Raw genomic sequence first — 57,671 nt, forward strand, 5'->3', positions numbered from 1 at the left:
GAGTCGCAAAATCTGAGAGAATACGTTTATATTTACCATGGCGATGGATCAATTTTGGCGAATTAAATATAGCATTCCCTGCTGTATAAATCCACCGCCATTTTTTCCCTCGTTTAGGACGCTACTGATAATCAGCTACAAAATACTATTTTTATTAATCTTGTCTATATATATTTTCATGTTTTTTATACTTTTGTAATGCCCTCCCCAAGGGCATGTTTTTCATAGGTAGATGTAGGGTCGAATATTTCTTATTCGACCCTTTTTTATTTTTAGCAATTTATTGAAAAACAATATAAGGGTGTCATTAATAGCGTTTTATTGTGATGATTTCTGATAATTTAGTATCGATTTTAGGGAAAAGATGTTTGGGAAATTGCCCTAGTTACCAAAAGTTAATTAGCTGTTGTAAAGCTTTTAGCGAGTGTTTTTAACTGTCAAAAACTCGTTACCAAAATTAACTAATAAGAATGTAACATGAGTTTAAACATCGTTTTTTGGGTGTTTTATCCAGAAAAGGCTGAGAATTTTCGTGAGACTTTGCTTTGGGGATGCTAGAGATGTAAATCGATAGGGATTACATCCTTTTTATTTATATTTGGTTTTAAATCTGTCTAAACTTATATGGCTGAGGAGCAAGGGAAAAAACATTTTGGAATAAAAGATATTGCCAAACTGGCCGGCGTATCGATCGCAACGGTAGATCGGGTGTTGAACAATCGGAAGGATGTATCCGATAGTACACGGGAGAAGGTATTGGCCATTATTAAGGAAAATAATTACCAGCCCAACCTTTTTGCGCGCTCCTTATCGGTAAAAAACAACCTGAATGTAGCTGTGCTCATTCCGAAAACCTCCTTCCAGACCGGCTATTGGCAATTGTGCCTGGATGGTATAAATAAAGGGAAGGAAGAATTGGAGCCCTTCGGTATCCATACCCATATTTTTCTGTACGATCAGGAAAAACGAGCGACTTTCAAAAAAGCCGCTGCCGAAGTGCTGAAGCAAAATTTCTCTGCCGTGGTTATTGCGCCCATCTTTGAGAAAGAAACGCAGGAGTTTGTCAGCGATTGCCATAAGCGTAAAATGCAAACGGTGTATATCAACTCCGATATCCCGAGCAAATCTACACTTGGCTATATTGGCCCCGATTTATACAGCACGGGCCGCCTGGCGGGTAACCTAACTTCCTACCTGGTGCAGCCTCATGCGAAGATTCTGGTGCTGAATGTGGCCAAGGGTTTGGAGAACTACCGCTACCTGGAAACCAAGATTGAAGGATTCCAAGAGTATTTAGGGCAGGTGGATCCGACCATTAAAATCGATATCGTCGATATTCCCTATAACGAATACGAACAGATTGAGCTGGAGCTAAAAGCGAGCATTAAGCGCTATAACCCCGATTTAATTTTCTTTACCAACTCTAGGGTGGCCGTTTTAGGACGTTTTTATACCGAGCATCCGCGCATGAAGAAACCAAAGATTATCGGTTTCGACTTCCTGGGTTCCAATGTCGATTACCTGGCTTCCGGCGTGGTGGACTTTCTGATCTGTCAACGTCCCGATAAGCAAGGCTACTTCGCCCTCAACTACCTGTATCGTTATTTCCTGAAACGGGAAAGCTTCGAAGGCTATAAGCCTATGCCCATCGATATCCTCACCAAAGAGAATTACCTGTTTTATGAGAACTAAGGACATTTTTCCTAGCTTTGTGTTATGCTAAGAAAGAAAAAAATCGTCGTGGCCATTACGGGTGCATCGGGTTCAGTCTATGCCAAAGTATTATTGGATAAATTGCAATTGCTTCAAGATCAGATTGAGGAAGTGGGCATTGTGATGTCGGATAATGCCAAAGATGTGTGGCAATTCGAACTCAATAACCAATCTTTTGCCGATTACGATTTTAAGTTCTATCAGAAGAATGACTTCATGGCGCCCTTTGCCTCCGGTTCGGCCAAGTTTGATACCATGATTGTGGTGCCTTGTTCCATGGGTACCCTGGCGCGCATTGCACAAGGGGTCTCTTCCGACCTAACCACGCGGGCAGCCGACGTCATCCTGAAAGAGCGGCGCAAGCTGATTTTAGTGACCCGCGAAACCCCCTTAAGTTTAATTCATATTCAGAATATGCAGCTGGCAACTCAAGCAGGGGCTATTGTATGCCCAGCATCACCTTCGTTTTACAGCTTGCCGCAGAGCTTTGAAGAATTGGCCGCCACGGTTATCGATCGGGTATTGGATATGGCAGGCTTCGAGCAACAAACCTTCCGCTGGGGCGAATAGGATATTTCCTTTTTTTATAACATCTATTAGAATGATTTTGTACTTTTGTTTTTTAATGAAACAGCTGTACCCGTCTTCGCTAAACACAGTTTTCTGTATGCAGAAGGTTTTTGAAAATGCTCATTCGAAAAGATCTGTCTGTAGGGTCGCTGATTTCATTCCCCAACATCAGGGATTAGCATCGCAACTTTTAGATTATCAACATATTTCATGGCTACAATATTAATTACTTCTGCAACCCTAGTTTCAGCAGCTCATCCATTGCACATGAGCACCGTTGATGTGCTCCTCAAAAACGGAAAGATTGAGAAACTGGCCAAGCAGATTAAATCCGACGATAAGAACCTACGGCAAATCGATGCAAAAGGCAGTTTCTTAGCCTTGGGCTTTTTTGATTTGAATGTGAACTTCGGCGAACCAGGGTATGAAACAAAAGAAGATATTGCTACCGGGTCGGCCGCTGCAGCAGCAGGTGGTTTTACCGCTGTAGCCGTACAGCCGAATACCAATCCACCCATTCATTCCCGCTCGGAAGTAGCCCTGATTGTGAATACAGCAAAAGGTAACCTGGTGGATGTATATCCCATCGGTACCATTTCCCGAAAAAGAGAAGGGAAGGAGCTGGCGGAGTTGTTTGATATGAAGCAAACCGGTGCCGTGGCTTTCTCTGATGGTAACCACGCCGTGCAACAGGCAGGCCTTATGGGGCGCGCACTCTTGTATGCCAAAGGTTTTCAAGGATTGATTATGTCGCATCCGGAGGATGACTCCATCGCCGGGGGAAATAAAATGAACGAAGGGGAGGTGAGTACCTACCTCGGCATGAAAGGGAATCCAAATCTCGCCGAATCTATTATGGTATCGCGCGATTTATTTCTGGCCGAATACAATGAAGCGGCCATCCACTTCAGCACCATTTCTACCGAAGAGTCGGTAGACCTGATTAAAAAAGCAAAGGCCAAAGGCCTGAAGGTTAGCTGTGATGTAGCTGCTCATAACCTGGTCTTTACCGATGAGGAGGTGAAGGGTTTTGATAGCAATTACAAAGTAAACCCACCTTTGCGTACTAAAAAAGATATTAAAGCCCTGTTAAAGGGATTGAAAGACGGCACCATTGATGCCATCGTTTCCCAGCATACACCACATGAAATTGAATTTAAGAATGTGGAATTTCAGATTGCCTACGACGGGATTATTGCTTCGCAAACCGTTTTACCACTGCTGATAAAAGCTGGATTAAGCCCCGAAGCTATTGTAGAAAAGCTTTCAGTAGGCCCTAGAAAAGTACTTTCTTTACCTGTGCCGAGCCTAGAAGAAGGGGCAGATGCCAATTTAGTCTTGTTCAGCACCGATAAAAAGTGGATATTTGATGCGAAGACCAATAAATCTAAAGCCGCTAACAGTCCTTTGTTTGGTCAGGAACTGACCGGTAAAGTGCTTGCGGTGTTCAATAACAATCAAACTGTAATCAACGATTAATATGGATAAGAAAGTAAAAAAGGCGCTTTTAGCCAGTGTAAACAGCTATGCCGCCAGTGAAAATATAGAAGCAGATGCCCTTTCGAATGCCCTGATCAGCTGCTTTGAAGCCGAGAAGCCTTTTATGGATAAGGTGGCCGATATGGATGCTGTTTTCGACGATCATCAGCAATTTGAAGAACTACGTGAGTATACCTTCGACTTATTGATGATTAATTTCTTTGCCGCCGATGTAGAGAAATTGGAAGAAGATTACCTAGATTCTGAAGAATGGGAAGCCATTGAAGAGGAAACCTTAGACCGCGGATCGGAGCTGTTGAACATGTTGCTATACCTGCGTGAATGTGCTGATGACGATATTGAACCTAGCATGGAAGATTTCTTGAAGGAATTCTTACTGGTAGAAGAAGATGAGTTTCAGGACGAATACCGCATTTATGAAAAACTGATTGCCAACCAGATTCTGATTGAAAGCGACTACGCTGAGATTGCAAAGGTGGCCAAATCAGTAGGTGAGGACGAAGAACTGTACGAGCTATTTTATCCGTTGGTAAGCTTTTTCAACGAGCCTAACCCGACTGCCGAGCAGCTTCAGGATTTCCAAAAGAATGCCGCGAATGCCTCTTTAGACGGCGCATTGCTACAACTAATCATTAACTTTAACAACTAACCTATGGATCAATTGACAGACAACGCTGCACAAGTTAAAAAGAAAGCCATTATGTATGGGGTAATCCTTGGGGTTATCTCCTTCGTGCTTTCCATCGTTTCCCTCTATATTTCTAAATCGGCAACTTCCTTGATTACCTCATCGATTGCATCGGTGTTCATCAACTACGTTGTCTTCTTAATTATCGCTGTGTTTATGGTGATCAACTTAAGAAAAATCAATGGAGGTTATTGGGATTTCCCTTCGGCCTTGAAAACGATCTTTATTATGTTGGCTATTACAGCGGCTATCGGTACAATCGGTATTGCTTTATTCAATGTTGCCAATCCGACTTTACAGGAGGAAGCCATTGATAATACCATCAACTTAACCATCGAGACCTTGGAGTCTACAGGTGCTCCTGATGATCAGATCGATACCACAGTAGAAATGTTGGAACAACAGAAAAGTGCCTTAGGATCGCTGTCAATCGGTCAAATCTTGAAAGGTTTGATGGTGTCTTTATTGTTATACTTTGTGCTGTCCTTGATTTTAGCAGCAATCTTCAAAAAAGAGAAGCCTATTTTCAACAATCCGGCGCCATCGGATGATGCTCATCCTTGGCAAAATGAAAATTCTTAAATAAACCCAACCGTTTATATGCTAAAGGTATCATTGGAAAATGATACCTTTGCTTTTTATATTTATGGATATATCAGTCGTTATACCTCTTTACAACGAGGAAGAATCTCTTCCTGAATTGGTCGCTTGGATTAAGCGTGTTATGGATGCGCATAATTTTTCTTACGAAGTTATCCTGGTGGATGATGGAAGTAAGGATAATTCATGGCAGGTGGTGAAAACCTTGAAAGCTACCCATGAACAGGTAACAGGCATCCGTTTCCGTAGAAACTATGGAAAATCGGCGGCTCTGAATGTCGGATTTGCTGCTGCCGAAGGCGACGTGGTGATTACCATGGATGCCGATTTGCAGGATAGCCCCGATGAGATTCCAGAGCTTTACGACCGCATTAAGAATCAGGGTGCTGACCTGGTATCGGGTTGGAAGAAGAAACGCTATGATCCATTAACCAAAACTATCCCAACGAAGTTATTTAATTCGGTAACCCGTAGCATGTCAGGGATTGATAACCTGCACGACTTCAACTGTGGCCTCAAAGCTTATCGCAAAGATGTGGTGAAAAGTATTGAAGTATACGGCGAAATGCACCGTTATATTCCGGTATTGGCCAAATGGGCCGGTTTCGGGAAAATTCAAGAGCAAGTAGTGCAGCATTACCCACGTAAATATGGAACGACCAAGTTCGGTCCCGGACGCTTTGTGAAAGGCTTTTTGGATTTGATGTCCATTTTCTTTGTGGGGAAATTTGCCAAACGGCCTATGCACTTCTTCGGACCCCTTGGCGTATTAAGCTTCCTCTTAGGATTCTTTATTACCGCTTGGCTGATTATCGAAAAGCTAATCAGCATTGCGCAGGGTTCTGCCTATAGAAATGTAACCGATCAACCCTTGTTCTACCTCTCGTTAGTGGCCATTATTTTAGGAACACAATTGTTCCTGACCGGCTTTATTGCCGAGTTGGTGGCACGAAACGGATCGGATAGAAATAAATACCACATCGACCAAGTCATTTAGCATGTTCTTTTCGATTATTATTCCTCTTTACAATCGTCCGGTGGAAATTAAGGAGCTTTTAGTTTCCTTAACCCAACAGCGCTATAGCAATTTTGAAGTTATCATTGTTGAAGATGGTTCTTCAAAACCGGCAGAGGATATTGTCGCACGGTTTAAAGGGCAGTTGGATGTTCATTATTACTACAAAGAGAACGAGGGGCAGGGCTTTGCCCGGAACTACGGATTCGAACGTGCCAAGGGCGATTACTTTATCGTTTTTGACTCGGATATCCTCGTGCCTGCAGATTACCTAGATCATGTGCTAAAAGGATTGCAGCGTGATGGCTGGGACGCCTTTGGTGGGCCAGATGCGGCACATGCCTCCTTTACAGCCGTACAAAAGGCCATTTCATACTCCATGACCAGTCCTTTTACCACGGGGGGTATCCGCGGTAATAAGAAACACGTGGGGCAGTTTCACCCACGGAGCTTTAACCTGGGAATCTCTCGTCAGGTTTGGGAAAAAACTCGAGGCTTTAAATTATCCCGTCGATCGGAGGATATTGAATTCAGTATCCGGATGATTAATGCAGGCTTTAAGGTCGGGTTAATTCCCGAAGCTTTTGTATACCATAAACGTCGGGCTAACTTTAGCCAATTTTACCAGCAGACTTATCAGTTCGGAAAAGGACGGATCGATATCTACAAGATGTATCCTTCCGAGTTAAAACCGGTGCATGCTTTGCCGGCCGTGTTTGTAATCGGTTTAGTCGCCCTGTTAATGATTAATGTTATTAATCTCTTAACCATGAATGAAATCCAACTGTTTAATGCCTTAGGCTGGTTGGGGAATGCATTTTTGGGGCTTTATACCTTTTTACTGTTCTTGCATGCTTTATTTGTTTGCAAGAACTTAGGCGTAGCTATCCTGGCGGTTATTGCCGCTTATACCCAATTGATAGCCTACGGATCTGGTTTCCTTAGCCAGTATGCTACCCTCATCTTATCGAATAAAAACAATAAAAAATTGACAGTTTAACCTGCCTTTGGTATATTGTCTGGATTTACATATGATAGCACTTACACAAAGTAGTTTAGATAAATTAGAACTTTTATTCAGCGATTTAGGATTCAAATTACGCTATGAAAAAGGTTCATTCCGTACAGGAGCCTGCATTTTGCAGACTTCCAAAGTAGTGGTAGTGAATAAATTCTCCAGTGTAGACATGAAAGTGCAATCGCTGTTGCAAATCTTGCAAACCTTGGAAGTGGATGAATCGCTGATTAACGAAAAGCTACAGCCCTTCTACGCAAATATTAAAAAGACGAAAGAAACGATTTGAGAGTAACATTTTTAGGTACCGGTACATCTCAGGGGGTTCCTGTTATTGCATGCCATTGTCAGGTTTGTCAGTCGACAGATCCCAAGGACAATAGGCTGCGGTCTTCCATTCTATTGGAATATAACGGCTATACCGTGGTGGTGGATACTGGTCCTGACTTTCGCTATCAAATGCTGCGTCAAAAAGTAGACCGTCTGGATGCTGTGTTAATGACGCACTCCCATAAGGATCATATTGCAGGACTGGATGATGTGCGCGCCTATAACTACCAACAGCAACAGTCGATTCCTATTTATTCCAATAAGGCAACTCACGACGCCTTGCGGAAGGAATTCTATTATGCCTTCAGCGATTATAAGTATCCGGGGGTTCCGCAATTGGAGTTGGAGGAAATTCATGCAGGCGAGGCTTTTGAGCTTTATGGCGAGTCTATTCTTCCCATTGAGGTGATGCACTTCAAGATGCCCGTGCTGGGCTTTCGCATTGGCGACTTTGCTTATATCACAGATGCGAAAACCATTGCCGAGGAATCTTATGCACAATTAGGTGGTGTAAAAGTATTGGTGCTGAATGCCCTGCAGAAAGAACCTCATATTTCGCACCTGACCCTGGAAGAAGCCTTGGAAGTTGCCCAACGCATCGGGCCCGATCAAACCTTTTTAACCCATATCAGCCATCGTTTTGGCCAACATGCCGATATTCAACAAGAGCTTCCTGCTGGGGTTTTTGTGGCCTATGATGGCCTTCAATTGAGCGTGTAGCACCCTTTTCTTGTGGTACTTATTACAGCCACTTCCTGAATGGCAATAAAAAAAGTAATTTTTCTGCAACAAAAAATCAAACCATTTCCCTATTGTGTTGTTAATCTCTGTGAAAACATGTTTAATAATTATAATGTAAACATCAAAACTTTACTACTATGGGAAATATTTTGTATTTAATCGCTGTAATTCTAGTCATCATTTGGGCCATAAGCTTCTTCGGAGGTTATGCCACTGGTGGTATTATTCACATCTTATTGGTGATTGCCATCATTGTGATCCTATTAAGAATTATACGAGGAAACGCTTAACGGTTCTGAATAGAACTCGTTAGGTAATATTGAGCAATAGCAATGTCTTCGTTAAAGGTGATCTTGATATTCTTAGGGTCGCCGGGATGGATAAAAATGCTATTGCTCATTTTTTCAACCACTGATGCGTCGTCGGTAAACAAGGGATCTTCCGCTTGCTTGTAAGCCTGGCTTAGCAATCCCGCTAGGAAGATCTGCGGCGTCTGTACCAACCATACCTGATTCCGATCTATCGCTTCGTTATTGGAAGCATCTCCTAATCGTACTGAACTACTGCTTTGCATCGCGGGAATAACCGCTGGATGTTGGCTATTACAGGTTTCAAATAAGCTATTAATTAAGCTATCGCTAATGATGGGCCGAGCCGCATCATGAATAGCAATCTTCGCGTCGTCCTGAATCGTGTAGTTTTCCTGCAAATAGCTAATACCCGCTTTCACACTCTGAAAGCGTGTGTCGCCTCCACTACAAACCGCATGGGGATAGGAGAATCCCTGTTCTTGCACTAAATTTTGCCAATAATCAAGCATGCTCTCCGAAAGCACAACCAGAATTTCAGGATGAATGCTGGCCTCCGCAAATTGGCGAATGGTATGCATCAACACGGGCATACCCACTAATTCCATAAACTGCTTGGGTAAAGTGCTGTTCATTCTGGAACCTGTTCCAGCAGCTACGATAATGACAAAATTTTGGTTCATAAGGGCAAAGATAAAGACTAAAAAACAAGAAGGGAGACTTTTTAGCCTCCCTTCTTGTTTTTTAGATGATTAACATCGCATCGCCATAGCTGTAGAAGCGGTATTTCTCTTTTACGGCTACTTCATACGCGTTCATCACGTTTTCATATCCTGCAAAGGCAGCAATCATCACCAATAGGGTAGACTGCGGCGTGTGGAAGTTCGTAATCATGGAGTTCGCGATACTGAAATCGTATGGCGGGTAAATAAATTTGCTGGTCCAGTCGTTCGCAGCTTTCAAGTGGTGGTCTGCCGATACTGAGGACTCGATCGCACGCATGGAAGTGGTACCCACCGCACAGATACGACGTTTGGTGTCGATTCCTTTATTTACGGTATTGGCAGCTTCTTGTGAGATGATAAACTGCTCAGAGTCCATTTTATGCTTGGTTAAGTCTTCCACCTCTACGGTACGGAAAGTTCCGAGGCCAACGTGCAAGGTTACTTCAGCAAACTCAACACCTTTTAGCTCTAGGCGTTTCATCAATTCGCGAGAAAAGTGCAAACCAGCGGTAGGCGCCGCAACAGCACCTTCGTTTTTCGCGTAGATGGTTTGATAACGGAATTTATCTTCCGGAGTTGCTTTACGTTTAATGTATTTGGGAAGTGGAGTTTCCCCTAAGATTTCGATATTCTTACGGAATTCCTCGTCCGTGCCGTCAAATAAGAAACGGATGGTACGTCCTCTTGAAGTCGTATTATCGACAACCTCAGCTACCAATAAGTCATCATCGCCAAAGTAAAGCTTGTTTCCTACACGAATTTTACGTGCTGGATCAACCAATACATCCCATAAGCGCAATTCTTTGTTCAGCTCGCGCAGAAGGAATACTTCAATTGTAGCTCCGGTTTTTTCTTTATTGCCATACATACGAGCAGGGAAAACCTTTGTGTTGTTTAAGATCATGACGTCTTTATCGTCGAAATAATCTAACACATCCTTGAAGATTTTATGCTCAATTTTTCCGCTGTCACGGTGTAAAACCATTAAACGCGATTCATCCCGTTGTTCGGATGGTTCTGATGCAAGTAAAGATTCCGGTAAATTAAAATTGAATTGTGATAATTTCATTTTTTATAATGACAGTATTAATGCCCTCTAGCCTTACTGGGGCTAGATTTTAATAAGGCTTACAAAGTTACGAAATATTATGTATTTAATATGTCAAATGTTTACCATTAGCAAGCAGGTAATCGGGGCTTTAACAGCATGTAGATGATGTGGTACTTTTTTATTTCTTTATGAAAACTTTTCATGAGTTAGCATAGGATTTTCTAAAATATATTGTAATTTAAAAGAGCAAAAACTGTTAAGATTTCCTAATACAATACTAAAAAATGGCTGATACCACAAAGAAAGAAGATTTTGCCAATGAAATCATCCCAATACCAGAGACTATAGAAGAAGGCGTGCAACATGTGAATAACCCCGTGTTGGATTTACCAAGAATAGAAAAACAATACCTAACTACTGTTAAAGGCTACACACAAGATCGAAATGTCTTTTATTTTACCGATGGACGTGCCAAGGTAGAGATCAAAGTATTCTCCGAAGAGATAATCCGCGTGCGCCTCGCGCCGGAAGGTGTCTTCCTCGCCGACTTCTCCTACGCCATCAATTACAAGGCCGATCAGTATATCAATTATCAACTGGCAGAGACCGAAACGCATTATTTAGTGAAAACCAATGCGGTAACCTGTTATATCCAAAAGGACAACTTCTATGTGTCTTTTGGAGATACCGACAATAAGATATTGAATGCTGACTTTGCGCCCATGCACTGGGAGGAGAATGTGGACTATGGCGGGTATTATGTTTACTGTACCAAGCAAGCCCAAGCCGATGAGACCTTCTTTGGCTTAGGCGATAAGGCCAGTAACTTGAACCTGCGCGGTCGGCGCGTTCGCAACTGGAACTCAGATACCTATTCCTACGCTTTCAACCAAGATCCACTCTACAAAACCATTCCTTTCTATATTGGCGTAACGGATGGCGATGCCTACGGGATCTTCTTTGATAATACGTTTAAGACCTTTTTTGACTTTGCTGCCGAGCATCATGACCAAACAAGCTTTTGGTCGGAGGGTGGCGAACTGCAATATTACTATATCCATGGACCGCAGATGCTCGATGTAGTGAAGCGCTATCACAGCATCACCGGTACACATTACATGCCGCCACTATGGGGAATAGGCTATCATCAATGCCGATGGAGCTATTATCCCGAAGCGAAAGTTCGGGATACAGCCAATGAATTCCGGAAGCGTGAGATCCCTTGCGACGCCATCTACCTTGATATCGATTATATGGATGGCTACCGTTGCTTCACCTGGAATAAACGCTATTTTCCGGATCCCAAGAAGATGATTGCCGATTTAGCAGCCGACGGCTTCAAAACCGTAGTGATGATAGACCCGGGCATCAAGGTCGATGATCAGTATTGGGTATTCAAGCAAGGGCAGGAGAATAACTACTTCTGTCGTCGTGGCGATGATTATTTTATGGAAGGCTTTGTATGGCCGGGCCGCTGTCAGTTCCCCGACTTTACCAATCCGGAAGTACGCACATGGTGGGGAACCCTGTATAAAGGCTTGGTAGAAGATGGCGTAGCTGGTTTCTGGAACGATATGAACGAGCCTGCCGTATTCGGTCGGGGCACTTTCCCCGATGATGTTCGACATCAGTTCGAAGGGCATCGTGGCTCGCATCGCAAGGCGCATAACATCTACGGCATGCAGATGGTTCGGGCCACCTACGAGGGATTAAAGAAATTATACCGCAATAAGCGACCTTTTACCATTACCCGGGCTGCTTATTCCGGCACCCAACGCTACTCTTCGGTCTGGACCGGCGATAATATCGCTACTTGGGAGCACCTAAGAATCGGCACGCTGCAACTGCAGCGCTTATCGGTATCGGGGATGTCTTTCTGTGGCACCGATATTGGAGGATTTACCGGAGAACCGGATGGGGAGTTATACACCCGCTGGATGCAGTTTGGTGTGTTCTCCCCATTTATGCGAGTGCACTCGGCCGGCGATACCCGCGACCGGGAGCCTTGGAGCTTTGGCACAGAGTGGGAAGTCATCTGTAAGAAGTTCATCGAATTACGCTATAAACTATTACCGTATATCTATACCGCCTTCTGGCAGCAGCATCGCTATGGCGATCCTATATTAAGACCTATAGCCATGCTGGAGCAGCATTTGGCGAAGAACCTACAGCGGGAGGAGGAATTCTGTTTTGGCGACCATTTATTGGTGTCGCCGGTGTTACATCCGGGGCAGCTGAACAAAATTGTGTACTTGCCTGCGGGCGCTTGGTATTATTATTTCAGCAACCAGTATTTTGTGGGCGGCCAGGAGCATCAAATTGATACCCCATTGGATGAAATGCCATTTTTCGTGCGCGCGGGTGCTATAATTCCGGAATTCCCGGTGATGCAATATACCGGCGAGTTCAAAATTGAATCCCTGCGCATCAATTACTATTATGCAGAATCCAGTGTAGAATCTTACATTTATTCCGACCATGGCGACACCTTTGCCTATGAGCAAGATGTTTACATGGACAAGCATTTTATTGCCGAAGGCAGTAAGCAAAGTGTAAGCATTCGCCAGGCAGAATACGGACTTTACACACCTAACTACAGCAGTTTTCAGTTATACTTTATCGGATTGCCCTTTACCCCGAAACAAATTACCGTAGATGGCATCAAAGTAAACCTGCAACAAGATGAAGAAGGAGCTAGCTACGTACAGATAGATCGTGATTTCAAAAAGATAACCTTGCAATAAACATAAAAAAACAAATAACCAACATGAGCGAAGCGGTGCAGGTTCATAGCCTACTCTCGGATTTTGATGTGCAATTATTTCGAGCTGGACGGCATTATAAACTCTACGAAAAGTTTGGATCCCAGGAGATACGCGTACATGGCGTGCAAGGTGTATACTTTGCGGTCTGGGCGCCTAATGCCCAACAGGTTTCAGTTATCGGGAACTTCAATGGCTGGAATCCTCATGCCCATCAGCTGCATGTACGCTGGGATAGCAGTGGCATTTGGGAAGGCTTTATTCCCAAACTCAAAAACGGGGAGGTCTATAAATACCATATCCACACCAATCAGGGAGAACGCCTTGAAAAGGCCGATCCTTTTGCCTTACATGCCGAGATTCCACCGAGTACAGCTTCGGTGGTGGCAACCACCTATTACGAGTGGACCGACTCGGAATGGCAGTTCAACCGTCGCGAGCATAATGCCCTAGACCGGCCATATTCGGTCTATGAAATGCATTTAGGCTCGTGGATGCGCGATCCCAAACAACCTGATCGCCTCCTAAGCTATACGGAAATTGCCGAACGCTTGATTCCCTATATTCAGGAAACCGGCTTTACACACGTGGAGTTTATGCCGGTGATGGAGCATCCCTATTACCCGTCTTGGGGCTATCAGATTACCGGCTATTTTGCCGCCAGCTCGCGCTATGGCAGTCCACAGGAACTGATGGGACTCATTGATGCCTTGCATCAGAGCAATATTGGGGTTATCCTAGACTGGGTGCCTTCGCATTTCCCCGGAGATGCGCATGGCTTACATCGCTTCGACGGTACGCATCTCTACGAGCATGAGGATCCGCGGAAAGGTTTTCACCCCGATTGGCAGTCCTATATTTTCAATTATGGCCGCAACGAGGTCAAGTCCTTCCTCATCAGCAATGCCTTCTTCTGGCTAGAGCGCTATCATATCGATGGCTTACGGGTGGATGCGGTTGCTTCGATGTTGTACCTTGATTATTCGCGCAAAGCAGGGGAGTGGATTCCCAATGAGTTTGGTGGAAACGAGAACCTGGAGGCTGTCAGCTTCCTGAAAGAGATGAATGAGGCTATTTACAAGTACTTCCCACATCGGCAAACCATCGCCGAGGAGTCAACCTCCTGGTCGGGTGTCAGCCGTGCTACCTTCGATAATGGCTTGGGCTTCGGTATGAAATGGATGATGGGCTGGATGCACGACACCTTAGCCTATTTTCAGGAAGATCCCATCAACCGATCCTATCATCACGATAAGATGACCTTTGCCGGGGTATATGCCTTTACAGAAAACTTCATGCTGCCCTTGTCGCACGATGAGGTGGTCTATGGCAAGCAATCGTTGATTTATAAAATGCCGGGCGATGAGTGGCAGAAATTTGCCAACCTGCGCGCCCTGTATCTCTATATGTTTACTTTTAGTGGTGCTAAGTTATTGTTTATGGGCGGTGAATTCGGACAAACCTCCGAATGGAATGTCAACCAGTCCTTAGATTGGCACCTCTTGAAATTTAAACCCCATGCCGGCCTCAAAAAGTTTATTTCCGATCTAAATGCGGTCTATAAAGGCTATCCGGCCTTGTACGAAAAGGCCTTTAGCCCGGAAGGATTGAACTGGATTGAAATGGGCGACCGGGCCAATAGCGTCTTTGTTTATTCCCGCAAGGGCCATGATGAAGATAACGACCTGCTTATCATCTTGAATTTAACCCCTGTGGTCCGTCGTAATTTTAGAATTGGCGCGCCACACGCCGGATCTTGGGAATTATTGCTAAATTCGGATGAGCAGAAATACCAGGGAAGTGGGATTGCCGTGAAGAAGAAAGTTCAAGCCGAATCTACCTATTGGATGAACCAAAAACAGTCCATTCTTTTAGATATCCCTCCGTTAGGGGGATTGATTTTAAAACGTACCAGATAAGCTATGCAAGTAATTCATCTTAGTGTCGAGTGTTTCCCTATTGCCAAGGTCGGCGGGCTTGCCGATGTTGTCGGCGCCTTACCCAAGTATCAGCGAGAGCTGGGGGTAGATGCCGCCGTCATCATGCCCTATTTCAATAGGAAGTTTGTGCAGGAAAATTCCTTTGAACGTGTGGCTCAGGGGCAGTTCTATCAGGGGTCTGCCTTGTTGTCCTATGAACTCTTAAAGGAAAAAGACGATAAACTGGGTTTCCCCTTATACCTCTTGAAGATTCCAGGTCTTTTAGATCGGGAAGAAGTGTACTGCTATCCTGATGAAGCCGATCAGTGGATCGCTTTTCAGCATGCCGTACTGCATTATTTAAACAGTTTAGAACAACTACCGGATATCCTGCACTGCCATGACCATCATGTCGGGCTGATTCCGTTTTTAACAAAATATAGCAATGATTATAAGCGCTTGGCGGAGATTCGCACCGTTTTTACCGTGCATAATGGCCAATACCAAGGCTGGATGAATTGGAACAAGGGCATCTTGTTGCCTGCCTTTGATACCTGGAGATGGGGGCTGATGGATTGGGATGGATTAATTAATCCATTAGCGACGGCCATTAAATGTTGCGAAGCCTATACCACGGTATCCGAGGGTTATCTATCCGAACTCTATGCGGAGGCAAACGGCTTGCAGGCTTTGTTTTCCGACGAGCGGGCCAAAGCCCATGGGATTGTCAATGGCATTGATAGCGCCTATTGGGATCCGGAGAAGGATAGCCTGATTATCGAAAATTACGGCCTTGCAAACGTAGATACAGGGAAACTGGCCAACAAAAAGATGTTATGCGCTCAGTATGAGCTGGATCCAAGTTTGCCCTTATTGAGTTTTATTGGTCGTTTTGCTACCGAGAAAGGTGCCGACATCCTCGATCAGCTGATTGAAAAGCTGCTGCAAGGCGAGCAAGCGGTGCAGGTATTTATACTTGGCTCCGGCGATGCAGGCATTCAGCAACAAATTGCAGCCCTGCTGCCACGTTTCAAAGGCCGACTCGCCGCTTATTTCGGGTATAATGAAGGCCTGGCGCATCAGGTATATGCCGCTTCGGACTTACTGATTATGCCATCGCGGGTAGAGCCTTGCGGCCTGAACCAGCTGTATGCCCTAAAGTATGGCACTATTCCCGTCGTTCGGGGCATCGGCGGCTTAAAAGATACCGTTATTGATGTTACTGCCGACGGCTATGGCTTTGTCTTTGCCGATGTGGATGCCCAGGAGGCCGCCGCAACGGTGCAACGCGCCTTAGCCTATATCGATAACCCACAACAATTAGATCACATTCGCGATAAAGCAATGGAGCTTGATTTTTCATGGCATAAATCAGCCCAGAAATACATCGATTTATATAACCAATTAGTTAGATGATATGGCGCATAAAGTAGTTTCTATTGTACTAGGGGGAGGCCGTGGCACCCGCTTGTACCCCTTAACCGATCAACGGTCGAAACCTGCCGTTCCGATTGCCGGGAAATACAGATTGGTGGATATTCCCATTTCCAACTGTTTGAATTCCGGCTACAACAAGATTTTTGTCCTGACCCAATTTAACTCTGCGTCATTAAACAAGCACATTAAAAACTCCTATAACTTTTCTGTGTTCAGCAAAGGATTTGTTGATATTTTGGCCGCAGAGCAAACCAGTGAAGGCGATCGATGGTTTGAAGGAACCGCCGATGCGGTGCGTAGAACCCAGAAAAACCTCGTCAATGTAGATTATGATTATGTGCTGATTTTATCTGGCGATCAGCTCTATCAAATGGACTACTCGGATCTGGTGGACTTCCATGTGAAAGGCGGCGGCGATATTACCATTGCCACCATACCAGTAACGGCCAAGGAAGCAACAGGATTCGGTATCCTAAAATCCAACGAAAAAGGGGAGGTTGTTTCCTTCATCGAGAAGCCTAAAAAGGATTTACTGCCCGAGTGGACTTCCGAGGTGCCCGAAGAGCTGGAAAAGCAAGGCCGAAATTACTTGGCCTCCATGGGGATTTATGTGTTTTCCAAAGGGATCATGAAGAAATTGCTGGCCGAAAATGAAGGCATGGACTTTGGCAAGGAGATTATTCCCGATGCCATCGGCAATGTGAATGTATTAAGCTATCAATTTGATGATTATTGGACCGATATCGGTACGATTGCCTCTTTCTTTGAAGCGAATATCGGTTTAACCGATGATATACCTGCCTTTAACCTTTTTGGAGAAACGGTGTATACCCGGGCGCGCATGCTGCCGCCATCGAAAGTATCCGGTACCACCTTGAATCATGCTATTTTAGCCGATGGATGTATTATCCTGGCTGATAAAGTACACCGCTCGGTGATTGGTATACGCTCCAGAATTGGCGCCGGTACGGTTATCAAAATGACCTATATGATGGGTTCTGATTATTATGAAGAGTTAACCGATGTGTTGGAGATGACCAGCAGCCAACAGCCGCCACCAATAGGTGTGGGCGAACGCTGTTATATTGAAAATGCCATCCTCGATAAAAACTGCCGCATAGGCAATGATGTCCGCATTAAGGGCGGCAAACATATGCCGGATGGCGATTTCGAACAATATTCCGTTGTCGACGGGATTATCGTCGTCAAGAAAAACGCCGTCATTCATCACGGCACCAGTATTGGTTTATAAAACAAAAGGCGGTCTACAGACTGCCTTTTGTTTTATCTTCATTATCTTTTTTGGGTTTCTTCTTTCCAAATTCAGCTACCTCAATAATCCGTGGGATACTTGATTTGGGAGCCATATGGCGCAGCTTTCTGATTTTACGCCTACGCTTGTAGTTGCGCAGCAGGCTGCTGTCTTGATACAGGTTCCAGTTCATAAGTAATACCGAAAACAAAACCACCGCTAAGCCTATAATCTGCATCTTAGTCACTTCATGGTTGGTGAAAAAGTGCACCAGTATTAAAGCCACAATAGGATTGACGTAGGCATAGGTGCTGACTTCCGTTGCTGGACGTACCTGCAATAAGAAAATATAGCAACTGAAGGCTAGAATTGAGCCCATAAGCGCCAGGTAAACCATGGCTGCCCAGTATTCCACTTCTACCGCTGCCGGATCGAAACGGCTGTATTCCCCATTCAGGAGCGCAACAGTGGTGAAGGCCGTACCGGCTACCACCATTTGCCAGGCCGTTTTTACCATTACGTTTAAGTCTTCTTCCTTTTCTACGGCAGGTCCATTAGGATCTTGCAGGGCTTTTTTCGATTTTTCCTTGCTGTATTTCGACCAAAGGGAACCTACAGTCCAGCCAATAGTGCCTAGGGTGAGGACGATCATGGCGGTCAGTTTATTCTCATCGGCTTCCGACTGTGCCTGTTTTCCGAAAATCTGCTCGGCAAACAACATCACCACACCCATAAAGCCAAGGATTAAGCCCAGGATGGTAGTAACACTGGAGAAATTCTCCTTCCATTTAGGTTTGTCTAATATAATAAACCAGATGGCCGTAGCGGCGGAAAGGATGGAAACAATGGCGCTGGAAATATACTGCTCAGACCAAATGATGGCCGCCATATCCACAAACAGCAATAAGAAGCCGACAAAAGCAGCGTCTTTCACCGCTTTTTTAATAAAGAGGGTATAGCCTTTCAAATAGCAATAGCCCATCAGCAAGGTTCCTGCGATTATGAAACGGATGGATCCTAAAACAAAGGGCGGAAAGGCATGTAAGGCTTTTTCTATAAAAAAGAAAGTGGAACCCCAGACCACATAGACCACGGCATACGCAAAAACGATTGTTCCTGCACTTGGAGTTGATGAATCTTTAACCATGTGATTATGCTTCCTTGGACGGAATGACTAATTTATTATCTTCTTTTACGGTCTCTAGTACAATGGTGGTACGGGTAGAGATAATGCCTTCAATTTTACTTAAAGAATTGCGCATTAAATCAACCAATCCCGCTGAATCGTTGGTTCTCACTTTAATTAAGTAACCATCTTCACCGGCAATATCGTGCACCTCCAAAACATCGGGTACCTCGGCCAACAGTAAGCCTACTTTCTGCACCCCAATAATATCCTGGGTTTTAATAAAGATAAAAGAAAGCATCTTCTGGTCTAATGCCGCCGGATTGATGCGGGCATTGTATTGCAGAATAACATTCTTTTGCTCTAATTTCTTCACCCGTTCTAAAATCGCCGAAGGAGCCATCCCCAATTCGCGTGCAATATCCGCGTTATTGGTGCGCGCATTATCTTGCATAATGCGCAATATTTGAAGATCTATCTGATCTAAGGAATATTCTAATTTCGCCATAATGCGCAAATATCGGTTTTTCCGAATAAAATTCAAATTATTATGCTGTTAAATGAATATTATTCAGTTTTATGTAACGGCGTGAAAGAAAGGAACCTACAAGATAGCAATATTTTTGAGATTAATAAGGGAAGGGAAGGAAATAGTTCTTCTTTAGGTTTGCTGCTTTGTAGGGTTGTTATTATGCTTTTTCACTTCCCTTGTTGAAGCATTTGCAAAGGGGGTTGATACGGGTGAGAAAGGGGAGTGAAAGGGGAGAGCAAGGGGTGAGAGCGGAAGGTGGGGGGGCGCGTTGTCATGGTGCTGTCATCGTGAGCGGAGTCGAACGACTGGTACGTCAGTGCAATCAACAATGCATAACGTATTAGCATAACGTATTACTTAACAGTGTTTTGTGTAAACATTTAGTAGTTAGTTATCAATGATAACTGTTATCGTGCTCGTGCTGATGTTTTTTTTTATTTTTTTTGTAATACATTGCTAGTAAGCTACTTATGTATGATTGATTGCACTGACGTACCAGTCGTTCGACTCCGCTCACGATGACAGCACCATGACAGCACGATGACAAGCTAATGACAAGATGATGACAGAATGATGATAAAACTTATACCTTTCCACCCTTCTTCTTGCACTTCTCTGCATGTTTTCCTCATCAAAACGTTAAAAAGCGCAAGCTTCTCAAAAGGATAAAACCCCCAGTAGTTCAGCCATTTAATTGGAAACCTGTCCGTATACTGCCATCCAAGAAATCTCCCCTCAGCTTATTTTATTCGCTATTTTTCTTAAACATTGCGTAATTTAGCCTATTCAATCTTATCTATCGTGTTGGAACATTCGATTTTATTAGCGTTATCTGATTCGTTATCAGGTGAATTATTCTTTGATGAGAAGCAAGTTTCCCATCAGACTATGCGATTGGCTTATGCTACCGATGCATCGGTCTATCAGGAGACACCTTTGGCCGTTTGTATTCCGCATACGGAAGCCGACCTGAAGAAATTGATTCTTTTTGCGAAAAAACACCGTATCACGTTAATACCTCGTACTGCCGGGACTTCCCTAGCCGGACAGGTTGTGGGTAATGGTATTGTGGTGGATGTATCCAGGTACTTTAATCAGATTTTAGAAGTAAACGTAGAGGAGCAATGGGCTATCGTTCAACCGGGGGTTATCCGGGATGATTTGAATGCCTATTTAAAACCTTTAGGCTTGATGTTCGGTCCGGAGACCTCCACCGCGAGTCGTGCCATGGTAGGAGGTATGATTGGTAATAACTCCTCTGGCTTACACTCCATTGTGTGGGGCGATACCCGTCAGAATTTACTTGCGGCAAAGGTATTGCTGGATGATGCTAATTTGGTGGAATTCCGGGAATTATCGGAAGTTGAGTATTTCCAGAAACTTTCGCAGCAGAGCCGCGAAGGGGAAATCTATCGGCAGATGAATGAGCTGTTGACGGATAAAGACAACCAAGATGCGATAAAAGCAGGCTATCCGAAAAGTGAAATCACCCGTCGGAATACAGGCTATGCGCTAGATATGCTGAGTGATACTTCACAGGCGTTCAACTTCTGCCGTTTATTGGCCGGATCGGAGGGAACTATCGGTATTATCACCGAAGCGAAGATAAAGTTGATGCCCTTGCCGCCCAAGGAAATCGGCCTGTTGTGTGTGCACTTCCATGATATGGTAGAGTGTATGCGTGGGAATGCCTTGGCCTTAAAACACCATCCGGAAGCTTCCGAATTGGTGGATAAGTATATTTTAGACTTTACGGTTGGACACCCAACCTATCAATACAATCGTTTCTTTATTGAGGGCGATCCTACGGCTTTGCTGATTGTGGAATTTCGTGCCGATACAGCAGAAGCGATCCGCGTGAAAGCGGCGCAACTGACGGAGGCTTTAAAAGCAGCCAACCTGGGTTATGCCTATCCGCTGATTGAAGGCGTTGCGCAAACCAATTTGGTGTGGGATGTGCGCAAGGCTGGTTTAGGCTTGATCCGCAACTTGCCGGGCGATAGTCAGCCGGTAAACCTGATTGAAGACTGTGCTGTTTCTCCGGAAGACCTGCCCGATTATGTGGTCGATGTGCAGCAATTGCTAGCCGAAGAGCAGGTGCATGCCTCGTATTATGCGCATGCGGGTGCTGGCGAATTGCATATTGAGCCTTTTATCAACCTGAAGACCGCGGAAGGAAGACGACAGTTTCGTTCGATTTTAGAGAAGACTACGGACCTGGTTTTAAAATACAATGGTTCCTTAAGTGGGGAGCATGGGGACGGTCGCTTACGTGGTGAGTTTATCGGTAAGGTATTGGGCGAAAAGGTGTACCAATTGTTACTTCAAGTAAAACATATCTTCGACCCGAACAGCATTTTCAATGCGCGTAAGATTGTAGATACCCCAGCCATGGATACGCATCTGCGGTATGATGTAGTGCGCGATGGGAAGGATATTCAAACCTATTTCGACTTCAGCAAAAATGAAAGCATCCTGCGTTTAGCCGAGAAGTGTTCCGGATCGGGGGATTGCCGCAAAACGGAAATAACAGGCGGCACGATGTGCCCATCGTTTATGGCCACCCGCGATGAAAAGGACACGACCCGCGCCCGTGCGAATATGTTGCGTCAGTTTTTGACCAACTCGAACAAGCAAAACCGCTTTGACCATGAAGAGTTGAAAGAGGTGATGGATTTATGTTTAAGCTGTAAGGGTTGTAAAACAGAATGTCCGTCGAGTGTGGATATTGCCAAAATGAAAGCAGAGTTTCTGCAGCATTATTACGATACGAATGGCAGTAGCTTCCGTTCGAAATTAATTGCCAACTTCACGCAATCGCAGAAGTTAGGTTCCTATGTGGCGCCAATTTATAATTTCTTTGCCACGAATCAAATTACTTCCGGCCTGATAAAAGCGGTTGTAGGTTTTGCGCCCAATCGTTCTTTACCGAAGGTGCATGGAACAACCTTAAGTGCTTGGGTAAGAAAACAACAGCCTAGCAAACAGAAACGAAAAGTTTACCTGTTTAGCGATGAGTTCACCGAATACAACGATACGGAAATCGGTATCACCGCATATAAATTATTAACGGCCTTGGGCTATGAGGTTATTATTCCGAAGCATTTGGAAAGTGGCCGTACCTACCTTTCAAAAGGCTTCGTGAAAAAAGCGAAGGTGCTGGCGAATAAGAATGTGGCGCTATTGGGCGATGTGATTTCTGCGGAGACGCCTCTTTTGGGCATTGAGCCGTCGGCCATTATCACCTTCCGCGATGAATATGTAGACTTGGTGGAGCCGACCCTGAAAGAAAAGGCGCAAAACCTAGCGAAAAACGCGCTTATGATTGATGAGTTCTTGGTGCAGGAGATGGCGGCAGGGCGCATTCATGCCGAGCAATTCAGCAATAAGGCCCAGAAGATTAAGCTACATGGCCACTGTTATCAAAAGGCTTTTAAGTTGGTGGATTATACCCAGCAATTGCTTTCCCTACCGGCCAACTATGAAGTGGAAGTGATCCCTTCGGGTTGTTGTGGCATGGCAGGATCGTTTGGATACGAGAAGGAGCATTTTGAGGTTTCTCAAAAAGTAGGGGAACTGGTCTTGTTCCCAACCTTGCGTAAAACCGGTGGAGAATACCTGATAGCAGCGGCGGGAACCTCCTGTAGGCATCAAATTAAAGACGGCGTGCAGCGTAAATCCTACCATCCGGTGGAGATAATGTACGAGGCCTTGCTGGAAAAATAGGAAACAATTTGTATTTTGGACTGTTAAATCATAAAAGATTCTGTTATGAAAAAAGTAGCCACGTACGTCGTATTAGCTTCATCCTTGTTAGGATTTGGCGCTTGTAATCAGTCGAATTCTTCGGGAACTTCCGGTGCCGATTCAACAGGTACTGCAGCAGCATCCGATGTTCAATTAAATCAGTTGACCAATGATCCGAATGCAGCGGCCATCCGATTATATTTTACTACCAAAGAGCTTTCTCAAACCGATTCATCCATCATTTACGAAGCACGTTCGCTTTATAAGGATGATACGGTAGGACTGAAAGTAGAGGTTATGAAAGTGATTGACGCTGGCATAGCTACAGATGGTACGCCCGATGAAGACCTGGGCTTTAAGCAAGGTTCTTTTAAGTTTTCGTCCATGGGGCCAGCAACCTTTAAATTGCTGAATGCCTTAAACGAGCTGTATAAACTGAATGTGGGTGGACCGGTGAGCGATAAAGAAATTGTGCCATTAACGTTTTCTTCGAACAAGGAAAAGGTTGAACTCAGCAAATCTACTTCTTATAATTTTAAATTCTTCTTTAATCAAGCTGCCGGCGATGCCGCGGAATATTTTGGGGTATTGGATACCTATAAGAAATCGTTCGAGTTAACAGAAAAAGATTCCACCAACCGGGCAGGCTTCTTACATGCCTTAACGGGAAAATAAAAAATAGAAATAAATAGTTGAAGACCGACGGATATGTCGGTCTTTTTTGTTTTATTGTGTTCATATGTTGACTAAAAAATTGCTGATAGGGCTATTGCTCTTACTTAGCAGCTTGAATCCGCTAGCGCTATGGGGGCAGGAATTGCTTCCTGCGGTACGCAAGAGCATAGGTAAGGCCAGCCATCCGGCGCTGAATGAGCTATCGGGTATCATTCCTTCCGGCAGGTATCCAGGAAAATATTGGGTGCATAATGATTCAGGAGATGAGGCCCGTGTTTTTTTGATCGATAGCCTGGCGAAGTTAAACCATGAGTTTAGGTTAGCAGGTGTGCAGGCAAGGGATGTGGAAGATATTGCCTGGGTGAAAAAAGACGGGAAAAATTATATCGTATTGGCCGATATTGGCGATAACCAAGCCAAGCGGAAAGACATTAGCTTGTATGTATTTGAAGAGCCTGTGCTTCGGCGAAAGCTGGATACCATTCCTGCGGCCGCCATCCGCAGCATTCGCTTACAGTATCCGGATAAAGCCCGGGATGCGGAAGCTATTTTTGTTGACCCGGTGGATCAGCAATTCTACCTGATCAGTAAGCGCGATTTCCGCTCTACCCTCTATACTGCGGCTATTTTTCAGGCAGCTAAAGCCAGCTTTCGCTTACAAAAGGTATTGGAATTGCCTTTTACCTTTATCACGGCAGCCGATATCGCCGCTGATGGCTCGGGGATATTGATGAAAAACCTGACCCAAGTGTATTATTGGCCGCGTTTAGCACAGGAACCCCTGCGTTCGGTCTTAAATAAACCTTATTTTAAAATTGCCTATTCCGTTGAACCCCAAGGGGAAGCGATAGCCTTTGACCGCACGGATAGCAGTTTTGTGACGATAAGTGAACGTCCTTTTGGATTGGATGCTTATCTTTATCAGTATAAATTCACTAAACCATGAAAATACAGTTTACCATTTTATCCTTTTTAATTAGCCTGAGCTGTGCCTATGCGGCCAAAGTCGATACCGTCGCGGTGGCCAGCAAAGCCATGGGCAAGTCGATTAAAACCGTGGTCATCCGTCCTGATCAACCTAAGCAGCAAAAGATGCCGGTGTTGTACTTATTGCACGGCTACTCGGGCGATTATGCCAACTGGGTGAACAAAGTGCCTGCGGTAAAGGAATTGGTCGATCGTACCGGTATTATGATCGTGTGCCCTGATGGGGGCTACGGATCTTGGTATTGGGATATTAAAGGGGATAAGAACTACCAATATGAAACCTTCGTTGCGAAGGAATTGGTGGCTTATGTGGATGGACATTATGCCACGAATAGCGATCGCAGCCAACGTGGAATTACTGGTTTAAGCATGGGCGGTCATGGAGCTATGTATTTGGCTATTCGCCATCAGGATGTGTTTTCTGCCGTAGGAAGCACCGCCGGCGGGGTTGATATTCGTCCTTTTCCGAATAATTGGGAAATGGCGAAACGCTTGGGTAGCTATGCCGAGAACCCGGAGAAGTGGAATCAGCATACGGTGATGGAATTGACGCACTTGATTCAGCCTAAATCCTTGGAAATTTTTGTGGATTGTGGCACAGAAGACTTTTTCTTTGCTGTAAATGAAAAGTTACACGAAAAATTAAGCTACCTGAATGTGCCGCATCGCTATTTAACGATGCCCGGCGGACACACTTGGGATTATTGGAGTAAATCGATCCATTATCAACTGGCTTTTTTCTCGGAGGTATTTTCAAAAGCCGCGCAACCCATTGGGAAACAATAAATAATTTACCGGATTTGATAATTTTGTTCACTTCAAATCGGTAAAACTTGATAAACCTGCAAGAGCCATTTTGTAATTCAAGATGGCTTTTCTATTTTAGGACTGTATATATCGCTGCTACTATCTCATGCTGATCAAATTTTTAAAGTTGCCTCTACTATGGCTTCTGTTAATGCCCGTTTCAAGCTTATTGGGACAAGAGAAGGTCACCTTAAGTGGCTATGTGAAAGATGCCAACTCGGGGGAGACCCTGATTGCGGCGGTGATTCGGGTAAATAATGAAACCATCAGTACATCTACCAATAACTACGGGTTTTATTCCTTAACGCTGCCTCCCGGTTCTTACCAGTTGGAGGTGAGTTATATTGGCTATCAGGCGAAAGTATTCCCGGTTGATTTAAAGGGGAATAGACAGCTTAACTTCGAGCTGAATGATAACGCTACGAGTATTGAGGAGGTGTTGGTTTCGGCCAAACGCCCCAATGAAAGTGTGAGCAGCCCGCAAATGGGTTCTTTAAAATTCAGCATGGAGGAAGTGAGGAATGTTCCTGTTATTTTTGGGGAACGGGATGTGCTGAAGACGATTCAGTTGATGCCCGGGATAGCTTCCGGCGGTGAGGGGAGTTCGAACTTTTACGTGCGTGGCGGAGCCGGCGATCAGAACCTTATCCTCTTGGATGAGGCAACGGTATACAACGCCTCGCATTTACTGGGCTTTTTCTCCACCTTTAATTCGGATGCCATCAAAGATGTGAACCTCTATAAGGGTGGGATACCCGCACAATATGGTGGTAGGATATCCTCTGTGATGGATATCAGCATGTTGGATGGGAATGATAAGAAGTTTTCCGGCGAAGGAGGTATCGGGCTTATTGCATCGCGCTTGAAGCTGGAGGGGCCCATAGTAAAGGACAAGAGTTCGTTTATGCTGAGTGGCCGACGTACCTATGCCGATATGTTTTTAAAACTTTCATCAGATGAGACCGTGAAAAAAAGCGTGCTGTACTTCTACGACCTCAATGCCAAGATGAACTATAAGTTTGACGATAAAAATACGCTGTACCTATCGGGTTATTTCGGAAAAGACGAGTTGGGCTATGGCGACTTATTCGGCTTCGACTGGGGCAATGCCACCGGAACCTTACGTTGGAACCATATTTTTAACAGCCAGTTGTTCAGTAATACGACTTTGATTTATAGCGATTTCTCCTATAACGTGCGGGTGGATAACGATGATTCGGACTTTAAGATCAATTCGAAGATTCGCAATTGGAACTTTAAGCAAGATTTCTCCTATTACTCCAGCAATAACAATACCTTGAAATTTGGCTTGAACCTGCTGCGCCAGGAAATCGTTCCGGCGAGCTTAAATGCAGCATCAGGCTCGGCCGTGAACTCTATTAATATCGAGAAGCGCCAAGGCTTGGAAGCGGCGGCCTATATTTCGCATGAATGGAAGCCTACGAGCAACTTTTCGATGATCTATGGCCTTCGGGTCCATGATTTTATGGTGATGGGGCCTGGCACCTTCTATACCTTTGATGCAGATGGTGAGCCTTCAGGTGAAACCAGCTATGGCAATTCGATCATTAAGCATCATTTTAATTTGGAGCCGCGCCTTTCTATGGCTTATATCATGAATCCAAAGCATAGCATCAAGGCCAGTTATAACCGGATTGCACAAAACCTGCACCAGTTAACCAATACGACTTCCAGTTTACCAACGGACCAATATGTGCTGAGCAGCATGAATATTAAGCCGCAAATTGCCGATCAGGTTGCCCTGGGATATTTCCGGAATTTAGCCAATAATGCTTATGAGCTTTCGGTAGAGACCTATTATAAGTTTATGGATAATCAGATCGACTTTAGAAATGGCGCCGATTTGCAAGCCAATAAATACCTGGAAGGGGAGTTGTTGTTTGGTATTGGTCGTTCCTACGGGGTAGAGTTGATGATGCGTAAAAATAAAGGGAAGCTGAATGGCTGGGTTTCTTATACCTTGGGACGCAGTGAGCGGCAGTTTGATGAAATTAATGAAGGAAGCTGGTTTGCTGCGCGGCAGGATAGAACACACGACATTTCCCTTGTCGGCATGTATCAGTTGTCGAAGAATTGGAACCTGGGGGCTACCTTCGTGTTCAATACAGGAAATGCGATTACCTTTCCGAGTGGCAAGTATCAGATTGATGGTACCACGATGTTCTACTACACCGAGCGCAATGGCTACCGGATGCCGAATTACCATCGCTTAGATCTATCGGCAACCTATGAGCCTAAGCGGGAGAACAAGAAATTCAATTCTTCCTGGTCTTTCGGCGTTTACAATGCCTATAACCGAAAGAATGCCTATATCATTGATTTTAGAGAGAATGAACAACAACCTGAAGTGACTGAAGCGTATAAAATTGCCTTATTTGGTATGATTCCTTCGGTGACCTGGAATTTTAAATTTTAAGCCCATGCAGACGATATTTAAGGTGTTATTAGCGGTTTTGATTAGTTTTTCCCTTCATTCTTGTGAAGATAAGATTGACGTGAATTTGAATGATGCAGATCCGCGGGTGGTTATTGAAGCAGACTTAACGAATTTAAGCCGTAATCAGGAGATTAAAATTTCCCGTACAGTTGCTTTTGATGAGAATAGGGCATTCGAACCTGTAGATCAGGCGGAGGTTATCGTAAGAAGCAGTACCGGAAGGGTGTATACCTTTGAATCTATTGGCAATGGCAAGTATAGGCATGCCAATATGATGGTTAATGCGATGCAGGAATATACCTTGCTTGTTCGTTTGGACGGAAAAGAATATACGGCCACATCGCGGGCGCCGCGTTTTGTAGAGATTGATTCCATGGGTATTACCAAAGAGACCATTCTAAATGATGATTACTATTTTATTAATCTGAGCTTTGACGATCCGGGAGGGGAGGATAATTACTATAAATACAGTATTTCTACGAATGGGGAGCCTTTTAAGTTCAATACGGTATTCTCGGATAAGTTTAACGACGGCCTGCATGTGAAGCATCAGTTGGGTGGGCGTAACATCGAGTTTGAGAATGGAGATTCAATCAACCTGCGTCGTTATTCCCTGGCGAAGGATGTGTATACCTATTGGTCGGAATATCAGTCTACGAATCCGGGAAGCGCCTCACCGGCCAATCCGAAGTCGAATATAAGCAATGGCGCCTTAGGTTATTTTGGGGTGTCTACCGTAAAGGAATATAAGATTACGATTCAAGACGAGGACGGGCTATCACAGTAGTTGAAATTGAAAGCCTTTAGCACGAAGCTGATCGATGGTTCGTGGTAGGGCATATTGCAGGTTGGCGATGGCTTTGATATTATCGTGAAAAACAATAATACTGCCTGCACGGCTATAGTTTACCGCGTTGTGGAGGCATTGCTCCGGGCTGATTCGTTTATCGTAATCGCCCGTTAATACATCCCACATGATCACTTTATAGTCCTTGCTGACCTTGCTAAGCTGGCTTTTTTTAAGACGTCCGTAAGGCGGTCTGAAAAGCTGACTGTCTACCAGAGTTCTGCATTGCGCAATGTTATCTAGGTAGTTGCTGTCTTCCTGATCCCAACCTTTTAAATGATTAAAAGTATGATTGCCTACCTGATGGCCTTCATCCAATATCCGTTGATAAAGCTCGGGGTATTTCCGCACATTATCGCCCACACAAAAAAAGCAGGCTTTCACGTCTTTTTCTTTTAAGCAGTCTAAAATCCAAGGGGTGATTTCCGGGATTGGGCCGTCATCAAATGTTAAGTAGATATTATTTTTGTTCTTTTCTTTCCGCCACGTAGCGCTAGGAAAGAGATAGGGCAAGAAGAAAAAGGGACGAACGAAATGCATATTGTTGGATTGGGATATTTATGCCAAATTTATTAAGATTTAATTAGTCCTCCAATTATTCGGCAAGGAAGATGAAACGGTTGTACCGATATTTCGAAATGCGTCGCTGGGAACGGATTGGCTTCAACTGCATGCTGGTCTTGATGGGGCTGCTATTCCTGTTTAGCTTTCTGTCTCCGTATCTGTTTAAGCCCGGACCTTATTCGGCAGAGCTTCGGGTATTGGCCAAAGCCTTGGATGATTCCTTAGCAGGGCAAGCCCAAGAACCGCGTATTGATTCTTTTAAGCCTAGGAAGTCTTCTGCAAGACCTAGCGTGCAGTATTTTGAATTTGATCCGAACGGGCTCGCTTTGGCCGATTGGCAAAGGCTGGGGCTGAGTGAGAAACAGGCCCGGGTGATTCATAATTATGAAGCGAAGGGAGGACGGTTTCGGACAGCAGCAGACTTAGGGAAAATTTATTCCCTGTCGGAGGAAACAGTGGCTAAGTTAATGCCTTATGTCCGGATTGCTGCGGAACAGGCTACCGTGGATTCTTCTCCCGACAAACCAAGGACAGCAAAGGTTAGGAAGGAACCGCCTTTGTTGAATATGGATTTGAATACGGTAGACAGTACCACCTTGATGGCTTTAAAAGGAATTGGCCCTGTGTTTTCTGTACGAATTGTAAAATATCGTGAGTTACTGGGGGGATATTATGAGACGGCGCAATTGCAGGAAGTTTATGGTTTGCCGGCCGAAACTATAGCGGGTATAACACCTCATTTAGTACTCGATAAAAGCAAGATTAAACGGTTAAAAATAAATCATTTAAGCAGTCAAGAATTAGCTAAACATCCCTATATTTCCAATAAGCAAGCAAGAACCATAGTGCAGTACCGCAAGCAGCATGGTATGTTTAAGTCTATGGCTGATTTACAAAATATTCTTTCGTTGAATCCTGATTTTTTCCGTAAAATTGAATTTTATTTGGATTTTAACGTTGATTAATGGTAGAAGAACAGCTTAAGGAAGTGATTCGGGATATTCCGGATTTCCCTGAACCGGGTATTGTTTTTAAAGACATTACACCCTTATTACAACATCCGGAATTGGTGCAACAGGCCATCGAAGAGTTTGCCCAGCAGTTGGAAGGAATCAGCTTTGATGTGATTGCAGGTATTGAAAGCCGCGGTTTCTTATTTGGCTTCTTGCTGGCGCAGCACTTGAAAAAGCCTTTTATTCCTATCCGTAAGCAAGGGAAGTTGCCTTATACCACCGTTTCTGAATCCTATAAATTAGAATATGGACAGGCAACCATCGAGATGCATGAAGATGCTTTTCCGGCGGGCACCAAGGTGTTAATTCACGATGACCTCTTAGCTACCGGCGGAACAGTAGTGGCTGCCAGTAAGCTGATTGAAAAGGTTGGTGGGCATGTGGCGGCTTATTCTTTCGTGATCAGCCTCGACTTTCTACAAAGCGCCGGTCGCCTGACCCGCTTTAGCGAGCATATTATTTCCTTAGTACATTATCCTTAACACTATAAATTTCACGCACACTAAATCACACCTATGGATTGGCTATTAGACCCCAACATTTGGATTTCCTTCCTCACCCTAACTGTCCTGGAGATTGTTCTAGGCATCGACAACATTGTTTTTATTTCCATTCAGAGTGCAAAACTCCCTGTTGAGCAACAGAAGAAAGCACGGCAGATCGGCTTAATTCTAGCCTTGGTTATGCGCGTAGGCTTATTATTCTCGATAAAATGGATTATGGGACTGACCCAACCGTTCTTGAATATCGGCGATATGCTGGGCATTGAAAATGCAAACTGGCATCGCTACTTAACGTTATCGGGACGAGATTTAATCTTGTTTATCGGTGGTTTGTTCTTAATCTATAAGGCTACAACGGAGATTCACCATAAGGTGGAGGGCCATATTGAAGCGAGTGGCGGCAAAAGTAAGCCAGTGACCTTTAGTAGCGTGATTATTCAGATTATTATTTTAGACTTGGTCTTCTCCCTCGACTCTGTAATTACAGCGGTGGGTATGGTTGATCAGATCGGGGTGATGATTGCCGCGGTAATCGTGGCGGTGGGTATTATGTTGATATCCGCTGAAAGCATCTCGCGCTTTGTGAATGATTATCCTTCGGTGAAGATGTTGGCCTTAGCCTTCTTGTTATTAATCGGGGTATCCTTAACCGCCGAAGCTTTCGATCAGCATATTCCGAAAGGATATATCTACTTTGCGATGGCCTTCTCGGTACTGGTTGAATTCCTGAATATACGTTCTGAAAATAAAGCCCTAGCGAAACTAGAGGCTGAAAAGAAGAAGATTGAACAATAAAAGGAAAGGGGGCTTAGCCCCCTTTTTATTTTAGGTTTCCTTGAACCTTATAATAATTTTCACCCATGGCTTTAACCTGCTGGGTCTTTTCTACGATATAGAAGTTGCCCTTCTCGTATACTAAAAACTCATTGGTTTGGTAGAGGGTGTTTTTAACCTGTTTCTCAACGCTGAGCATCTTCACCTGCCCTTGCGGGTCAAAGGAGATCCGGACGCAGGAGAGGTCTAATTCTGGATTGGTAAACGCATATTGCAATACCTGATCGACGGTATCTACCTCAATAAATCCGTGATAGGCCGGCTTATTTAAATCGATGGCCTTAAAGCTGGAAAGCTCGTTGTCCCAGTTTTTGATAGCTAAGGATTTTGTTTCCGACTCTTTATCCTTGGTGACGGTCTTTTCAACCGTAGGATTCTTCGCTTTTAAGCTGTCTATCTCGGTTTGGATAAAGGCAGGGATGTCAAAATAAGCGGGCTGTTCCTGCTTGGCTTGTTGTTCCTGTTGTGGAGAGGAACAAGCGAACATCGCCGTAGTAAGAATACTTGCTACGGCGATGAGGCTGTATTTTTTATTAGTATACCAATACATCGCCACTCATTTCTACAGGGATATTCAGGTTCATCATCTTCAGCACGGTAGGTGCTACATCGCCTAATTTACCATCTTTGATATGTTTGTACTCGCTATCGATCATGATACAAGGTACGAGGTTGGTGGTATGGGCGGTGTTTACCGAGCCGTCTTCGTTCAGCATATATTCGGAGTTACCATGGTCGGCAAGGATAATAAAGGAATATCCTTGTTTTAAGCCTTCTTCTACCACTTGCTTGGTGCAGGCGTCTACTTTTTCTACGGCTTTCACTACCGCTTCAAATACACCCGTATGGCCTACCATATCAGGATTAGCAAAGTTTAAGCAGATGAAGTCTGGTTTATCGATTTGCATCGCGGTACAGATGGAGTCGGCAATACTTTGCGCACTCATTTCCGGCTGTAAATCGTAAGTTGCTACTTTCGGAGAAGGAATCAGAATGCGGGACTCGCCTTCGAATTGCTCCTCGCGACCGCCAGAGAAGAAGAACGTAACGTGTGGATATTTCTCTGTTTCGGCAATACGAACTTGTGTTTTCTGTTGTTCGGATAGGGTTTCACCTAAGGTTTTCGTGAGGTTGTCTTTTTGGAATACCACTTTAACGTCGCGGAAAGTTTCGTCGTAGGAAGTCATCGTAACGTAGTATAGCGGCAATGGCTGCATTTGATATTCCGGGAAATCCTGTTGCGTTAATGCAATAGTAATCTCACGGCCACGGTCTGTTCTGAAGTTATAGCAAATCACTACATCACCTTCTTGAATGGTTGCCGTAGGTCCTCCTTCAGCATTTACCACAACTACAGGCTTTAAGAATTCGTCAGTAACCTCTGCTTGGTAAGAAGCTTCTATGGCTTCCAAGATATTGGTCGTCGGAGTTCCTATACCATGGGTTAGTAAATCGTAAGCTTGTTTTACGCGCTCCCAGCGGTTATCACGATCCATAGCGTAGTAGCGTCCGATGGCTGAAGCTACGGTTCCTACAGAATGCGTAAGGTGTTGCAATAAGTCTTGCATATAGTGAAGACCACCGTTAGGGTCAGTATCCCGACCATCTAAGAAGGCGTGGATAAATACTTGCTCATTTGTAAGGTTGGCAACCTGAGCTGCATCACATAATGCTTTTAAGTGGCTAATATGGGAGTGCACACCGCCATCGGATAACAATCCGATAAAGTGTACTTTTTTATGGTTTGCTTTGGCGTAGTTGAAGGCCGCTTGTAGGGTAGGGTCGCTGTTGAAGACACCTTCGGCAGCCGCTTTATTAATGCGTCCTAATTCTTGGTAAACTGTTCTTCCCGCACCTAGATTCATGTGTCCCACTTCAGAGTTACCCATTTGGCCTGCAGGTAAGCCAACGGCTTCACCAGATGCTTCAAGTTTGGAGTTAGGATAAGTTGATAATAAGTAATCTAAGTATGGTGTGTTTGCAGCTAAGACAGCGTTTGAATTGTCGTTTTTTCCGTAGCCTAATCCATCCAGGATTAGCAGGGCTACTCTTTTTTGCTCATAACTCATTACACAAATATAAGCAAAATGCCTAAAAACTATAAAAATCATCGTGCACATCCTGTTTTATTGCTAAAAATTAAGGATTGGCATAATTTTGGTTAGTAATTTTTCAATTTTGCACGAGATATTTGGAAAATTTTTTTAAAGTTACGAGATTGGAGCAGTAAGAAGCATGATACAGAGTATTAATTTAAGTTACAGATCGATTTTCAAAATATGCTGTGCTTTCGTTTTATTCCCATTATTTGCATTCGTAGTAAAGAATGCAGACATCGGTAATGAAATTATGGAGGCCTTCAAGTCTAATAATGCAAAAAATATTGCGAATTATTTTGGATCCAATGTCTCGTTGTCGATAAAAAGTGATGCCGGCCATTATTCTAAATTCCAAGGGGAGATGTTACTCAACGACTTCTTTCAGAATAATCGGACTTCCGAGATCAAGCAAGTTCAGCGAACTTCCCATACCAACAGTAGCTTTTATATTGTTTATCAATTAAAAAGTTCAACAGGCACTTACCGCGTTTTCATTAAGCTTAGTCAAGCTGCGGGAGAGGTTCAAATAACCGAATTGCGAATCGAATAACACATATTTTATTGGATTTATCTTTTAAATAAAGTTATTTTTATTCATCTTCGCTAAATTTTACATTGATAAATGGAGAGAGAATTTAAAGAAAAGCTATTGCAGTTTGTGGATGAAGCCATTAAGGAAGATGTAGGCCCCGGTGATTTTACCACCCTTTCGACCATTGCTCCCGAGAAACAAGGCGAGGCGCAGTTATTGGTTAAAGAATCCGGAATTATCGCAGGAATTGAAGTAGCCAAGGAGATATTTTTAGCCATTGATCCAACAGTTCAGTTAGAGATTTTATTAAAGGACGGCGACCAGGTGCAATATGGAGATATTGCATTTCGTATGAAAGGAGCCATCCATACCATATTAAAAGGCGAGCGTTTAGTTTTAAATGTAATGCAACGTATGTCGGGTATTGCCACGCAAACCGCTAAGTATGTTGCTGCCATCGCGGGCACTAAAACCCGTGTACTTGACACGCGCAAGACGACCCCCTTATTACGTTTTTTAGAGAAAAGAGCCGTTGAGCTTGGTGGCGGAGTAAATCACCGCTTTGCCTTGTATGACATGATCTTAATCAAAGATAACCATGTTGACTATGCCGGTGGCATTCGCCAAGCTGTTCAGGCCGCTTTACAGTATAAGCAAGACCATCAGCTTCACATTCCTATTGAGGTGGAGGTTCGTAATTTTGATGAACTTAAAGAGGTTATTGCCATTGGCAAGGTAGACCGTGTGATGTTTGATAATTTTACGCCTGCACAGGTGGAAGAAGCTGTTGCCTTAGTGAATGGTCAACTGGTTACGGAAGCTTCCGGAGGAATTACCTTGGATACCATCGCTGATTACGCGCATGCCGGGGTCGATTTTATTTCTGTAGGCGCCTTAACCCACTCGGTTAAAAGTCTGGATTTGAGTCTAAAAGCGAAACTAATTTAGTAAATTGCTGTAAATGATATCTATCTATCTCGTAGCAATAGTCGTTCTAGCTTATCTCTTCGGATCAATACCCACTGCGGTATGGTTTGGCCAGGCCTTTTATGGGGTGGATGTCCGGGAGTATGGCAGTGGTAATGCAGGTGCTACGAATACCTTTCGTGTTTTAGGCAAAAAAGCAGGTTCTGTAGTGATGTTTGTCGATATCTTAAAGGGATGGACGGCGACGAATCTACCTTATCTCTTAGACAGCTCGGTCGTCGGTAATCACGATGCGCCGCAGTTTGTAAATATCCAATTAGCATTAGGCGTTATTGCCGTTTTAGGCCATTTATTTCCCATCTTCGCTGGCTTTCGCGGAGGAAAGGGCGTGGCTACCTTATTTGGAATGGTGTTGGCCATCCACTGGCCGGCAGCTTTATGTTGTGTAAGTGTCTTCCTACTAGTCCTGTTTATATTTCATTACGTATCTTTAGGCTCTATATTGGCGGGTTTCACCTTTCCATTTAGTATTGCCTTTATTTTCAAAACCACAGTACCTTCGGTTTTATTGTATGGAATAGCAATCTGTGCCTTAATTCTGGTTACTCACCAAAAGAATATCGAGCGCTTATTAAAGGGTAAGGAATCCAAAATATATTTATTTAAGAAAAAAACTCGAAATTAAACTTTTGGGTACCAATTTTGTTTAACCTTAGTAAAACATTATTTGTATTGAATAAACTTAATTGAACGTTTATGAAAAGGATTTTTAAATATACGGCCATGTTACTGTTGGGGGCTACAATTGCTGGATGTGCAACATCGGCAATTACAGGCCGTAAATACCTGAAATTGGTAGATTCTCAACAAATTAATGATCAAGCAGCATTAGCCTATAAAGACTTTTTAAGCAAGAACAACTCCAAGGTTGTGACCGGAACATCGGCCGCCACCCAGGTAAAGCGCGTAGGGAATAATATTGCTATTGCCGCTAATCAGTACTTGAAGCAGTTGGGTATTTCCGACAAATTCAACTTTAACTGGGAATTCAACCTGATTGAAAGCCCGGATGTGAATGCTTGGTGTATGCCAGGCGGTAAGGTTGCGGTGTATACCGGAATTCTTCCCGTGGCGAGAAACGATGCCGGATTAGCTACTGTTATGGGCCATGAGATTGCCCACGCGATTGAGGAGCACTCTGTTTCCCAATATTCCAATGCGATGGCAGCGCAGTATGGTGCGCAGATCTTAGGTGCAGCAGGAGCCATGTCAAACAGTAAATACATAGGCTTGTTCAATCAGCTTTATGGTATTGGATACCAAGTAGGCTCCTTGAAATTCTCCAGAAACGATGAGTTAGCAGCAGATAAGGCAGGCTTAATCTTGATGGCCATGGCGGGTTATGACCCACGCGAGGCTGTTGGATTCTGGGAAAGAATGGCACAAGGCAAATCAGGAACGCCGCCAGAGTGGTTAAGCACTCACCCTAGTGATGCACGTCGGATTGCACAGATCAATGCGATGATTCCAGAAGTAATGAAATATTACAAGAAAAAATAAGCAGTATTGCTCATAAAACAGAAAAGCCATCTCAACAGATGGCTTTTCTGTTTTTTAGCGTTTATTAGGAAGGGGAAGCTAGCTATTTGCAATTCCAGGAAAAGGAATCTATTTTTATTGTAACAAAATTTCTTTTAAAGCGACTAACTCTATAATTAAATTACAACACATGAACCTTACTATTCAAAATTTAAACAAAACCTATAAGAATGGGGTTAAAGCCCTGGACGATATTAACTTAAACATAGGCCCCGGCATGTTTGGCCTTTTAGGCCCGAATGGTGCGGGCAAATCATCTTTGATGCGCACCATTGCGACCTTGCAAAGCCCAGACTCCGGATCCATTACCTTTGGCGATCTGGATGTATTAAACAATAAAAACGGTCTCCGCAATGTGTTAGGCTATCTTCCGCAAGAGTTTGGCGTCTATCCGAACCTATCGGCGGAAGAGCTTTTACTTTACTTTGCCGATTTAAAAGGTATCCATAAAAAAGAAGACCGCAAGAAGATTGTTGCAGAGGTTTTGCAGATTACCAATTTATATGATGTTCGCAAGAAAAGCGTGAGTGGCTACTCCGGCGGGATGAAGCAGCGCTTCGGTATTGCGCAGATGTTGTTGAACCACCCGAAACTTATTATTGTCGATGAGCCTACTGCAGGACTCGATCCGGCCGAGCGCCATCGCTTCTTAAATGTATTGCGTGAGATTGGTGCCCAGCATACCGTTATTTTCTCTACGCATATTGTAGATGATGTTCGCGAGCTGTGTCACGAGCTAGCCATTATGAATGGGGGTAAGGTATTGTTCCGCGGTTCTTCCGCAGAAGGAGAAGCCCAATTGGCAGGCAAGATATGGACGAAGCGTATAGAACGCGCAGACTTCGATCAAGCAAATAGCCAATACCAAATCATCTCCTCCAACTACAACCAAGATAACACCTTAAACATCCGCGTGCTGAGTGATGAATCGCCTGATCCATCGTTCCAAGCCGGACAACCGATGTTAGAGGATGTTTATTTTGTAGCCCTTAAAAAGGATGTTGCCCATGTTTAGTCGTATCTTTTCCTTTGAAATCATCCGCTGGTTTAAGCATCCGGTGTTTTATGTCTATTGTGCTATTTATTTTGCCTTGGCCTATTTTACTACTATTTCTAATTTAGGGGCCTTCGATTCCATTACAGCTACGGCGAGTCAACCGGTTTATTTTAATGCACCGATCAAAATTGCCGGCTTTTTTAATAGCTATTCCACTTTAATCTATTTTCTACTGCCAACGATTATAGGGGCTGCCGTTTACCGCGATTACCTCTATCAGGTGCATAATCTGTTGTTTTCCTATCCCTTGGATAAGCTGAGTTACCTATCGGCTAAATTCCTCAGCGCCTTAACGGTGGTATGCATCATTGCTATCATCACCGTGATGGCCTATTACCTGGGGCAGTTTCATCCCGGTGTCAATCAGGAATTGATAGGTCCCAATCGCTTAGAAGCCTATGTGGGCGGATTTCTCATCGTTATTCTGCCTAACTTTCTCCTGTTTGGCAGTATCATCTTTGCCTTAGTTACTTTCACGCGTAATGTGTATGTAGGCTTTGTATTTGTGCTGATCCTTCTGCTTTTGCAAACGGTATTGGATATTGCCACCCAGAATATGGACAACAAATACCTGGTTGCTTTATGGGATCCTTTTGGCTATCAACCCATCGTATACTATAGCCGCTATTGGTCGGTAGAAGAGCAAAACACCCTCTTACTGCCTTTATCCGGAGTCATGCTCCATAACCGTTTGATATGGTCAGGCTTGGCCATCTTGATCTTGGGCTTTACGTATTATAAATTCTCTTTTTCACAATTGGGCATCAGCTTCGGTCGTGCTAAAACAGCGGAACGTGTCACCAAGAACAACTTTGGAAGCATTATCCAGATAAAATTGCCGCTGGTTCATATCTCCCATAGTTTCTGGAATAACCTGAAACTGAGCTGGCGCTTATCGCATCAGGACTTTAAATATGTAGTAAAAAACTGGACCTTCATTATCTTGTTAATGATTGCTGCCTTGTTTGTGCTTGCCATCATGTCGGTGGGCGGCATGCTCTTTGGCACCGTCACATACCCGGTCACCTGGCAGGTCTTAAGTACCATGGGAAGTGTCTATAGCTTCTTCCTGATTATTATGATCTTGCTGTTCTCCGGCATGTTGATCCAACGCGATCAGCAGCAGAATATGAAGCTTTTGATCGATGCAACGGCTGTTCCAAACTGGGTGCTCTTAACTTCCAAGGTAATTGCCCTCTTTAAAATGGCACAGGTGGTCTTGCTCATCAGTTTGCTTACCGGTGTGATCTACCAGGCCTATAATGGCTATTATAAATTCGAACTGGGGCACTATCTATTTGAGCTCTTTGTGTTGGATAACCTTAAGTATTTGGTGCTGATCGGCTTTGCCTTTTTCATCCATAGCTTCTTCAAAAACTACTTTGTAGGCTTCATCATCTGTCTACTTATTGTGTTGGGCATGCCGCTATTATCGCGTATAGGCATTGAACAAAATATCTTTAAATTCAATAACGATCCGCGGTTCAGCTATTCGGATATGAATGGCTACGGCGATATCCGTCATTACCTCTATTACCGCTTATATTGGTTGTTATTTGCAGGCTTTCTGTTTGCCTTGACCTTGCTTTTCTGGCGCCGCGGTATTATTTCCAGTGTGAAAGACCGCATGCAACAAGCGGAAAAACGTAATAAGGGTGTGTTGGCCATTACCGCTGTGCTGTTATTGTTAGGTTTTTTCGGCTTAGGCTACAGCATATACTATGTCAACAATGTGGTTTCCACCCGCTATTCCAATAAGGAACGCGAAGTGCAGCAGGTTACTTATGAGAAGAAGTATGGGCATTTTAAAAAGCTGCCGAGCCCACGATTGGTTGATGTATTTACCAAAATAGATATCAACCCAGAGGATCGTACATTTACAGCCGAAGGACGCTTTATCTACATCAATAAAACGAAACAGCCTATAGACACGCTCTTCATGAACCTGAATGGGGAGGTGAAGAGTACGGTGAATATTCATTGGGCACTAAAAGACTCGACCAAAGACGATGAGCTGGATGTCCGCTTGTATACCTTAGCTAAACCGATCTTACCGGGGGATACCCTAAAAGTAGATTACCGCTTAGCAAACCTAGGCAATACCTTTTTGCGCGATCGTTCCATTATCCTAGCTAACGGTACTTTCATCAACAACAGTATTTTCCCTTCTTTAACTTATACGGAAGCGGTGGAGCTGGTTGATAATTCAGTGCGTGCTAAGTATAAATTGCCAGACCGTGACCGCATGGCCGATCCAAGCGACAGCACGAAATTAGGGAATACCTATATTTCTAATGAAGCCGATTGGATTAACTTTGAAGCCGTATTAAGTACCAGTCTTGATCAAATCGCTATTGCACCCGGCTATTTGCAGAAGGAATGGCAAGAAAATGGAAAACGCTATTTCCATTACAAAATGGATAGCCCCATCCTGAATTTCTATTCCTTTATTTCCGCGAAATACGAAGTGAAGAAAGAAATGGTAGGAGATAAGCATATGGAAATCTATTACCATAAAGGGCATGAGTATAATCTAGACCGCATGATGGCTTCCATTAAGAAATCATTGGCCTATTACGAGTCGCATTACAGCCCTTATCAGTTCCAGCAATTGCGTATTATCGAGTTTCCACAAACCTATGGCACCTTTGCGCAGGCCTTTGCCAATACGGTTCCTTTTTCAGAAGGGATTGGCTTTATTGCCAAGGTGGATGAAACCGATCCAGATGCCATGGACTATCCTTATGCGGTGATATCGCATGAGTTCGCCCATCAGTGGTGGGCACATCAGGTTATCGGTGCCAATGTAAAAGGAGCCACCATGATGTCAGAATCCCTATCCGAATACAGCTCCTTGAAAGTGTTGGAGCATACCTATGGCAAGCAGCAGATGCATCGTTTCTTAAAAGAAGCATTAAACAGTTACTTGGAAGGACGTGCCGGCGAGCGGATCAAGGAAAATCCATTGATGTACAATGAAAACCAAGGCTATATCCATTATAACAAAGGCTCTTTAGTGATGTATGCCATGAGCTCGTACCTAGGTGAAGATGCCTTTAGCAAGATGTTGCAGGCTTATAATCAGAAAACAGCCTTTCAGTATCCACCTTATACCACCTCCCTGGAGTTTGTGGCGATGCTGAAAGAACATACCCCGGATTCCCTGCAATACCTGATTAAGGATATGTTTGAAACGGTGACCTTGTATGATAACCGCGTAGAGAAGACAACTTCTAAAAAGCTGAGCAATGGGCAGTATGAGGTAACCATCGACTTTATCGTGAGCAAGTACCGTACAGACGAGAAAGGAAAGCGCAGTTATGAGGATAGTAAGGGGACTAAGCTAACGGCAAAAGGAGAGAAGAAGGAAATTAATTCCCTGCCGCTGGCTGATTACATCGACCTGGCGGTCTTCGGGGAGCCGAAGAAATCTGGCGAACATAGCATCGATCGGCAGATCCTAAGCAAAAGACTGAAAGTCGATCAGATTAAAAATCAAGTTCGATTCGTTGTCAAAGAAAAACCTACCGAGGTGGGAGTGGATCCTATCCATATGTTGATCGATACGGATACCGACGATAACAGAAAGAAGTTATAGGCTTCTAAAATATAGCCTCGCAAGGATATGCCAAAACTTGCGAGGTTTTCTATTCCCGGGGTACCCATAGTCCAAAGACCAAAGGTTTTTCGTATTTTTGTGGGATAGTAACATAGGATTTCCCCATTCAATATGAATATTCAAGACCTTATTATTAAGGATAAAGAACCGGTTAATTTAGACGATGTTTTTCTAAGTGAGGAGAACAGGAGCCAACTCCAGCAACTCATCAAAGAGCAACTTTTTGTGAAAGATCTGCAGGCTTTTGGTCTGCCAGTCAATAATAAGGTATTGCTGTATGGTAGCTCAGGCTGTGGGAAAACAACCACTGCCAAAGCTATTGCCCATGCCATTCAACGGCCTTTAATTGTGTTGAACTTGAGCAACATTATCAATGCCCGAATTGGCGAAACCTCCCAAAACATAAAGCAGGTATTCGATCGAGCAATCCGCGACAAGGCGGTTTTGTTTCTCGATGAGTTTGACCAGATTGGCAAAGCCCGCGGAGAGGATGAAAATGATGTAGGCGAGATGCGACGCTTGGTGAATACCATGATCCAATTGATAGACTACCTGCCCGAGGAAGTGATGCTGATCTGTGCCACCAACCATTTGGATATCATCGACTTTGCCCTGATCCGACGCTTTCAATTGAAGATAAGCTTTGAAATGCCGGCCAAGGACGTGCTGGATAAGTATTACGATAAATTATTAGCGCGTTTTCCGGAGGAGTTCCGAAACATCGAACGACGCTATCAAATCTCTTTTGCTGAGGCGAAGGACTATTGTTTCACCTTGGTGAAGGCCAAGCTGATCAAAGCCCTGGAAAGCCGGCACCAACAGATTATGTAAGCATAAAAAAAAGCATTTTAGATTTCTAAAATGCTTTTTTTTATGCTTTATAGTGCTATTGCTTATTTATACATTTGCTCGCGTTGGGCTTTCACCACATCCGAGTTAATGTACTCATCGTAAGTCATCAACTTATCGATAATGCCATTTGGCGTCAATTCAATAATACGGTTGGCTACGGTTTGAGTCAACTCGTGGTCACGAGAAGTGAACAACATCGAACCGCGGAAATCACTCATACCGTTGTTTAAGGCGGTAATAGATTCCAAGTCCAAGTGGTTGGTCGGCTCGTCGAAAATTAAGAAGTTGGCGCCTTGCAACATCATTCTAGAGAACATACAACGCATTTTCTCTCCTCCAGATAGTACCGAACATTTCTTCAATACCTCTTCACCAGAGAATAACATTTTACCCAAGAAACCACGGATAAATTGCTCATCAGCATCCGGTTTGGTGGTGTAATCACGAAGCCAGTCGATCAGGTTGTCTGTTTTACCATCGAAGAAGGACGCATTATCAATTGGCATATCTGCAGGGGTAATGGTTACTCCCCATTTAAACTCGCCTTTATAATCGTTGTCACGACCTGCTAGGATATCGTAAAATGCCGAAGTAATTAAGTTGTTCTCGGCTAATACCGCAATCTTATCGCCTTTATTAATCATAAAGGTAATATCCTTGAAGTAAACTTCGCCGTTCACGGTTTTACCCAATCCTTCTACGTTCAAAATCTGATCGCCCGGTTCTCTGTCCATCATGTTGAACATAATGGCCGGATACTTACGGTTAGAAGGCTTAATTTCTTCAATATTGATTTTATCTAAAGCTTTCTTACGTGAAGTTGCTTGTTTTGATTTGGAAGCGTTGGCCGAGAAACGACGGATAAATTCCTGTAATTCCTTCACCTTATCTTCCATTTTCTTGTTCTGGTCTGAACGTTGTTTCAAGGCTAATTGCGATGATTCGTACCAGAAAGAGTAGTTACCCGAGTAGATGGACATTTTGCTGAAGTCGATATCTACGATATGCGTACATACGGCATCCAAGAAGTGACGGTCGTGGGATACAACCAATACAATCGCTTCATAGGTCGCTAAGAAATCTTCCAACCAAGCAATGGTGTTAATGTCCAAGTCGTTGGTAGGCTCATCCAGAATTAAGATATCCGGGTTTCCGAAAAGCGCTTGTGCCAATAACACGCGTACCTTTTCGTTACCATCCAACTCTTTCACTAATTTATAGTGTTGCTCTTCTTTAATACCCAAGTTACTCAATAGGGTAGCGGCATTACTTTCGGCGTTCCAGCCGTCCATTTCAGCAAATAAACTTTCTAATTCGCCAGCACGCTCACCATCGGCATCGGTAAAAGGATCTTTCATATAGATTTCATCCTTTTCCTTCATAACCTTATAAAGGTCTTGGTTACCCATCATGACAGTCTGGATTACCGGGAATTCATCGAACGCATAGTGGTTCTGATTCAATACCGACATCCGTTCGCCCGGAGTAAAAGCTACCGACCCAGTCGAAGGATCAACCTCACCTGATATAATTTTTAGAAATGTTGATTTACCGGCACCATTTGCACCAATAATACCATAACAGTTTCCAGGAGTGAATTTTAAGTTAACATCTTCGAATAGAATACGTTTTCCATAGCGAAGGGATAAATTCGATACATTAATCATGCTGCAAAGATACGCTTTTCCTTTGGATTAGGGAACGGTCAGTATACTTGAATTTTTTAGGGTAGAGCCTATCCTTAGAAGCGATCCAGTTCAAGGGATAAGGCCTTCAAATCTTGTTTCATCAGGTTGATGTTCGACTCCAACTGATCGTACATATCAGCGCGGTTATTTAGTTGTTCGCTGCTGTATTTGCCACCTTCCCCAAAATAAAGTTGCTCTAATTCTGATTTTGAATCCTTTTCAATTTGTCCTAGATGGGTCCATTTATCAATAATCTGCTCGCGCAGGGAATGCTGCACCCCATCCTCCGGATTGGCATAGTTCAAGTAGTACCACACCGCCGGTGGGAAGATCTCCGGATTGGAAGCCCCAAACCAAATATCTTTTAAGGCATTGCGCTTATGATGAAACTCGATAGATTCCTTATTAAAGAACATCAGAAAACCGAAGCTGGCTTCGGCAATACCCGTGGAGATGCCGGTGGCATTGGCTGCGGTTTCATTTTTGATGACCCCACCGGTCAAGATGGCGCCGGCAGCACCCACTACGATGGCGGCAATGGTTAATTTAGACTCCCGATTATCCGCCCGACCACTGAGGTAATTCGCAATCTGACTTGTCCGTTCTTCCTCACAGTCCATTTCTGAAGATATCGCTGAAATTTCCAAGGATGACATATTGATTTTATGGTCCATATCCTGTTTCAGCTCCAGTATAGATAGGCGGTATTCAGCGTCCTGTTTAGGCTGTGCTTTCAACTGTATGTATTTTTCCAGCGTGGGAATCAGGCCGATGGCATTCGCCATGTTTAAACTGTTGTAGCTTAGTTTATGTTGCAGAGCCTCACTGAGTTGCTGTAAATGCAGGGGTGTGGGCAGATCCGCTTCCGTATAATTGTACACATTGCGTTGGTTACAATTGCTATGGGACAGGAGGTTTCTGATTTCCGCATTTTTTACCGTAGCGCAAGAGCTAGTTGCCAGCACTAAGGTGCAGATAACCAAGGTGTTTAACAGGGCCTTCATACGTAGATAATTTAGAGCAGCTAAGTGTGAATAATCGCTTTTTATTTCCGGGCAATTTATAAAAATTTTTCAGATAACAATCATTTTTAAAACGATTGCGTTGCGCCTTCTTTACAAAAAAAGATGTGCAGGTTCGCAAAAAAAATAGTTTCTTTACAGATATTTTATGGTCAATATACAAGTAAACCAAATTAATGGATAATATTATTTCTACCATTTCCTCCTTCGTATGGAGCGATATTTTTATTTACCTATGCCTGTGTACAGGGCTTTATTTCTCCATCCGAACAGGCTTTTTACAGATTACTTATTTAAAAGATATGCTGCGCTTACTCTTCGCCAAGAAAAAAGGCGAGGAGGGGATTTCTTCCTTTCAGGCCTTCGCATTGGCCATTTCCGGAAGGGTAGGAACAGGTAATATTATCGGGGTGGCCACCGCCATTTTCTATGGTGGCCCCGGCGCCATATTTTGGATGTGGATCATCGCTTTTCTAGGCTCCGCTTCCGCCTTTGTGGAAGCCATGCTCGGGCAGCTATACAAGCAAAAAGACGGTGCCGAGTTTAGAGGGGGACCCGCTTATTATATTGAAAAAGGATTAGGCGTTAAATGGTATGCTATTCTGTTCGCCGTTTTAACGGTCATCAGTGCAGGCTTGTTATTGCCGGGCGTGCAAAGTAATGCCATTGCGTCCTCGGTATATAATGCTTTCGAACTGCCAACTAATTATACAGGGATGATTGTGGTGGCCTTATTAGTGTTGATTATTTTTGGCGGCGTGAAGCGCTTAGGAACCGTAGCTGAATATGTTGTTCCTTTTATGGCCGGTGGTTATATTATTATGACATTGGTTATTATCGCCATGAACTACCATCAAATTCCAGAGGTGTTTTCCCTCATTTTTAAAAGCGCATTTAGCATGGATGCTACTTTTGGTGGTATCATCGGTATGGCGATTGCATGGGGCGTAAAACGCGGTATTTATTCCAATGAAGCAGGGCAAGGTACGGCGCCACATGCCGCTGCTGCTGCCGATGTTAATCACCCTGCTCAGCAAGGGCTCGTACAGGCCTTCTCTGTATATGTGGATACTTTATTTGTATGTACAGCAACTGCTTTAATGATTTTATTCACCGGAAAATACAATGTAACCCATACGGATTCTGCCGGAAAGGCAACAACCTTACTGCAGGAAAACCTTCCGGGAGTAGATTATAACGGCTTTACGCAAGCGGCCGTTTCCCATCATTTTCCAGGATTCGGAAATAGCTTCGTGGCTATCGCCTTATTTTTCTTTGCCTTTACCACCATTATGGCGTATTTCTATTACGCCGATACCAATATTGTATACCTCGTGAAAAACGAGAAAACCCGAAAGATTATCAGCTGGATTTTTAAAATTGCCTTCTTAGCGACTGTTTATTTCGGCACCATCCGTACCGCCGATACCGCTTGGGCAATCGGAGATATCGGCGTGGGATTAATGGCCTGGGTGAATATTATAGCCATCCTCCTGATGAGCAAAATAGCCATGAAAGTCTGGAAAGACTATAAGCAAAAACGAAAACAGGGACAGGAAGATCCAAGCTTTAACCCGAAAGAACTGGGAATTAAAAACGCGGAATTCTGGGAGGAAAAGGAAAAGGAAAGAGGGTAGGTTTTTTCTTAAGTTTTTGTTATCATACTGTCATCGTGAGCGGAGTCGAACGACTGGTACGTCAATGCAGTAAACAACATCTCAAACATGACAATCAGCTGCACAAGAAGGGTGTAAAGCATTAATAATAAAGCTTTATGTTTTCTTGATTGCACTGACGTACCAGTCGTTCGTGGTTCGTGGTTCGACTCCGCTCACCATGACAAATTGATGACAAAAAGATGGCAGCACGACAACAAATCGGTAAAAAAACAATGTACCACCTTCCGTCTTCTCCCTTTTCTCCTCCCTTTCACATCCCTTTCACACCCCTTTGCAGTAGGCGAAGATAGGGTTGAAAAAAGCTGCAACAAAAGCCCACCAAATACCCATTCCAAAACCATTACTGCAGTCCATAAAAAAAAAGGGATGTTAACTATCCCTTTTCATTCTTTTCCTGAGTGTTTTAGTGAATGCCAAAACATGTTGTTGCAAATAATAAGACGAGCGCGACCAGTAGTAAAAGGAACAAGTTCGTCAATGGCGTCCTTTTCATGTTTGTTTAATAAGTGTTTATATTGGTATTTAACATTAAAGTTACACAAATTTTTTATGTGTGAAAATTTTAATGATAAGATACAAGAGTTATTCCTTGATATGAAGTGCAAAAATGAAACCAAAAATTAAAGGTTAAACACGACTAGTTTTGTAGATTTTTTTCGCAAGTCCGCTAATATTCCATTGAATTCCTTACTTTTGTGCGTTTTACATTAATCCCAGTATATGAAGAAAGGCAATTTTTGGGCCTTACTGCCATTATTATTCTTTGTTTTTATTTACTTTTCAGGGTCTTATTTGCTAGGCGATTTCTACGCTTTGCCTGTTCTGGTAATTTTTATGTTGGCCCTTTTTGTGGCTTTCTTTCAATTTCCGAAAGTGCCTTTTCAAGAAAAGTTGAAGCATTTTTCTAAAGGATCGGGCGATGAGAATATCCTGATCATGATTTTGATCTTCCTGTTGGCGGGAGCTTTTGGTGAGCTTTCCAAAAACATCGGGGCCATTTCATCGACCATTAATTTTGCATTAACGTATGTTTCGCCGCAATATATCATCTCCGGATTGTTTTTGGTGGCCTGTTTTATTTCCACCTCGCTAGGTACTTCGGTGGGGACTATTGTGGCTCTTGCACCCATTGCGGTAGGCTTGGAAGCTAATATTGCTGGTGTTATGCCGCTGGCCTTGGCTTCGGTTATTGGCGGAGCGATGTTTGGCGATAACCTTTCTTTTATTTCCGATACCACCATTGCGGCAACACGTACGCAACAGGTGAGCATGAGCGATAAGTTTAAGGTCAACTTTAAAATGGTGCTGCCCGTAGCGATATTGGTGCTGATTATTTATGCGGTACAGGGAAATGCCATGATGCAGCAATTGCCGGCAATTCCGGTCGGGGAGTATGAGCTCATTAAAATTGTACCTTATATTACGGTGTTTGTTCTTGCGCTTGCCGGGTTAAATGTAATTTTTACCTTAGGCATAGGTATTTTAATTGCCGCTATTATTGGCTTAAGCAGTGGATCCATCGACTTTCTACAGGTTTTAAAATCCATGAACGACGGTTTCTTTGGTATGTTTGAGCTGAGCATACTCTGTTTAATTATCGGGGGTGTCGTAGGAATTATCCGACTGAATGGTGGGATCGACTTTTTGTTGCAGTTTGTAACCAAACGCATCGATTCAAAGAAAAAGGCCGAACTGGGCATTGCCTTTTTAACCGGCTTGGTGAATATGGCCATTGCAAATAACACCATTACCATTGTAATTGTAGGGCCTATAGCAAAAGAAATTTCGGATAAAAATGGATTGGAAGGAAAGCGTGTAGCGAGTATTTTAGATACGATTTCTTGTTTTATGCAAGGAATTGTTCCTTATGGTGCCCAACTGTTGGCCGCCCTAGCAGCAGCGAATATGGTATTGGCCGAGCAACAAAAAGCACTGCTGTCTCCTATAGATATTATGCAATACCTGTATTATCCTTTACTGATCGGAGTGGTTACCATTCTTTTTATTCTATTTAGAAAAAGAGGGCCTAAGGCTGTTACAGCATAAGGGCTACTTAAAGCATATTAAAATAAGAAGGGAACCTGTAACAAGGTTCCCTTCATTTGCATTAAATATGTTCAATAACATCCAAAATCAGTGGATAGGTATCGGCTTTAATTTTGTCCAGGTTGGCGGGTTTAACCCAAATCGCCTTGTCAATATCTTCTTCTTTCTGCGGGGTTAGTTTTGGCACTTCGTTTACCGCCATTTCATACCATTTAGTTTGCTTCAACACAAATTTATTACGCATGGTATAGGTATGGTAGGTGGTCATTATTTTTCGGCCTAAATAGTCTATTTTAAGGCCACATTCTTCCTCTACCTCGCGTAGAGCCGCTTCTTTCATCTTTTCATCTTCTTCCACTTTGCCTTTTGGCAGGTCCCATTTGCCGAGACGATGGATAAATAGGTAATGGCCTTCGCCGTTCTTAACAAGGCCGCCGGCAGCTTTTATGATTCGTAGGTCAGCAATCAGGCTTTTGAAAACTTTTTCGATGTTCGGCTGTACATATAGGTAGACATTTTTTTCAGTCTTGTTGAGCGATTGGTTGAAAAGTTTTTCCAGATCAATGTCTTGTAAACCAATCGTTTGGGTAATGCCCTCGATTTTAGGTGCAAAATCTGCCAAAATTAACAGAGATTGGTTCATATAAATTTTATAAATTTGTGCCATGAATTATTTAAATGAGGTTGAACAAAAAGTTGCTGAATCCTTATTGCAAATTAAAGCAATAAAATTACAACCTAAAAGTCCTTTTACATGGGCGTCGGGGTGGAAGTCACCAATTTATTGTGATAACCGTGTAGCATTGTCACATCCGGCGATTCGTACCTACATCAGACAGAAGCTTTCTCAACGTATTCAGGAGGAGTTTGGCTCGGTGGATATGATTTCTGGGGTGGCTACGGCGGGAATTCCCCAAGGCGTTTTAGTGGCGCAGGACTTAGGTCTTCCTTTTTCCTATGTACGTAGCAGCGCTAAGGACCATGGTCGCCAGAATATGATTGAAGGCGAGGTCATCAGCGGTCAGCGTGTGGTGGTTATCGAAGACTTGGTTTCTACCGGCAAGAGTAGCTTAGTGGCTGTGAAAGCGCTACGCGAAGCAGGCTGTAATGTGGTTGGCTTGGTATCCATCTTTACCTATGGATTCGATGAAGCCCGCAAGAATTTCGAAGATGCCAAATGTACCTTCCATAGTTTATGTAATTATGAAGCCTTAATCCATGTTGCTGCCGCCAACAGCTACATCATGGAGTCTGACATCGAACTATTAGAAAAATGGAGACAAGATCCAGCAAACTGGAATCCAGCAGAATAACCTATGACTGTTATACAAAATTCTACACAAATCAATAAGCCTCTAGCGGAGGTTTATCAATTCTTAGCCGATTTAAATAATCATGAGCAATTGATGCCTGATAATATTTACAATTGGACATCGACAGCCGATGAGGCTCGTTTTACCATTAAGAACATGGCAAAGCTTGCGCTACGCATCAGCCAACGGATTGAAAACAAAGAATTGGTATGTGTACCTTCAGAGGAAGCACCTTTCGCCATTACCTTACGTTGGAAATTGGATGAAGCAAGTGCCGAAAGTACCACAGCAAGTTTCGTTATTGAAGCAGAATTAAATATGATGATGAAAATGATGGCATCTGGGCCATTGCAAAAACTAGTCGATCATCAAGTAAGTCGCTTGAAGGAAGTACTCGGATAAGCAAAACAATCGCTATTAAAAAACAATCGCTTCATTCAGAAAAGCATTGTTAAGAAAATATATAAAAAAGCAGCTCTAGAGCTGCTTTTATTGTGAATTAAATTTTCAATAAAAGTATATTAGAAATTAGAAACAGGGAAAACGAATGTAATTACAGGCTTTACTACCGCGTTTTATTGGTTCTAAAGGACTACAGGCTTTAAACAGCGTGAGCTAAAACAGCATGTGATTGCTTTGAATTGGATTTACTAAGATTTGCCGATTACCAATATGCAAATAGCATCTTGTTTTCAACTTGTTAAGCGAATACAAGAATTCCAAAAAGGACAACAACATTGTTCAATGAAATTGCTATTTGCTATTCCGAAAATGATTATCGAAATATAGGAAGAATAGTCAACAGGAGAAAAGGTTTTTCCAGTTGTTTAGACACTGCTTTCATTGCTAGTTTGAAATTAATATCACAAATTTTTGACAACTTTGAGAACTGAAATTAACTTTATATTAGGCAAAATAGGTTTGCTACTTCTTTTTTAATTGAGGATGTTCCAGTGGAAAACTTGAGCAAAATGCTTGTGTATAATTATATTGCAACAACATAGATTTAAGCCAAGATATTGAATGAAAAAGTAGTAAAGAATATGTAAAAGATATCACACAAATTAAAAGATTTGGAACAGTCTTTAGTTTCACAATTTTGAGACTAATAAAACCATTAAAAATTGATAACATCTGTTAATTTTTTGGGTCGGACGCAAACCGTTTTAAAATTCAAATGGCTATCGAAATGGAGTTAATACGCATTAATACTCTAGCTTAATAATTATGAAATTTTTTACACTTAATGCTAAATAACGGCTTTGCCTTTCACTACAATATTGTGATATTTTACACTATTGGACAGTGTAATTTGAGTATCTTTAAACAGTTAAAAATTAATTAGGCTTCAATGAACCGAATTAAAGACGTTTTGAAAGAAAAAGGAATCTCACAAGCTTGGCTTGCAAAAAAGTTGAACAAAAGTTACAACACCGTTAACGAGTATGCTCGAAACTTGAGACAACCAAGCATTGAGGATTTGTATCGAATTGCTAAAGTTTTAGGCGTTAATGCAAAAGATTTATTGATAGAAGAATGAGTAAAGAAAACCAAATAGAAGAACAACTAATTGAGCAACTAAAAGGGCTGAAATTTATTCATCGTCCAGATATTTTTGACAGAAAAACACTGGAGCAAAACTTCAAGACTAAATTTGAAGAATTAAACCGTGTTCGGCTTTCTGACAGTGAATTTTTAAGACTTCGGGAACAAATCATTAATCCTGATGTATTTGCTGCTTCTAAAGTTTTGCGTGAAAGACAGTATTTTCAACGTGAAGACGGAACACCTTTACATTATACATTGGTCAATATCAAAGACTGGTGCAAAAATGAGTATGAAGTCGTTAGCCAATTACGTATTAATACGGAAAACAGCCACCAACGATTCGATGTGATTTTGCTTATCAACGGTTTGCCGATGGTGCAAATTGAATTGAAAAAATTGGACATTTCACCACGAAAAGCAATGCAGCAAATCGTGGATTATAAGAACGAACCGGGAAATGGTTTCGGAAATTCACTGCTTTGCTTTATGCAGTTGTTTATTGTAAGTAACAGAACAAACACCTTTTATTTTGCGAACAATATAAAACAACATTTCCAATTTAATGCCGATGAGCAATTTTTACCTGCTTATCATTTGGCAGATGAAAAAAATAGGAAAATTAAACATCTTGAAGACTTTACGGATAAATTCCTTAAGAAATGTACATTGGGCGAGATGATTAGCAAATATATGGTATTGGTGCAAAGTGAGCAGAAAATGCTCGTGATGCGACCTTATCAAATTTATGCTGTAAAAGCTATTGAAGAATGTGTCAATCAAAATCGTGGAAATGGCTATATCTGGCACACTACGGGAAGCGGTAAAACACTGACTTCTTTTAAAGCATCTACACTTTTAAAGGATAATCCCGAAATTGAAAAATGCTTGTTTGTAGTAGATCGGAAAGATTTGGACAGACAAACTCGTGAGGAGTTTAATAAATTTCAGGAAGGCAGTGTGGAGGAAAACACCAATACTGAAACGTTGGTAAGGCGTTTACTCTCTACTGACTATGCTGATAAAGTAATTGTTACCACCATTCAAAAATTAGGTTTGGCTTTAGATGCTACCCAAAAGAAAAACTACAAAGAACGTTTAGAGCCGTTAAGCACACAACGTATTGTTTTTATTTTTGACGAGTGTCACCGTTCGCAGTTCGGTGAAAATCATAAAGCTATCAAAGAATTTTTTCCTAATGCACAATTATTTGGTTTTACGGGAACACCTATTTTTCCTGACAATGCTACTTATAAAATACGTGAAGGAGAATATGAGTCTTATAAAACCACACAAGATATTTTTGAAAAAGAATTACACGCTTACACTATAACACACGCCATAGACGATAGAAATGTATTGAAGTTCCATATTGATTATTTCAAAGGCGAAGGCTCGAAGAGTGCCAAGCCTGGCGAAGCGATTGCCCAACAAGCCGTAGTGGAGGCTGTTCTGGAAAAACACGATGCAGCAACTAACGAACGTAAGTTCAATGCATTATTGGCAACAGCCTCTATCAATAACGCTATTGAATATTATCAAATTTTCAAGGAATTACAAAAGATAATGCAAAATGATAATCCAAACTTTGTTCCGCTAAATATCGCTTGCGTATTTTCTCCACCTGCTCAATTAATGACAAAAGATGGAGATCAAAGAAGTCAAAAGAATGCAGCTGACATCAAGCAACTTCAAGAAGATTTAACACAAGAAAGAGAGGATAATCAGCAAAATCCCGAAGAAAAGAAAAAGGCATTAATGCAAATTATTGCCGATTACAATACACAATATAAAACCAATCATAATGTCAACGAATTTGATTTGTATTATCAAGATGTACAAAGACGTATCAAAGACCAAAAATATAGTAACAAAGACGTACCTCACAAAGAAAAAATAGATATAACTATTGTGGTAGATATGTTACTCACGGGATTTGATAGTAAATTCTTGAACACTTTGTATGTGGATAAAAACCTGAAATATCACGGATTGATTCAGGCATTTTCCAGAACCAACCGTGTGTTGAATGACACTAAACCGTATGGAAATATTCTCGATTTTCGTTCACAACAAGAAGCCGTAAACCAAGCTATTGCTTTATTCTCGGGAGAAGATAATAAAGAAAAATCAAGAGAAATTTGGTTGGTTGAACCTGCACCTGTGATGATTGACAAGTATAAAGAAGCTGTTGAAAAATTAGGTGTATTTATGCAAGAAAACAATTTACTCAGAGAACCAGAAGAAGTTTACAACCTAAAAGGTGATGCAGCTCGGATTGCCTTTGTTAAAAATTTTAAAGAAGTACAGCGACTTAAAACACAGCTTGACCAATATACAGATTTAGACGACAGACAAAAGGAAAAAATTGAAGCCATATTATCTAAAGAAACTTTACAGGAGTTCCGCAGTTCATATATAGAAACGGCAAAACAATTGAGGGAAATACAGCAAAAAGAAGGTAATAATGCTTCCGATGATATTCAGCAATTGGATTTTGAATTTGTGTTATTTGCTTCTGCTGTAATTGATTATGACTACATAATTAGATTAACTGCGGAAACCCTTGGAATGAAACCAGGTAAGCAGAAGATGACCAAGGAACAAGTAAAAAGTTTATTAAAATCCAATTCCAATTTAATGGACGAGGAAGAAGACTTATCGGAGTATATTGATAGTTTAGATTGGAATCAAGGATTAAGTGAAGAGGAACTCCGCAAAGGTTACGATACATTTAAAGACGAAAAATATAATAAGGAAATTGCAACGCTTGCCAATAAGTACGGCTTACAAACCACCGTGGTAAAAACCTTTGTAGATACGATTTTGAGCCGTATGATTTTTGATGGAGAAAAATTAACGGATTTGTTGGAGCCTTTAGATTTAAGCTGGAAAGAACGCAGAGCAAAAGAATTATCCTTAATGGAAGACCTTGTGCCTCAATTAAAAAAACTAGCTCAAGGTAGAGAAATAAGCGGTTTAGCTGCTTATGATAATAAATAAAAAGAAATGAGTAATCAACCTCAAATAAATATAAATGTTTCGGAGTATCGGGAAATTTTACATCAAGCGATAAGCCAAATTAACACCGCCCGAACGCTAATTGCAAAGCAGGTAAACAGTACTGCAAATTCCGTATATTGGAATTTGGGGAAACTACTCTTTGAAAAACAGTTAGAAGAAGGCTACGGCAGTGGTGTTGTAAAACAATTGTCTATTGACCTCAAAAACGAATTCCCCGATATGGGTTTATCTCCACGCAACTTGTGGAATATGAAACGCTTTTATGAGCGTTATTATCAAGTAGATGCAAAACTGCTACAGGGCGTAGCAGTTTTACCTTGGGGACATAATTTGTTGTTATTAGACAAAGTCCAATCTCTTTCTGCAGTTGCGTTTTATGCCAATGAAGTCGCTACAAAAGGCTGGTCAAGAGATTTATTGCTCAACGCCATCAAAATGGACAGCTATAGCAGTGCCGACAACCAACTAAAAACCAATAATTTTAGGAATACATTACCCGAAATAAGTGCCGAATATGCCAACGAAGTATTTAAAAGCTCTTACAATCTCGGGTTTTTGGGTATTACAGAACCTGTAAAAGAATTGGAACTAGAAAACAGGTTGATAACCAAAATCAGGGATTTTGTATTGGAATTAGGCAAAGGTTTTTCATTTATAGGTAACCAATACCGATTGGAATATAACAACAAAGAATACTTTGTAGATATGCTTTTCTTCCACAGAGGATTAAAATCGTTGGTGGCTATTGAACTAAAGATTGGCAGTTTTAAAGCCGAATACGTAGGCAAAATGAACTTGTATCTTTCCCTATTGGATAAATTGGAGAAAGGCGAAAACGAGAATCCATCTATTGGCATTATTCTTTGTGCCGATAAAGATCACTTGGATGTAGAAATTGCTTTGCAGGACATTAATAAGCCTATTGGTGTAGCCGAATATCAGTTGCTATTACCTAAAGACGACCTGCAAGCGCTAGTATTGAACGAAATAAACGCAACACAAGGAGAAAATGAGCAAGAATAAAAAATTGATACCTGAATTGCGTTTTCCTGAATTTGTGAATGAAGGTGAATGGGAAGAGAAAACATTGGGGGAAGTTGCAGAGCGTATAGAAGAAAAAGTAAACGATAAGAAGCTTACTACTGCAAGTATTAGTGCAGGAACTGGTTTTGTATCTCAAGCAGAAAAATTTAGTCGAGACATTTCTGGTGCCCAATACAAAAATTACATTGTACTAAATGAAGGAGAATTTTCATATAATAAAGGTAATTCAAAAAGATTTCCGCAAGGTTGTATCTACAAATTAAAGGAGTTCAAACAAGTTGCCGTTCCTAATGCTTTTATAAGTTTTAGATTTAAGTCAAATTTCGTTGGTGATTTTTTCCAAGGCTATTTTGATAATAATTATCACGGTGTCCAATTAATGCAATTCATTACAAGTGGTGCAAGAATGGATGGTCTTTTGAACATTAAAGCAGATGATTTCTTTAGTATAGTTTTACCGACACCTTTAAAACTCGAACAACAAAAAATCGCTTCCTGTCTTACTTCTCTAGACGAAATGATAGAAGCACACAACCAAAAGTTGGAGCTACTCAAAGACCACAAAAAAGGCTTGATGCAAAATCTTTTTCCTAAAGAGGGGGAGAAAGTACCTAGATATAGGTTTAAGGAGTTTGAGAATGATGGGGAGTGGAAGAAAAAACCTGTAAAGCAAGTGTTTTCAATATTTCAAGGATATGCATTTGCAAGTAATGATAATGTCAGTAGCGGGACAAGATGGATTAAAATAGCTGATGTGGGTATCCAAGAAATGAAAAATGATACGCAGTCTTTTTTACCTATGGAGTTTAAAGAAAAATATAAGAACTTCTTGGTAAAGAAAGGTGATTATGTATTAGCTTTAACTCGTCCCATTTTAAATATGAAGCTGAAAATCGCTCGAATTGATGAAGCTTTTAATGACTCATTATTAAATCAACGTGTCGGAAAAATAGTAACGTCCAATGACAGTAGTTTTGTTTATTATCTTCTTCAAACAACAAAAATGATTGAGAATATTAATAAAAATATTGCAGGGAATGAACCTCCGAATTTGTCTTTCCAACAAATTGGAGATATAGAAGTTTTTTTGCCTTCGAAAATGATAGAACAACAAAAAATCGCATCTTGTCTTTCTGCATTAGATGAACTCATCACATCACAAACCGAGCAAATAGAACAATTGAAACAGCATAAAAAAGGCTTGATGCAGGGTCTGTTTCCTAAAATGAATGATTAATAATGAGTACAGTAAATGAAATAGCACAAAAGTTAAAAGATTTAAAAGAAAATATCATTCTTATCTACGCATTCAATGCAACGGGTAAAACCCGATTGTCTGTTGAATACAAAAATATTACCAAAAAACCTGATGATGGTAAACATATAGGGGTTTATTATAATGCTTTTAGTGAAGATTTGTTTGTATGGGATAATGACAATGATAACGGTGAGCAAAATATCAAGCTCGACATTAAGTTTAGTAGTTTAAATCGTCTTCACAGTTTAATGACCGAAGAAGATGTCGAAAAAAAGCTAATTCCTTACAAAAGGAAATACAATTTCTTTTTTGATCCAAATCGTGACTTTGAAAAAGATGGATTCGCTTCAGTTACTTTTTACAAATTAGAAGATACAGAGAGTAAAACCTCAATAAAAATTTCAAGAGGTGAAGAACGGATTTTTGTGTGGTGTTTCTTTTTAGCACTATTGGAGATTGACGGCTGGGCAAATACACAAAATGCTCATTTCTTTATTGATGACCCGGTTTCAAGTCTAGATGACCATAATATTTTTGTTACAGCTTATACTGTATTTGATTTAATAGAAAAAGAGTTTGAAAAAAGAAAAATCTTAATTACATCGCATCACTTTGGTTTTCTGACTATTTTGTCGGATATGCTTGGAA

Annotated in this window: 49 protein-coding genes (1 of these 49 running past the window's edge); 39 read left to right on the plus strand and 10 right to left on the minus strand. The window is 42.4% G+C overall.

What is annotated here, in order from left to right:
- The first annotated feature begins 624 nt into the window (after nucleotides 1-624).
- The 10 genes from GQF63_RS07790 to GQF63_RS07835 all read left to right on the plus strand — a co-directional run bounded on the left by GQF63_RS07790 (nucleotide 625) and on the right by GQF63_RS07835 (nucleotide 8,462).
- Complete coding sequence (locus GQF63_RS07790; protein ID WP_160368667.1) at nucleotides 625-1,692, plus strand: LacI family DNA-binding transcriptional regulator; 1,068 nt, start codon at nucleotides 625-627, stop codon at nucleotides 1,690-1,692.
- A gap of 24 nt (nucleotides 1,693-1,716) precedes the next feature.
- The gene (locus GQF63_RS07795) at nucleotides 1,717-2,283 is read left to right on the plus strand and encodes a UbiX family flavin prenyltransferase (protein WP_160368668.1); all 567 of its coding nucleotides are present in this window, start codon (nucleotides 1,717-1,719) and stop codon (nucleotides 2,281-2,283) included.
- Between the two features lie 210 nt (nucleotides 2,284-2,493).
- Nucleotides 2,494-3,762 carry a dihydroorotase gene (locus GQF63_RS07800; protein ID WP_160368669.1) on the plus strand — a complete coding sequence of 423 codons (1,269 nt, stop codon included), beginning with the start codon at nucleotides 2,494-2,496 and terminating at the stop codon, nucleotides 3,760-3,762.
- A 1-nt stretch (nucleotide 3,763) separates the two neighbouring features.
- Nucleotides 3,764-4,432: a hypothetical protein gene (locus tag GQF63_RS07805; protein ID WP_160368670.1), complete on the plus strand. Its 669-nt coding sequence runs from the start codon at nucleotides 3,764-3,766 to the stop codon at nucleotides 4,430-4,432.
- A 3-nt stretch (nucleotides 4,433-4,435) separates the two neighbouring features.
- Nucleotides 4,436-5,053 carry a DUF4199 domain-containing protein gene (locus GQF63_RS07810; protein ID WP_160368671.1) on the plus strand — a complete coding sequence of 206 codons (618 nt, stop codon included), beginning with the start codon at nucleotides 4,436-4,438 and terminating at the stop codon, nucleotides 5,051-5,053.
- A gap of 64 nt (nucleotides 5,054-5,117) precedes the next feature.
- Complete coding sequence (locus GQF63_RS07815) at nucleotides 5,118-6,068, plus strand: glycosyltransferase family 2 protein (RefSeq protein WP_160368672.1); 951 nt, start codon at nucleotides 5,118-5,120, stop codon at nucleotides 6,066-6,068.
- Nucleotide 6,069: 1 nt separating this feature from the next.
- Nucleotides 6,070-7,086, plus strand: coding sequence for a glycosyltransferase (locus tag GQF63_RS07820; protein ID WP_160368673.1), 1,017 nt, complete (start codon nucleotides 6,070-6,072; stop codon nucleotides 7,084-7,086).
- A 31-nt stretch (nucleotides 7,087-7,117) separates the two neighbouring features.
- Nucleotides 7,118-7,390: a hypothetical protein gene (locus GQF63_RS07825; protein ID WP_160368674.1), complete on the plus strand. Its 273-nt coding sequence runs from the start codon at nucleotides 7,118-7,120 to the stop codon at nucleotides 7,388-7,390.
- Nucleotides 7,387-8,151 carry an MBL fold metallo-hydrolase gene (locus tag GQF63_RS07830; RefSeq protein WP_160368675.1) on the plus strand — a complete coding sequence of 255 codons (765 nt, stop codon included), beginning with the start codon at nucleotides 7,387-7,389 and terminating at the stop codon, nucleotides 8,149-8,151. Before GQF63_RS07825 ends, GQF63_RS07830 begins: the two co-directional genes overlap by 4 nt.
- 158 nt (nucleotides 8,152-8,309) lie before the next feature.
- Nucleotides 8,310-8,462 carry a lmo0937 family membrane protein gene (locus tag GQF63_RS07835; protein WP_139185413.1) on the plus strand — a complete coding sequence of 51 codons (153 nt, stop codon included), beginning with the start codon at nucleotides 8,310-8,312 and terminating at the stop codon, nucleotides 8,460-8,462.
- Here the strand turns inward: GQF63_RS07835 and ispD are convergent.
- The gene (gene ispD / locus GQF63_RS07840; RefSeq protein ID WP_160368676.1) at nucleotides 8,459-9,163 is read right to left on the minus strand and encodes a 2-C-methyl-D-erythritol 4-phosphate cytidylyltransferase; all 705 of its coding nucleotides are present in this window, start codon (nucleotides 9,161-9,163) and stop codon (nucleotides 8,459-8,461) included. The genes GQF63_RS07835 and ispD overlap by 4 nt on opposite strands.
- Nucleotides 9,164-9,224: 61 nt before the next feature.
- Nucleotides 9,225-10,274 carry a tRNA preQ1(34) S-adenosylmethionine ribosyltransferase-isomerase QueA gene (queA, locus tag GQF63_RS07845; protein WP_160368677.1) on the minus strand — a complete coding sequence of 350 codons (1,050 nt, stop codon included), beginning with the start codon at nucleotides 10,272-10,274 and terminating at the stop codon, nucleotides 9,225-9,227.
- 266 nt (nucleotides 10,275-10,540) lie between these two features.
- Between queA and GQF63_RS07850 the strand changes: the two genes are divergently transcribed.
- Genes GQF63_RS07850 through GQF63_RS07865 form a run of 4 tightly spaced genes read left to right on the plus strand, consistent with a single transcriptional unit; the run spans nucleotide 10,541 to nucleotide 17,626 of the window.
- Nucleotides 10,541-13,000 carry a glycoside hydrolase family 31 protein gene (locus GQF63_RS07850; protein ID WP_160368678.1) on the plus strand — a complete coding sequence of 820 codons (2,460 nt, stop codon included), beginning with the start codon at nucleotides 10,541-10,543 and terminating at the stop codon, nucleotides 12,998-13,000.
- Between the two features lie 23 nt (nucleotides 13,001-13,023).
- Nucleotides 13,024-14,937 (plus strand): 1,4-alpha-glucan branching protein GlgB, encoded by a 1,914-nt coding sequence (gene glgB / locus GQF63_RS07855; RefSeq protein ID WP_160368679.1) that lies wholly within the window; start codon nucleotides 13,024-13,026, stop codon nucleotides 14,935-14,937.
- Between the two features lie 3 nt (nucleotides 14,938-14,940).
- Nucleotides 14,941-16,353 (plus strand): glycogen synthase, encoded by a 1,413-nt coding sequence (locus GQF63_RS07860; RefSeq protein WP_160368680.1) that lies wholly within the window; start codon nucleotides 14,941-14,943, stop codon nucleotides 16,351-16,353.
- 1 nt (nucleotide 16,354) lies between these two features.
- Complete coding sequence (locus GQF63_RS07865; protein WP_160368681.1) at nucleotides 16,355-17,626, plus strand: glucose-1-phosphate adenylyltransferase; 1,272 nt, start codon at nucleotides 16,355-16,357, stop codon at nucleotides 17,624-17,626.
- A gap of 13 nt (nucleotides 17,627-17,639) precedes the next feature.
- Here GQF63_RS07865 and GQF63_RS07870 read toward each other — a convergent pair whose 3' ends face one another.
- Together GQF63_RS07870 and GQF63_RS07875 are read right to left on the minus strand one after the other, a co-directional pair.
- On the minus strand, nucleotides 17,640-18,773 hold the full coding sequence (locus GQF63_RS07870; protein WP_160368682.1) for an EamA family transporter: 1,134 nt from the start codon (nucleotides 18,771-18,773) through the stop codon (nucleotides 17,640-17,642).
- Between the two features lie 4 nt (nucleotides 18,774-18,777).
- Nucleotides 18,778-19,260 (minus strand): Lrp/AsnC family transcriptional regulator, encoded by a 483-nt coding sequence (locus tag GQF63_RS07875; protein WP_160368683.1) that lies wholly within the window; start codon nucleotides 19,258-19,260, stop codon nucleotides 18,778-18,780.
- 825 nt (nucleotides 19,261-20,085) lie between these two features.
- On the opposite strand from GQF63_RS07875, the gene GQF63_RS07880 reads away from it, so the two are divergent.
- The 6 genes from GQF63_RS07880 to GQF63_RS07905 all read left to right on the plus strand — a co-directional run bounded on the left by GQF63_RS07880 (nucleotide 20,086) and on the right by GQF63_RS07905 (nucleotide 28,745).
- Nucleotides 20,086-23,010, plus strand: coding sequence for an FAD-binding and (Fe-S)-binding domain-containing protein (locus tag GQF63_RS07880; RefSeq protein WP_343031036.1), 2,925 nt, complete (start codon nucleotides 20,086-20,088; stop codon nucleotides 23,008-23,010).
- 45 nt (nucleotides 23,011-23,055) lie between these two features.
- Complete coding sequence (locus GQF63_RS07885; RefSeq protein WP_160368684.1) at nucleotides 23,056-23,706, plus strand: hypothetical protein; 651 nt, start codon at nucleotides 23,056-23,058, stop codon at nucleotides 23,704-23,706.
- Between the two features lie 64 nt (nucleotides 23,707-23,770).
- Entirely contained in the window at nucleotides 23,771-24,652 is an 882-nt protein-coding gene (locus tag GQF63_RS07890; protein ID WP_160368685.1) for a hypothetical protein, read from the plus strand.
- On the plus strand, nucleotides 24,649-25,479 hold the full coding sequence (locus tag GQF63_RS07895; protein ID WP_160368686.1) for an alpha/beta hydrolase: 831 nt from the start codon (nucleotides 24,649-24,651) through the stop codon (nucleotides 25,477-25,479). The genes GQF63_RS07890 and GQF63_RS07895 overlap by 4 nt, the downstream gene beginning before the upstream one ends.
- A 127-nt stretch (nucleotides 25,480-25,606) precedes the next feature.
- Complete coding sequence (locus tag GQF63_RS07900) at nucleotides 25,607-27,937, plus strand: TonB-dependent receptor (protein WP_160368687.1); 2,331 nt, start codon at nucleotides 25,607-25,609, stop codon at nucleotides 27,935-27,937.
- Between the two features lie 4 nt (nucleotides 27,938-27,941).
- Nucleotides 27,942-28,745, plus strand: a complete 804-nt coding sequence (locus GQF63_RS07905; protein WP_160368688.1) for a DUF4249 domain-containing protein — start codon at nucleotides 27,942-27,944, stop codon at nucleotides 28,743-28,745.
- Here the strand turns inward: GQF63_RS07905 and GQF63_RS07910 are convergent.
- On the minus strand, nucleotides 28,737-29,345 hold the full coding sequence (locus GQF63_RS07910; RefSeq protein ID WP_160368689.1) for a polysaccharide deacetylase family protein: 609 nt from the start codon (nucleotides 29,343-29,345) through the stop codon (nucleotides 28,737-28,739). The two genes, GQF63_RS07905 and GQF63_RS07910, sit on opposite strands and share 9 nt — an antisense overlap.
- A 71-nt stretch (nucleotides 29,346-29,416) precedes the next feature.
- Between GQF63_RS07910 and GQF63_RS07915 the strand changes: the two genes are divergently transcribed.
- The 3 genes from GQF63_RS07915 to GQF63_RS07925 are packed head-to-tail and all read left to right on the plus strand — an operon-like array spanning nucleotide 29,417 to nucleotide 31,680.
- Nucleotides 29,417-30,334 (plus strand): ComEA family DNA-binding protein, encoded by a 918-nt coding sequence (locus GQF63_RS07915; protein ID WP_160368690.1) that lies wholly within the window; start codon nucleotides 29,417-29,419, stop codon nucleotides 30,332-30,334.
- Entirely contained in the window at nucleotides 30,334-30,864 is a 531-nt protein-coding gene (locus GQF63_RS07920; protein ID WP_160368691.1) for an adenine phosphoribosyltransferase, read from the plus strand. Before GQF63_RS07915 ends, GQF63_RS07920 begins: the two co-directional genes overlap by 1 nt.
- A gap of 33 nt (nucleotides 30,865-30,897) precedes the next feature.
- Entirely contained in the window at nucleotides 30,898-31,680 is a 783-nt protein-coding gene (locus tag GQF63_RS07925; RefSeq protein WP_160368692.1) for a TerC family protein, read from the plus strand.
- 25 nt (nucleotides 31,681-31,705) lie between these two features.
- Here the strand turns inward: GQF63_RS07925 and GQF63_RS07930 are convergent, their stop codons facing one another.
- Together GQF63_RS07930 and gpmI are read right to left on the minus strand one after the other, a co-directional pair.
- Nucleotides 31,706-32,269 (minus strand): hypothetical protein, encoded by a 564-nt coding sequence (locus tag GQF63_RS07930; protein WP_160368693.1) that lies wholly within the window; start codon nucleotides 32,267-32,269, stop codon nucleotides 31,706-31,708.
- Nucleotides 32,253-33,788, minus strand: a complete 1,536-nt coding sequence (gpmI, locus tag GQF63_RS07935) for a 2,3-bisphosphoglycerate-independent phosphoglycerate mutase (protein ID WP_160368694.1) — start codon at nucleotides 33,786-33,788, stop codon at nucleotides 32,253-32,255. Before gpmI ends, GQF63_RS07930 begins: the two co-directional genes overlap by 17 nt.
- A gap of 166 nt (nucleotides 33,789-33,954) precedes the next feature.
- On the opposite strand from gpmI, the gene GQF63_RS07940 reads away from it, so the two are divergent.
- From GQF63_RS07940 to GQF63_RS07970, 7 genes are all read left to right on the plus strand, one after another.
- Nucleotides 33,955-34,368 (plus strand): DUF4783 domain-containing protein, encoded by a 414-nt coding sequence (locus tag GQF63_RS07940; protein ID WP_160368695.1) that lies wholly within the window; start codon nucleotides 33,955-33,957, stop codon nucleotides 34,366-34,368.
- A 72-nt stretch (nucleotides 34,369-34,440) separates the two neighbouring features.
- Nucleotides 34,441-35,298 carry a carboxylating nicotinate-nucleotide diphosphorylase gene (gene nadC / locus GQF63_RS07945; RefSeq protein ID WP_160368696.1) on the plus strand — a complete coding sequence of 286 codons (858 nt, stop codon included), beginning with the start codon at nucleotides 34,441-34,443 and terminating at the stop codon, nucleotides 35,296-35,298.
- Between the two features lie 13 nt (nucleotides 35,299-35,311).
- Nucleotides 35,312-35,962 (plus strand): glycerol-3-phosphate 1-O-acyltransferase PlsY, encoded by a 651-nt coding sequence (gene plsY / locus GQF63_RS07950; RefSeq protein WP_160368697.1) that lies wholly within the window; start codon nucleotides 35,312-35,314, stop codon nucleotides 35,960-35,962.
- Between the two features lie 71 nt (nucleotides 35,963-36,033).
- The gene (locus GQF63_RS07955) at nucleotides 36,034-36,837 is read left to right on the plus strand and encodes a M48 family metallopeptidase (protein ID WP_160368698.1); all 804 of its coding nucleotides are present in this window, start codon (nucleotides 36,034-36,036) and stop codon (nucleotides 36,835-36,837) included.
- Between the two features lie 169 nt (nucleotides 36,838-37,006).
- Entirely contained in the window at nucleotides 37,007-37,891 is an 885-nt protein-coding gene (locus tag GQF63_RS07960; RefSeq protein ID WP_160368699.1) for an ABC transporter ATP-binding protein, read from the plus strand.
- Entirely contained in the window at nucleotides 37,884-41,531 is a 3,648-nt protein-coding gene (locus tag GQF63_RS07965; RefSeq protein ID WP_160368700.1) for an ABC transporter permease/M1 family aminopeptidase, read from the plus strand. Before GQF63_RS07960 ends, GQF63_RS07965 begins: the two co-directional genes overlap by 8 nt.
- A 132-nt stretch (nucleotides 41,532-41,663) precedes the next feature.
- On the plus strand, nucleotides 41,664-42,383 hold the full coding sequence (locus GQF63_RS07970) for an AAA family ATPase (protein WP_160368701.1): 720 nt from the start codon (nucleotides 41,664-41,666) through the stop codon (nucleotides 42,381-42,383).
- 62 nt (nucleotides 42,384-42,445) lie between these two features.
- On the opposite strand, the gene GQF63_RS07975 is transcribed toward GQF63_RS07970, so the two are convergent.
- Both GQF63_RS07975 and GQF63_RS07980 read right to left on the minus strand, forming a co-directional pair.
- On the minus strand, nucleotides 42,446-44,071 hold the full coding sequence (locus tag GQF63_RS07975) for an ABC-F family ATP-binding cassette domain-containing protein (RefSeq protein ID WP_160368702.1): 1,626 nt from the start codon (nucleotides 44,069-44,071) through the stop codon (nucleotides 42,446-42,448).
- A gap of 74 nt (nucleotides 44,072-44,145) precedes the next feature.
- The gene (locus tag GQF63_RS07980) at nucleotides 44,146-45,096 is read right to left on the minus strand and encodes a hypothetical protein (protein ID WP_160368703.1); all 951 of its coding nucleotides are present in this window, start codon (nucleotides 45,094-45,096) and stop codon (nucleotides 44,146-44,148) included.
- A gap of 194 nt (nucleotides 45,097-45,290) precedes the next feature.
- On the opposite strand from GQF63_RS07980, the gene GQF63_RS07985 reads away from it, so the two are divergent.
- The gene (locus GQF63_RS07985) at nucleotides 45,291-46,751 is read left to right on the plus strand and encodes an alanine/glycine:cation symporter family protein (RefSeq protein WP_160368704.1); all 1,461 of its coding nucleotides are present in this window, start codon (nucleotides 45,291-45,293) and stop codon (nucleotides 46,749-46,751) included.
- Between the two features lie 762 nt (nucleotides 46,752-47,513).
- Nucleotides 47,514-48,839, plus strand: coding sequence for a Na+/H+ antiporter NhaC family protein (locus tag GQF63_RS07990; RefSeq protein WP_160368705.1), 1,326 nt, complete (start codon nucleotides 47,514-47,516; stop codon nucleotides 48,837-48,839).
- 61 nt (nucleotides 48,840-48,900) lie between these two features.
- Here the strand turns inward: GQF63_RS07990 and GQF63_RS07995 are convergent, their stop codons facing one another.
- Nucleotides 48,901-49,482, minus strand: a complete 582-nt coding sequence (locus GQF63_RS07995; RefSeq protein ID WP_246163404.1) for an NUDIX hydrolase — start codon at nucleotides 49,480-49,482, stop codon at nucleotides 48,901-48,903.
- A 22-nt stretch (nucleotides 49,483-49,504) separates the two neighbouring features.
- Between GQF63_RS07995 and pyrE the strand changes: the two genes are divergently transcribed.
- From pyrE to GQF63_RS08030, 7 genes are all read left to right on the plus strand, one after another.
- On the plus strand, nucleotides 49,505-50,152 hold the full coding sequence (pyrE, locus tag GQF63_RS08000; RefSeq protein ID WP_160368707.1) for an orotate phosphoribosyltransferase: 648 nt from the start codon (nucleotides 49,505-49,507) through the stop codon (nucleotides 50,150-50,152).
- Between the two features lie 3 nt (nucleotides 50,153-50,155).
- Nucleotides 50,156-50,554: an SRPBCC family protein gene (locus GQF63_RS08005; protein ID WP_160368708.1), complete on the plus strand. Its 399-nt coding sequence runs from the start codon at nucleotides 50,156-50,158 to the stop codon at nucleotides 50,552-50,554.
- Nucleotides 50,555-51,503: 949 nt separating this feature from the next.
- Nucleotides 51,504-51,692, plus strand: coding sequence for a helix-turn-helix transcriptional regulator (locus GQF63_RS08010; protein ID WP_160368709.1), 189 nt, complete (start codon nucleotides 51,504-51,506; stop codon nucleotides 51,690-51,692).
- Nucleotides 51,689-54,700, plus strand: a complete 3,012-nt coding sequence (locus GQF63_RS08015; protein WP_160368710.1) for a type I restriction endonuclease subunit R — start codon at nucleotides 51,689-51,691, stop codon at nucleotides 54,698-54,700. The genes GQF63_RS08010 and GQF63_RS08015 overlap by 4 nt, the downstream gene beginning before the upstream one ends.
- A gap of 6 nt (nucleotides 54,701-54,706) precedes the next feature.
- Nucleotides 54,707-55,744, plus strand: coding sequence for a PDDEXK nuclease domain-containing protein (locus GQF63_RS08020; protein WP_160368711.1), 1,038 nt, complete (start codon nucleotides 54,707-54,709; stop codon nucleotides 55,742-55,744).
- The gene (locus GQF63_RS08025) at nucleotides 55,731-57,002 is read left to right on the plus strand and encodes a restriction endonuclease subunit S (RefSeq protein WP_160368712.1); all 1,272 of its coding nucleotides are present in this window, start codon (nucleotides 55,731-55,733) and stop codon (nucleotides 57,000-57,002) included. The genes GQF63_RS08020 and GQF63_RS08025 overlap by 14 nt, the downstream gene beginning before the upstream one ends.
- A 2-nt stretch (nucleotides 57,003-57,004) precedes the next feature.
- A protein-coding gene (locus tag GQF63_RS08030) for an AAA family ATPase (RefSeq protein WP_160368713.1) crosses the window boundary here: on the plus strand, nucleotides 57,005-57,671 show its 5' portion. Its footprint extends 431 nt past the window's final position; only the first 667 of its 1,098 coding nucleotides appear in the window; its start codon is at nucleotides 57,005-57,007; its stop codon lies off the right edge, out of view.

The sequence above is a fragment of the Sphingobacterium humi genome, from assembly GCF_009768885.1.
GTDB classification, from domain to species: Bacteria; Bacteroidota; Bacteroidia; order Sphingobacteriales; family Sphingobacteriaceae; genus Sphingobacterium; species Sphingobacterium humi.

Excerpts from the sequence above, each read along its gene's own strand:
- GQF63_RS07790 (WP_160368667.1), top strand. The coding sequence starts at position 625 with ATGGCTGAGGAGCAAGGGAAAAAACATTTTGGAATAAAAGATATTGCC.
- GQF63_RS07795 (WP_160368668.1), top strand. The coding sequence starts at position 1,717 with ATGCTAAGAAAGAAAAAAATCGTCGTGGCCATTACGGGTGCATCGGGT.
- GQF63_RS07800 (WP_160368669.1), top strand. The coding sequence starts at position 2,494 with ATGGCTACAATATTAATTACTTCTGCAACCCTAGTTTCAGCAGCTCAT.
- GQF63_RS07805 (WP_160368670.1), top strand. The coding sequence starts at position 3,764 with ATGGATAAGAAAGTAAAAAAGGCGCTTTTAGCCAGTGTAAACAGCTAT.
- GQF63_RS07810 (WP_160368671.1), top strand. The coding sequence starts at position 4,436 with ATGGATCAATTGACAGACAACGCTGCACAAGTTAAAAAGAAAGCCATT.
- GQF63_RS07815 (WP_160368672.1), top strand. The coding sequence starts at position 5,118 with ATGGATATATCAGTCGTTATACCTCTTTACAACGAGGAAGAATCTCTT.
- GQF63_RS07820 (WP_160368673.1), top strand. The coding sequence starts at position 6,070 with ATGTTCTTTTCGATTATTATTCCTCTTTACAATCGTCCGGTGGAAATT.
- GQF63_RS07825 (WP_160368674.1), top strand. The coding sequence starts at position 7,118 with ATGATAGCACTTACACAAAGTAGTTTAGATAAATTAGAACTTTTATTC.
- GQF63_RS07835 (WP_139185413.1), top strand. The coding sequence starts at position 8,310 with ATGGGAAATATTTTGTATTTAATCGCTGTAATTCTAGTCATCATTTGG.
- ispD (WP_160368676.1), bottom strand. The coding sequence starts at position 9,163 with ATGAACCAAAATTTTGTCATTATCGTAGCTGCTGGAACAGGTTCCAGA.
- queA (WP_160368677.1), bottom strand. The coding sequence starts at position 10,274 with ATGAAATTATCACAATTCAATTTTAATTTACCGGAATCTTTACTTGCA.
- GQF63_RS07850 (WP_160368678.1), top strand. The coding sequence starts at position 10,541 with ATGGCTGATACCACAAAGAAAGAAGATTTTGCCAATGAAATCATCCCA.
- glgB (WP_160368679.1), top strand. The coding sequence starts at position 13,024 with ATGAGCGAAGCGGTGCAGGTTCATAGCCTACTCTCGGATTTTGATGTG.
- GQF63_RS07860 (WP_160368680.1), top strand. The coding sequence starts at position 14,941 with ATGCAAGTAATTCATCTTAGTGTCGAGTGTTTCCCTATTGCCAAGGTC.
- GQF63_RS07865 (WP_160368681.1), top strand. The coding sequence starts at position 16,355 with ATGGCGCATAAAGTAGTTTCTATTGTACTAGGGGGAGGCCGTGGCACC.
- GQF63_RS07870 (WP_160368682.1), bottom strand. The coding sequence starts at position 18,773 with ATGGTTAAAGATTCATCAACTCCAAGTGCAGGAACAATCGTTTTTGCG.
- GQF63_RS07875 (WP_160368683.1), bottom strand. The coding sequence starts at position 19,260 with ATGGCGAAATTAGAATATTCCTTAGATCAGATAGATCTTCAAATATTG.
- GQF63_RS07885 (WP_160368684.1), top strand. The coding sequence starts at position 23,056 with ATGAAAAAAGTAGCCACGTACGTCGTATTAGCTTCATCCTTGTTAGGA.
- GQF63_RS07890 (WP_160368685.1), top strand. The coding sequence starts at position 23,771 with ATGTTGACTAAAAAATTGCTGATAGGGCTATTGCTCTTACTTAGCAGC.
- GQF63_RS07895 (WP_160368686.1), top strand. The coding sequence starts at position 24,649 with ATGAAAATACAGTTTACCATTTTATCCTTTTTAATTAGCCTGAGCTGT.
- GQF63_RS07900 (WP_160368687.1), top strand. The coding sequence starts at position 25,607 with ATGCTGATCAAATTTTTAAAGTTGCCTCTACTATGGCTTCTGTTAATG.
- GQF63_RS07905 (WP_160368688.1), top strand. The coding sequence starts at position 27,942 with ATGCAGACGATATTTAAGGTGTTATTAGCGGTTTTGATTAGTTTTTCC.
- GQF63_RS07910 (WP_160368689.1), bottom strand. The coding sequence starts at position 29,345 with ATGCATTTCGTTCGTCCCTTTTTCTTCTTGCCCTATCTCTTTCCTAGC.
- GQF63_RS07915 (WP_160368690.1), top strand. The coding sequence starts at position 29,417 with ATGAAACGGTTGTACCGATATTTCGAAATGCGTCGCTGGGAACGGATT.
- GQF63_RS07920 (WP_160368691.1), top strand. The coding sequence starts at position 30,334 with ATGGTAGAAGAACAGCTTAAGGAAGTGATTCGGGATATTCCGGATTTC.
- GQF63_RS07925 (WP_160368692.1), top strand. The coding sequence starts at position 30,898 with ATGGATTGGCTATTAGACCCCAACATTTGGATTTCCTTCCTCACCCTA.
- GQF63_RS07930 (WP_160368693.1), bottom strand. The coding sequence starts at position 32,269 with ATGTATTGGTATACTAATAAAAAATACAGCCTCATCGCCGTAGCAAGT.
- gpmI (WP_160368694.1), bottom strand. The coding sequence starts at position 33,788 with ATGAGTTATGAGCAAAAAAGAGTAGCCCTGCTAATCCTGGATGGATTA.
- GQF63_RS07940 (WP_160368695.1), top strand. The coding sequence starts at position 33,955 with ATGATACAGAGTATTAATTTAAGTTACAGATCGATTTTCAAAATATGC.
- nadC (WP_160368696.1), top strand. The coding sequence starts at position 34,441 with ATGGAGAGAGAATTTAAAGAAAAGCTATTGCAGTTTGTGGATGAAGCC.
- plsY (WP_160368697.1), top strand. The coding sequence starts at position 35,312 with ATGATATCTATCTATCTCGTAGCAATAGTCGTTCTAGCTTATCTCTTC.
- GQF63_RS07955 (WP_160368698.1), top strand. The coding sequence starts at position 36,034 with ATGAAAAGGATTTTTAAATATACGGCCATGTTACTGTTGGGGGCTACA.
- GQF63_RS07960 (WP_160368699.1), top strand. The coding sequence starts at position 37,007 with ATGAACCTTACTATTCAAAATTTAAACAAAACCTATAAGAATGGGGTT.
- GQF63_RS07965 (WP_160368700.1), top strand. The coding sequence starts at position 37,884 with ATGTTTAGTCGTATCTTTTCCTTTGAAATCATCCGCTGGTTTAAGCAT.
- GQF63_RS07970 (WP_160368701.1), top strand. The coding sequence starts at position 41,664 with ATGAATATTCAAGACCTTATTATTAAGGATAAAGAACCGGTTAATTTA.
- GQF63_RS07975 (WP_160368702.1), bottom strand. The coding sequence starts at position 44,071 with ATGATTAATGTATCGAATTTATCCCTTCGCTATGGAAAACGTATTCTA.
- GQF63_RS07980 (WP_160368703.1), bottom strand. The coding sequence starts at position 45,096 with ATGAAGGCCCTGTTAAACACCTTGGTTATCTGCACCTTAGTGCTGGCA.
- GQF63_RS07985 (WP_160368704.1), top strand. The coding sequence starts at position 45,291 with ATGGATAATATTATTTCTACCATTTCCTCCTTCGTATGGAGCGATATT.
- GQF63_RS07990 (WP_160368705.1), top strand. The coding sequence starts at position 47,514 with ATGAAGAAAGGCAATTTTTGGGCCTTACTGCCATTATTATTCTTTGTT.
- GQF63_RS07995 (WP_246163404.1), bottom strand. The coding sequence starts at position 49,482 with ATGAACCAATCTCTGTTAATTTTGGCAGATTTTGCACCTAAAATCGAG.
- pyrE (WP_160368707.1), top strand. The coding sequence starts at position 49,505 with ATGAATTATTTAAATGAGGTTGAACAAAAAGTTGCTGAATCCTTATTG.
- GQF63_RS08005 (WP_160368708.1), top strand. The coding sequence starts at position 50,156 with ATGACTGTTATACAAAATTCTACACAAATCAATAAGCCTCTAGCGGAG.
- GQF63_RS08010 (WP_160368709.1), top strand. The coding sequence starts at position 51,504 with ATGAACCGAATTAAAGACGTTTTGAAAGAAAAAGGAATCTCACAAGCT.
- GQF63_RS08015 (WP_160368710.1), top strand. The coding sequence starts at position 51,689 with ATGAGTAAAGAAAACCAAATAGAAGAACAACTAATTGAGCAACTAAAA.
- GQF63_RS08020 (WP_160368711.1), top strand. The coding sequence starts at position 54,707 with ATGAGTAATCAACCTCAAATAAATATAAATGTTTCGGAGTATCGGGAA.
- GQF63_RS08025 (WP_160368712.1), top strand. The coding sequence starts at position 55,731 with ATGAGCAAGAATAAAAAATTGATACCTGAATTGCGTTTTCCTGAATTT.